The 57,671-nt window shown below is 38.0% G+C and carries 44 protein-coding genes and 1 pseudogene (2 of these 45 only partly in view); 20 read left to right on the forward strand and 25 right to left on the reverse strand.

Features of this window, described 5'->3' with window-relative positions; translation table 11 throughout:
- On the reverse strand, positions 1-668 hold the 5' portion of the coding sequence (locus tag EGS71_RS02570; protein WP_000209743.1) for an ABC transporter substrate-binding protein. It extends 385 nt beyond the left edge of the window; only the first 668 of its 1,053 coding nucleotides appear in the window; the start codon lies at positions 666-668; the stop codon falls past the left edge of the window.
- A gap of 283 nt (positions 669-951) precedes the next feature.
- Here EGS71_RS02570 and EGS71_RS02575 point away from each other — a divergent pair.
- The 4 genes and pseudogenes from EGS71_RS02575 to EGS71_RS02595 all read left to right on the forward strand — a co-directional run bounded on the left by EGS71_RS02575 (position 952) and on the right by EGS71_RS02595 (position 8,544).
- Positions 952-2,756 (forward strand): annotated as a pseudogene (locus EGS71_RS02575) (ABC transporter ATP-binding protein).
- The gene (locus EGS71_RS02580; RefSeq protein ID WP_001098214.1) at positions 2,753-4,585 is read left to right on the forward strand and encodes an ABC transporter ATP-binding protein; all 1,833 of its coding nucleotides are present in this window, start codon (positions 2,753-2,755) and stop codon (positions 4,583-4,585) included. Before EGS71_RS02575 ends, EGS71_RS02580 begins: the two are co-directional and overlap by 4 nt.
- Before the next feature lie 166 nt (positions 4,586-4,751).
- The gene (locus EGS71_RS02590; protein ID WP_000557770.1) at positions 4,752-7,244 is read left to right on the forward strand and encodes a TonB-dependent receptor plug domain-containing protein; all 2,493 of its coding nucleotides are present in this window, start codon (positions 4,752-4,754) and stop codon (positions 7,242-7,244) included.
- Between the two features lie 37 nt (positions 7,245-7,281).
- Complete coding sequence (locus EGS71_RS02595) at positions 7,282-8,544, forward strand: lipase family protein (protein WP_001164867.1); 1,263 nt, start codon at positions 7,282-7,284, stop codon at positions 8,542-8,544.
- A gap of 92 nt (positions 8,545-8,636) precedes the next feature.
- Here EGS71_RS02595 and EGS71_RS02600 read toward each other — a convergent pair whose 3' ends face one another.
- Entirely contained in the window at positions 8,637-9,725 is a 1,089-nt protein-coding gene (locus tag EGS71_RS02600; RefSeq protein WP_000020987.1) for an LLM class flavin-dependent oxidoreductase, read from the reverse strand.
- A 316-nt stretch (positions 9,726-10,041) separates the two neighbouring features.
- Between EGS71_RS02600 and EGS71_RS02605 the strand changes: the two genes are divergently transcribed.
- A complete protein-coding gene (locus EGS71_RS02605) occupies positions 10,042-11,118 on the forward strand; it encodes a sigma-54 interaction domain-containing protein (protein ID WP_000846949.1) in 1,077 nt (358 codons plus the stop codon).
- A gap of 29 nt (positions 11,119-11,147) precedes the next feature.
- Here EGS71_RS02605 and tatC read toward each other — a convergent pair whose 3' ends face one another.
- The 7 genes from tatC to EGS71_RS02640 all read right to left on the reverse strand — a co-directional run bounded on the left by tatC (position 11,148) and on the right by EGS71_RS02640 (position 16,130).
- Positions 11,148-11,894, reverse strand: coding sequence for a twin-arginine translocase subunit TatC (tatC, locus tag EGS71_RS02610; protein WP_000134754.1), 747 nt, complete (start codon positions 11,892-11,894; stop codon positions 11,148-11,150).
- Positions 11,891-12,307: a Sec-independent protein translocase protein TatB gene (gene tatB, locus EGS71_RS02615; protein WP_000481985.1), complete on the reverse strand. Its 417-nt coding sequence runs from the start codon at positions 12,305-12,307 to the stop codon at positions 11,891-11,893. The genes tatC and tatB overlap by 4 nt, the downstream gene beginning before the upstream one ends.
- Before the next feature lie 13 nt (positions 12,308-12,320).
- The gene (locus EGS71_RS02620; RefSeq protein WP_000524467.1) at positions 12,321-12,536 is read right to left on the reverse strand and encodes a Sec-independent protein translocase subunit TatA; all 216 of its coding nucleotides are present in this window, start codon (positions 12,534-12,536) and stop codon (positions 12,321-12,323) included.
- 96 nt (positions 12,537-12,632) lie between these two features.
- The gene (locus EGS71_RS02625; protein WP_085944063.1) at positions 12,633-13,403 is read right to left on the reverse strand and encodes an ABC transporter ATP-binding protein; all 771 of its coding nucleotides are present in this window, start codon (positions 13,401-13,403) and stop codon (positions 12,633-12,635) included.
- 18 nt (positions 13,404-13,421) lie between these two features.
- Positions 13,422-14,210 carry an ABC transporter permease gene (locus EGS71_RS02630; RefSeq protein ID WP_000083104.1) on the reverse strand — a complete coding sequence of 263 codons (789 nt, stop codon included), beginning with the start codon at positions 14,208-14,210 and terminating at the stop codon, positions 13,422-13,424.
- Between the two features lie 3 nt (positions 14,211-14,213).
- Entirely contained in the window at positions 14,214-15,053 is an 840-nt protein-coding gene (locus EGS71_RS02635) for an ABC transporter permease (protein WP_000699298.1), read from the reverse strand.
- Positions 15,054-15,056: 3 nt separating this feature from the next.
- Entirely contained in the window at positions 15,057-16,130 is a 1,074-nt protein-coding gene (locus EGS71_RS02640) for an ABC transporter substrate-binding protein (RefSeq protein ID WP_001218013.1), read from the reverse strand.
- Positions 16,131-16,444: 314 nt separating this feature from the next.
- Here EGS71_RS02640 and EGS71_RS02645 point away from each other — a divergent pair, with 314 nt between their 5' ends.
- The 4 genes from EGS71_RS02645 to EGS71_RS02660 all read left to right on the forward strand — a co-directional run bounded on the left by EGS71_RS02645 (position 16,445) and on the right by EGS71_RS02660 (position 19,759).
- Entirely contained in the window at positions 16,445-17,578 is a 1,134-nt protein-coding gene (locus tag EGS71_RS02645; protein WP_000109977.1) for an LLM class flavin-dependent oxidoreductase, read from the forward strand.
- 190 nt (positions 17,579-17,768) lie between these two features.
- Complete coding sequence (locus EGS71_RS02650; RefSeq protein ID WP_001205598.1) at positions 17,769-18,596, forward strand: energy transducer TonB; 828 nt, start codon at positions 17,769-17,771, stop codon at positions 18,594-18,596.
- Positions 18,597-18,620: 24 nt separating this feature from the next.
- On the forward strand, positions 18,621-19,355 hold the full coding sequence (locus EGS71_RS02655) for a MotA/TolQ/ExbB proton channel family protein (protein WP_001280218.1): 735 nt from the start codon (positions 18,621-18,623) through the stop codon (positions 19,353-19,355).
- Complete coding sequence (locus EGS71_RS02660) at positions 19,355-19,759, forward strand: ExbD/TolR family protein (RefSeq protein ID WP_001018517.1); 405 nt, start codon at positions 19,355-19,357, stop codon at positions 19,757-19,759. Before EGS71_RS02655 ends, EGS71_RS02660 begins: the two co-directional genes overlap by 1 nt.
- A 62-nt stretch (positions 19,760-19,821) precedes the next feature.
- Here EGS71_RS02660 and EGS71_RS02665 read toward each other — a convergent pair whose 3' ends face one another.
- Complete coding sequence (locus tag EGS71_RS02665) at positions 19,822-21,405, reverse strand: ABC transporter substrate-binding protein (RefSeq protein WP_000184661.1); 1,584 nt, start codon at positions 21,403-21,405, stop codon at positions 19,822-19,824.
- Positions 21,406-21,690: 285 nt separating this feature from the next.
- Between EGS71_RS02665 and EGS71_RS02670 the strand changes: the two genes are divergently transcribed.
- The 4 genes from EGS71_RS02670 to EGS71_RS02690 all read left to right on the forward strand — a co-directional run bounded on the left by EGS71_RS02670 (position 21,691) and on the right by EGS71_RS02690 (position 31,292).
- Complete coding sequence (locus EGS71_RS02670; RefSeq protein WP_001249696.1) at positions 21,691-24,303, forward strand: TonB-dependent receptor; 2,613 nt, start codon at positions 21,691-21,693, stop codon at positions 24,301-24,303.
- Positions 24,304-24,556: 253 nt separating this feature from the next.
- Positions 24,557-26,887: a TonB-dependent receptor gene (locus tag EGS71_RS02675; protein WP_000477512.1), complete on the forward strand. Its 2,331-nt coding sequence runs from the start codon at positions 24,557-24,559 to the stop codon at positions 26,885-26,887.
- 22 nt (positions 26,888-26,909) lie between these two features.
- Positions 26,910-28,106 carry an LLM class flavin-dependent oxidoreductase gene (locus tag EGS71_RS02680; RefSeq protein ID WP_000510600.1) on the forward strand — a complete coding sequence of 399 codons (1,197 nt, stop codon included), beginning with the start codon at positions 26,910-26,912 and terminating at the stop codon, positions 28,104-28,106.
- Between the two features lie 924 nt (positions 28,107-29,030).
- Positions 29,031-31,292, forward strand: coding sequence for an ATP-binding cassette domain-containing protein (locus EGS71_RS02690; protein ID WP_000166990.1), 2,262 nt, complete (start codon positions 29,031-29,033; stop codon positions 31,290-31,292).
- Positions 31,293-31,439: 147 nt separating this feature from the next.
- Here the strand turns inward: EGS71_RS02690 and adeB are convergent, their stop codons facing one another.
- Both adeB and adeA read right to left on the reverse strand, forming a co-directional pair.
- Positions 31,440-34,550, reverse strand: a complete 3,111-nt coding sequence (gene adeB / locus EGS71_RS02695) for a multidrug efflux RND transporter permease subunit AdeB (RefSeq protein ID WP_025464954.1) — start codon at positions 34,548-34,550, stop codon at positions 31,440-31,442.
- Positions 34,547-35,737: a multidrug efflux RND transporter periplasmic adaptor subunit AdeA gene (adeA, locus tag EGS71_RS02700; RefSeq protein ID WP_001169080.1), complete on the reverse strand. Its 1,191-nt coding sequence runs from the start codon at positions 35,735-35,737 to the stop codon at positions 34,547-34,549. The genes adeB and adeA overlap by 4 nt, the downstream gene beginning before the upstream one ends.
- A gap of 145 nt (positions 35,738-35,882) precedes the next feature.
- On the opposite strand from adeA, the gene adeR reads away from it, so the two are divergent.
- From adeR to adeT1, 3 genes are all read left to right on the forward strand, one after another.
- Positions 35,883-36,626 carry an efflux system response regulator transcription factor AdeR gene (gene adeR, locus EGS71_RS02705; protein ID WP_000459551.1) on the forward strand — a complete coding sequence of 248 codons (744 nt, stop codon included), beginning with the start codon at positions 35,883-35,885 and terminating at the stop codon, positions 36,624-36,626.
- A 31-nt stretch (positions 36,627-36,657) separates the two neighbouring features.
- Positions 36,658-37,731 carry a two-component sensor histidine kinase AdeS gene (adeS, locus tag EGS71_RS02710; RefSeq protein ID WP_000837453.1) on the forward strand — a complete coding sequence of 358 codons (1,074 nt, stop codon included), beginning with the start codon at positions 36,658-36,660 and terminating at the stop codon, positions 37,729-37,731.
- A 123-nt stretch (positions 37,732-37,854) separates the two neighbouring features.
- Entirely contained in the window at positions 37,855-38,850 is a 996-nt protein-coding gene (adeT1, locus tag EGS71_RS02715) for a putative multidrug efflux protein AdeT1 (RefSeq protein WP_000373601.1), read from the forward strand.
- A gap of 75 nt (positions 38,851-38,925) precedes the next feature.
- On the opposite strand, the gene EGS71_RS02720 is transcribed toward adeT1, so the two are convergent.
- Positions 38,926-39,951 (reverse strand): AraC family transcriptional regulator, encoded by a 1,026-nt coding sequence (locus EGS71_RS02720; protein WP_001013801.1) that lies wholly within the window; start codon positions 39,949-39,951, stop codon positions 38,926-38,928.
- 191 nt (positions 39,952-40,142) lie between these two features.
- Between EGS71_RS02720 and EGS71_RS02725 the strand changes: the two genes are divergently transcribed.
- Genes EGS71_RS02725 through EGS71_RS02735 form a run of 3 tightly spaced genes read left to right on the forward strand, consistent with a single transcriptional unit; the run spans position 40,143 to position 42,836 of the window.
- On the forward strand, positions 40,143-41,057 hold the full coding sequence (locus EGS71_RS02725; protein ID WP_025464662.1) for an alpha/beta hydrolase: 915 nt from the start codon (positions 40,143-40,145) through the stop codon (positions 41,055-41,057).
- Between the two features lie 30 nt (positions 41,058-41,087).
- On the forward strand, positions 41,088-41,948 hold the full coding sequence (locus EGS71_RS02730; RefSeq protein ID WP_000872855.1) for an SDR family NAD(P)-dependent oxidoreductase: 861 nt from the start codon (positions 41,088-41,090) through the stop codon (positions 41,946-41,948).
- Positions 41,949-41,993: 45 nt separating this feature from the next.
- Positions 41,994-42,836 (forward strand): SDR family NAD(P)-dependent oxidoreductase, encoded by an 843-nt coding sequence (locus EGS71_RS02735; protein WP_000049722.1) that lies wholly within the window; start codon positions 41,994-41,996, stop codon positions 42,834-42,836.
- A gap of 77 nt (positions 42,837-42,913) precedes the next feature.
- Here EGS71_RS02735 and EGS71_RS22905 read toward each other — a convergent pair whose 3' ends face one another.
- From EGS71_RS22905 to EGS71_RS02755, 5 genes are all read right to left on the reverse strand, one after another.
- Positions 42,914-43,561: an HNH endonuclease gene (locus EGS71_RS22905; RefSeq protein WP_319822702.1), complete on the reverse strand. Its 648-nt coding sequence runs from the start codon at positions 43,559-43,561 to the stop codon at positions 42,914-42,916.
- Positions 43,548-43,697 (reverse strand): hypothetical protein, encoded by a 150-nt coding sequence (locus EGS71_RS22735; protein ID WP_002010087.1) that lies wholly within the window; start codon positions 43,695-43,697, stop codon positions 43,548-43,550. The genes EGS71_RS22905 and EGS71_RS22735 overlap by 14 nt, the downstream gene beginning before the upstream one ends.
- A 421-nt stretch (positions 43,698-44,118) precedes the next feature.
- Positions 44,119-48,426 (reverse strand): hypothetical protein, encoded by a 4,308-nt coding sequence (locus EGS71_RS02745; protein WP_000131509.1) that lies wholly within the window; start codon positions 48,424-48,426, stop codon positions 44,119-44,121.
- Positions 48,427-48,518: 92 nt separating this feature from the next.
- A complete protein-coding gene (locus tag EGS71_RS02750; protein ID WP_002004508.1) occupies positions 48,519-49,067 on the reverse strand; it encodes a TetR/AcrR family transcriptional regulator in 549 nt (182 codons plus the stop codon).
- Positions 49,068-49,788: 721 nt separating this feature from the next.
- Positions 49,789-50,100: a helix-turn-helix domain-containing protein gene (locus EGS71_RS02755; protein WP_000737062.1), complete on the reverse strand. Its 312-nt coding sequence runs from the start codon at positions 50,098-50,100 to the stop codon at positions 49,789-49,791.
- Positions 50,101-50,395: 295 nt separating this feature from the next.
- Here EGS71_RS02755 and EGS71_RS02760 point away from each other — a divergent pair, with 295 nt between their 5' ends.
- Positions 50,396-50,836, forward strand: coding sequence for an HD domain-containing protein (locus tag EGS71_RS02760; protein ID WP_000193132.1), 441 nt, complete (start codon positions 50,396-50,398; stop codon positions 50,834-50,836).
- Between the two features lie 35 nt (positions 50,837-50,871).
- On the opposite strand, the gene EGS71_RS02765 is transcribed toward EGS71_RS02760, so the two are convergent.
- The 7 genes from EGS71_RS02765 to EGS71_RS02795 all read right to left on the reverse strand — a co-directional run.
- Positions 50,872-51,516, reverse strand: a complete 645-nt coding sequence (locus tag EGS71_RS02765; protein WP_000817307.1) for a hypothetical protein — start codon at positions 51,514-51,516, stop codon at positions 50,872-50,874.
- A gap of 11 nt (positions 51,517-51,527) precedes the next feature.
- The gene (gene surE, locus EGS71_RS02770; RefSeq protein WP_085944055.1) at positions 51,528-52,499 is read right to left on the reverse strand and encodes a 5'/3'-nucleotidase SurE; all 972 of its coding nucleotides are present in this window, start codon (positions 52,497-52,499) and stop codon (positions 51,528-51,530) included.
- A gap of 129 nt (positions 52,500-52,628) precedes the next feature.
- On the reverse strand, positions 52,629-53,789 hold the full coding sequence (locus EGS71_RS02775) for a hypothetical protein (RefSeq protein ID WP_001044494.1): 1,161 nt from the start codon (positions 53,787-53,789) through the stop codon (positions 52,629-52,631).
- Positions 53,782-55,110, reverse strand: a complete 1,329-nt coding sequence (locus EGS71_RS02780; protein WP_000677748.1) for a TolC family protein — start codon at positions 55,108-55,110, stop codon at positions 53,782-53,784. The genes EGS71_RS02775 and EGS71_RS02780 overlap by 8 nt, the downstream gene beginning before the upstream one ends.
- On the reverse strand, positions 55,107-56,693 hold the full coding sequence (locus tag EGS71_RS02785; protein WP_000841504.1) for a GH3 family domain-containing protein: 1,587 nt from the start codon (positions 56,691-56,693) through the stop codon (positions 55,107-55,109). The genes EGS71_RS02780 and EGS71_RS02785 overlap by 4 nt, the downstream gene beginning before the upstream one ends.
- Positions 56,690-57,478 (reverse strand): hypothetical protein, encoded by a 789-nt coding sequence (locus tag EGS71_RS02790; protein WP_075874782.1) that lies wholly within the window; start codon positions 57,476-57,478, stop codon positions 56,690-56,692. Before EGS71_RS02790 ends, EGS71_RS02785 begins: the two co-directional genes overlap by 4 nt.
- Before the next feature lie 187 nt (positions 57,479-57,665).
- Positions 57,666-57,671 carry the 3' end of a DHA2 family efflux MFS transporter permease subunit gene (locus EGS71_RS02795; RefSeq protein WP_001032985.1) on the reverse strand. It continues 1,542 nt past the right edge of the window, so 6 of the gene's 1,548 nt are visible here — the last part of the coding sequence; its start codon lies off the right edge, out of view; it ends in the stop codon at positions 57,666-57,668.

Here is a 57,671-nt window from a genome sequence, read left to right on the forward strand (position 1 = left end):
TCAATAATAGTATGCAGGGCGAAATCATGAGCAATTTGCGCAGCATGTGCACCTTTTAGGAAAATAGCATCGACATCACCTTTAATTAATGCCACGATTTCTGCACTTGCATTAATTTTGTTACGATTACCATAAAAACTAGAATCATTTTCTTCAGGCTGTTGTTGCTGTGCAGCTAAAATATCTGCTCGTAAACAATCGACCAGCTCAAGATCGCTCACCTTCAAATCCACTATTTTTAAGGCATTCTCTAAACCACGAATCGCCTGTGCACGTGAGAAATCAATAATTGCATCTTGATTCAGTGGAATACCAAAACGTTTGCCTTTTAAGTCTGCAACAGTTTTGATGTTTGAATCGTAGCGTGTTAATAACAATTGAACTTCATCAGCCCAAGATAAGCCAATCACTTTGGTTTTTTGACCAGATGCATATGCCCAAATTGCAGGAATACTGCCGCCATGTCGAACTGAGTTGGCAAGGGTATGGTTAAAATGGGAGTTACGAATATCTTTGGAGTTTGATTCTCGAATTGATTTTATTTCAATCTGCTGCTCATTAAATTTTTCTTTGAGCCAACCTTTTTGAATTGAAATGCCTAGACCAGTTGGTACGGGGCAGCGTGTATACCAAAGTGTGTTTAATGGTTGAGTTTGAAGTGTTGTCATCGTGACATCCTTTTGTGGTTTTCATGCTTTAAAGCAAAATTGATGCCACTCATTAATTTATTGATATTTATAAATTATTTTTAATATCTTTTTTTATGATGTTGATATATCAAATTTTGTTGCGATTACAACACAAGAATTGCGTTGGTGTTTTAAAAACAACACCCCCATAAATAGCGCTCTATAAAAACAATATAAAACAATAATTTAAAATATTTTTTAAGGTCATTAATTTGGCATGAATCTCGCAATAAAACGGAATCTTAAATTTTTACTATCTTTTATGTTTAAAAATTATCCATTATTGCGAAGTTTGGCTTTATATCGTTTTATGCCATTTCGTTTTGTATTGACGGCGACCTTATTTGTTATCGCAAATATCGGGTTAGCACTTCAACAGTATTCAATCGGTCATGCGATTGATACCTTAAAACATAGTGAACGAGCAACCTTATTTCAGCATGCTATCACTGATCCTTTAAATCCTTGGTTTTGGTTCATTCTACTTACGAGTATTGCAAGTATTAGAGCTATTATTCAATATTTAGCAGGGTTAAGTGCTTTAACCATTGGCCAGCAACTGCTAAGTATTTTAAGGGAAAGAATCTTTAGCCAAGTACAGCATTTAGATGTTTCATGGCACTGGAAACATGGGCTAGGAGAAGTATTATCTCGTACAACACGTGATTCAGATAAATTAAAAGAAGCGCTCATCAATTTTTGGCGTCAAGTATTTGAGTCAAGCTTGGTTGTTACGTTGGGCTCTTGTGTTGGTATCATCCTTGGCTTGGCCTAGTTCCTTTATTATTTATTTTTTTAGGGCTTTGGGTTCTATTTAAACTGACCAATCAATTGGTGGTTCTGGACCATCAAGTTGCATCTGCATATGAAAAAGTCAGCGATACATTGGCAGAAAGCGTCAATGGAATTCGGGTAGTCAAAGCTTTTCAACTCGAAGAGAAACTTTTACAACGTTTTAACCATGCTGTAGATCTATTTATTCATCATTCTATTCAGACCATCAAGACAAGTGCAAAACGGTTACCTATTCCGCAAGTAATTATTGCGGGTTCTTACTTATGGGTCATTGCTTTTGGTGCTTATTTAATTGGTCAAAATCAGTTGCAAGTAGGGCAATTTGTTGCTGCCATTCTCATGGCAAATTTATTGGTGTTTCGTATTGAAAGCATTGGTCAGGTCTTACATATTTTTGCCGATGCTCGCTCGTCTGCAACAAGAATCTGGCAAATGCTAGATGAGAAGTCCGCAATTGAAGATCAACAATATCCTCTAACGTTGCAATGGCGTGATGAATTAAGCATTAAATTAGAAAATGTCAGCTTTCAGGATAAAACAACAAAAAATTTTATTTTAAAGCAATGCAGTGTTGAATTTCGAGCAGGTGAAATCGTTACTGTTGTCGGTAAGACAGGCTCAGGTAAAACGACTTTGATGAATTTACTCAATCGGTTTATTGACCCAACAGAAGGGCAAGTTTTAATTGGTTCTGAGCAAATGGGATGGACGAATATTAAAGATTTGAGCCTATTTGAATTACGACATTGGATTCAGATCATTCCTCAAGAAAATTTCTTTTTTAGTGGCACACTGGCAGATAACTTAAGAGTTGCTAAGCAAGATGCAACGGAGCAAGAGATGAAAGAGGCTTTACATTTAGCTTCTGCATCTGAACTATTACAACGACTTGATAATGGTTTAGACACGTTGATTGGGGACAAGGGCGTTACCTTATCTGGAGGACAAAAACAACGACTTGCCTTGGCCCGTTCTATTTTAAAAAATTCACCAATTTTAGCACTAGATGATTCTACCAGTGCCTTAGATGCTACTACAGAAAAACAAGTTTTACAGCGACTATCAGGACTTTCTGATGATGGAAACCATTTTAAGAAAACAATCATTATTAACTCTAATAAACAAACCACGATTGCTTTATCTGATCGCGTTATTGTGCTTGATCAGGGTCATATTATTGCCCAAGGCACACATGCTGAATTGGTTCAAAATTGTTTGTTTTATCGAGAGTTGATGGGTTTTCAGTTAGAGCAGCAGGAGATTGATGCATGAATACCAGTGTTAAAAATTTCCGCCCATTTGCAAAATCAGCTGATCTACAAATCGAAGAAAATTTGGCAAATGCCTCAATTCATAGAGGAATGCTAAAAAAACTTATTCCTTTAATTTATCCCATTCGATACTTGCTGCTTGCTTTAATTGCAGTAGAAATTTTACAAGTGATGAGCGTTTTTGTTCGGCCTTGGGTGGTGAAATATATTTTAGATTCGGGCTTTCAACACATTGTTGGAAAAATAGTATTGAATCAGCCTGTTTTATTCATTGCGATTAGCATTTTAATCTTAAGTTGGATTTGTCGTTTTGCTTTAGCGGGCGTATCAAAATATCTTTCAGGTCGAGCAGCTTTGAAAGTGATTAATGGTTTAAGACGTTCGTTATTTCAGCATATCCAAAGTTTAAATATTGGTTATTTTGATCGTACCAAGGCTGGCAGGATTATTTCACGGGCCGATCGTGATGTCGAAACGCTAGAGCCTGTTTTGATACAAGGGCCACCAGAGTTACTTTCGGCAATTTTGCGTTGTGGATTAGCTTCAGTACTCCTTTGGCATATCTATCCACCATTTTTCTGGTGTTTATTTGCGACGCTACCCATTTTATTTGGAATGACTGCAATTTTTAAAAAGTCATCACAAAAACATTGGGGACGAGTTGCGGAGGAACGCAGTCGGTTTACTGCTCATTTGGTTGAAACAGTAAATGGAGCAAAAATCATTCAGCAATTAAATTACACCGAAACCAATCAATCTCGTTATCAAGAATTATTAAAAGACTTTAATAACTCTATTATTTATGGCAGCAAGCGGACCAGTTGGTTTGCTCCCTTTACAGGTTTACTCTCAACTCTAGCTACTGCCGGATTCATTGTGATTGGTAGTTATGCGTATAGTGATGGCATGATTAGTATAGGGCAGTTTGCAGAGAGTATTTTCTATGTGTTTTTATTCTTAGCCCCCTTACAGGAACTGACCGATTTATTTGAACGTTATGCAAATGGAGCAGCATGTGCGCAACGAATATTTTTACTTTTAGACACTCAGTCTACGATTCAAGAACAACCGAATGCTTTGAAGCTTGAACACTTGAACGGTCATATTCGATTTCAGTCGGTAGATTTTGCCTATACCCACAAACCTGTTTTACAAAACTTTAATTTGGACATTGAAGCTGGAAAAATAATTGCGATTGTAGGGCCAACGGGACATGGCAAAAGTACCATGGTTCAGTTACTAACGAGATTTTATGAACCCCAGCAAGGTGGAATTTTTCTAGACCGTTATCCAATACAAAATATTCATCTTGCAAGTTTAAGACAGCATGTGAGTATCGTTTTACAAGATAATGTTTTATTTAGTGGAACAATTTTAGATAACTTACGTCTAGTTCAACCTGATGCTACAGACCAGAAACTTATCCAGGTTATTGAAGACTTGGGAGTGGATGAGATATTGCAACAACTGCCGCAAGGCTATTTCACCGAAGTGGGAGCGCTTGGTAAAAATCTTAGTCATGGACAAAGGCAACTTGTTTGCTTAGTTCGTGCTTATTTGGCAAACCCCAAAATATTAATTCTAGATGAAGCCACCTCTGCAATCGATATTTATACCGAGCAAAAAATACAATATGCGCTCAGACGCTTATGCCAAAATAGAACATGTATTGTCATTGCACATCGGCTGAGTACCATTCGTGAGGCTGACAAAATTGTTGTGATTAAAAATGGCCATGTCGTAGAAGAAGGTTCACATGAGCATTTAATACAGCAGCAGTCAGCTTACTTTCAGTTATATCAGTCATATTTACAAAACCAACTTGTTTAAGCGATTTACAGATTTCACAACTGTAGTTTTATAAGCATTTTTTTGAATCATTGTTTAAATTTAAACAATGATTCTTTTATTTAAATTTCTTAATGCATTGATAATAAATAATAAAATATTTGGCATCAGCTTTGCTATATCGGTCTAGATCGTTAAGGAAGCTAATATGCATACATATTTTTCTCAATTCATTCTTCACTCCTCAATTTTTGCACTGAGTACACTCACTGCCTCAATTACTTTGGCAAATGATCAAAAGAATTTGCCAGATAAAGAGGATGCCATCACATTACAATCTGTGGTTGTCACAGGCTCTAGACGGGCAATTAGTAGCTCACTTGATGCACCTGCACCCGTTGATATTTTAACTGCCAAAGAGTTACAAGAGACTGGTGCAACTGATCTTGCAGCAGCATTAACACGATTGTCTCCTTCGGTGACTTTACCGAGTTCTCCTGCAGGTGGGTTTGGGGCATCGGTTCCGCCAAGTATTGCACTTAGAGGATTATCTGCTGATCAAACTCTAATTTTAATTAATGGAAAACGTCGTCATACATCCGCTTATTTCACCCGCCAAGCCTATGCAGGTGGAAGAGGCGCAGCGGTAACTGACCTAAGTTTAATTCCAGTGAGCGCGATTGAGCGTATAGAGATCTTGAGGGATGGTGCTGCCGCACAATATGGGTCAGATGCAATTGCCGGCGTCGTTAATATTATTTTGAAATCACGAGATCATGGAGGTGGCGTAAGCTATCAAACAGGTGGCTACACTCAAGGAGATGGTGAACAACATAAAGTTAATCTTTGGAAAGGTTTTGCACTTCCTAACGATGGTGCATTGACGGTTGCATTAGATTTAGGCAAACGTGAAGCTGCAAGTAATACAGCACCTGATACGCGAACTTTTTATGATGGTTCAACCAAGGCTCAATATACAGAACAAAATACACCCTATAGAACGTGGAAATTTGGCTCCCCTAAACAAAAAGATCAAATCAATGTGACTGCCAATCTAGATTTGCCTTTGACAGATGACGTTGCACTTTATGGTTTTAGTAGCTATGGCCATCGTAAAACAATAGGGGAAAACTTTTATGAGCCCCCAACAACCAAAACCGTACTGAATCAATCCAGCTATTTTAAAGAACGTTATCCAGATGGACGCTCGCCATTGAGCTTGGTCACTGTAGATGATTTTGCAACGACAGTTGGAGTTAAAAAAGGAGAGCAGAAGTCAGGTAAATATGATCTTTATGCAACCTATGGACAAAATAAAGTCAGCACAGAACAAGGCAATGGCATTAATCCAAGTTACGGGCCAAATTCTCCTTCAAACTATGACTTGGGCGAAAATATTTTTTCACAATTAAATACAGGGCTAGATTATAGCCGTGATATTGCAATTGACTGGTTCGCAAGCCCACTCACGTTGTCTACAGGGGTTTTATATCGTTGGGAGCAATATAAGCAAAATGCTGGTGATCCGATTGCCTATACCCGCGGCCCATATTTCAATCCAAGCACAACTTTGGGCGTTGGTGTTCCGGGAATATATGCCGGAATTACAGACCAAGATGAACGAAAAATTAGCCGTGATGTCTATGGTATCTATCTAGATTTAGAAGCAGATATTATTAAAGACTTGAATGTGGGTGCCGCTGTTCGAAGTGAAAAATATTCAGACTTTGGTTCGACCACAAACGGAAAATTATTTGCTAAATATGATGTATCACCTAAATTTACTGTACGTGGTTCAGTAAATACAGGCTATAGAGCGCCGTCATTGGCACAGCAGGGCTATTCGGCTTATAGCGTACAAACAGTGCAAACCGCTTCAGGTTGGCAAGATGTTCAACAAAGAACTTTAGTTGCAGGAAGTGAGGCGGCTTTACTGATTGGCGGAACTTCTCTTAAACCTGAGAAATCGACGAATTATTCTTTAGGTTTTGTTTGGAAGCCACTTGTTAATACATCGGCAACTTTGGACCTTTATCAAATCGATATTAAAAATCGTATTTTGCTTTCAGACAATATTACTGGAAGTGTAATTACCAATGCTTTTGCCAATACACCGTATTCGAATATTGCCAATGTGGCGTTCTTTAATAATTTACTAGATACACGTACTCAAGGCTTAGAGCTCGCACTTAAACATGATTTAAACCTTGAACAATATGGTAAGTTAAATCTGAATCTCGGTCTGGCATATAACAAAAATGAAATTACCGAAACTCGAGATTCTATTACCGCAAAAGGTGAGCGAATTCCTGTTTCAAGTATTGCAGGACGAAATACACAAAGCCTGATTGAATCTGCTGCGCCGAAAACAAAGTTAACGCTTGGCGCACTTTGGTCAAATCAAGCATGGAGCGTGAATACGGCTGTCCGTCGCTACGATAAATGGACTACTTTAAATAATACCAATACTGCACTAGACCAAACCTTTGACCCTCAGTGGATTGCAGATTTGGATATTGGCTACAAAGCGGATGCATTCGTGAAAGGCCTGAAATTCAATTTAGGGGCGATCAACTTATTTAATAGCCATCCTGATCAAGCCAAAGATTCTTCGGTCGGCAATATTGTCAAATATAGTTTTAATGCGCCTGAAGGAGCATTTGGAACGTATTTATATGGCCGCGTAAGTTACGAATTTTAAATCAAAAATGATGAGACAGTTTTTAAGGTAAATAACAATGCAACATACTTTTTTATCAACTTTATGCAAGTTTTCTTTAATCACAACGATGTTAACTTCAAGTTGTTTGGCCACCGCTCAAAAAGCTCCAACGCCAGAAGATAAATATGGAGATGGCCGAGTTTCCGAGTTTTATACATGGAAATCAGCTATTCCTGAACAGGCAGGAAAATTATTAAAAACAGAAGCGATTCATAATCCTTATATTCGTTTGGCAAATGACAGTCAGGCTATTCGGATTCTCTACAGTTCTACCAGTGGTAAAGATAGCAAAACACCTATCGTGGTTTCAGGAAGTATTCACTTACCAAAAGGAACGCCGCCGAAAGAAGGTTGGCCAGTGGTGTTATGGGCACATGGTACTGTAGGTTTGGCCGATGCTTGTGCGCCGTCTTGGAGTGGACGATCATACCGAGATGTACAATATTTAAATCGTTGGCTTAAAGAAGGTTTTGCTGTCGTTGCCACAGATTACGAAGGGTTAGGTGTTGCAGGACCACACTTGTTAATTAATAAACCAATGCTGGCTTATAGTATTTTAGATAGTGGTAGAGCTGCTTTAAAAACCAAGTTACCACTTGCGAATAAGTTTGTGATTGTTGGCCAATCACAAGGAGGCGCTGGGGCTGTTGCGGCTTCTTCCTACTCGGCAACGTACGCACCTGACTTAAATATTAAGGGTTCAATTGGTACGGGCGTGATTTATCAAGATCCTGAAGCGACGCCTGAAAAAAATCAGTTAAAGTTAAATCCTTACGAAGTCAGCCCATCACTGGCTTATGGCATCTATAGTTTTTTAGTGACACAAAGTTTATATCCAGAAATTAAAACAGACGATATTTTCACGCCTGAAGCTGCTCCTTTAGTTGAACAAGCAAGAAATGCCTGCTTAACAAGTTTTATGGGAGATATTCAAACCGCAGGGCTTTCGCCAGCACAAGCATATAAACCTAATCCGCCGGCAAGCTATAAAAAACTGCAAGAGAAACAGTCAAATGATTATGGTTATTACCCTACATTAAAAATTAGTCATCCATTATTTATTGGGACAGGGGCAAATGACCGAACTCCAGATGCTCGTTCTCAAATGAAGCTGGTGGCAGATGCTTGTAAAGCAGGTACAGTGGTCGAAGGTCATTTGTATCATGGCTTAGGACATAGCGAAACTGTTAATGCTTCCTTAAAAGATTCAATTCCGTTTGCTAAAAAGGTGATTGCGGGAGAGAAAATTCAGGCTATTTGTAAACCTGACTTGCAATAAAAGATGGACTAAAGATTTTCTCACTAAAGAAAATCTTTATTAAAAAAGCCGCTCTTCAAAGATATTGAATGAGCGGCTTTTGCTTTAAATATTTAAGCGATTTGTTTTAATCTTTTGGCTGCCTCTTCACGTACAGCGGGGATAATATAACGACCATAATCGACCGTATCATAGATCGGATCGTAGCCCCGATTTAAGAAAGTCGTCACCCCTAAATCTACATAATCAAGTAATGAGGCAATAATGGTGTCTGGTGTACCAACAAGGGCAGTCGTATCGCCATAAGCTCCAACAGCAGTTGCTGTTGGCATCCATAATGCGCGGTCATGTCGATCACCTTGCTGGGCTGCTGCCAATAAGCGCTGTGAACCGATACCTTTGATTTTATGTCCCGATAATGTGCCGTTATTTTGAAAAGTCGGATTATTTTGAATATCTGCAAGAATCTGTTCTGCTCGTTGCCAAGCAAGTTCTTCGGTTGCACCAATAATAAGACGTACAGATAAACTAACAGGAGGCTGTGGTTTATTGGCTTTTTCTGCTGCGAGCTTCAATTTAGTAATTTGCTCTTTTACTCCAGCCAGTGGTTCACCCCATAGTGAATAGAGATCTGCATGGCGGACTGCAATATCATAAGCAATGTCTGATGAACCACCGAATGAAATCGGGATTGTACCGTTGACAGGCTTTAACGGGCAAAAAGCATTATCTAACTTAAAGTATTTACCTTCATAACTAATCGGTTGATCGCTTTTCCAAAGTTTCTGGATGATATCTAGATATTCACCCGTCCGTTCATAGCGCTGAACTTTATCAACAATATAATCACCTTCTTGAGGCTCCGCTGTAATTCCCGTAATTGCATGTAATCGGATTCTTCCACCACCTGTAGTATGGTCAACCGTAGCAAAAGAACGTGCAGCAAGATTTGGAGTGAGGAGTGCAGGACGATGGGCAATCATAAATCCAAGACGTTCTGTATGTTGGGCAAGGTATGCCGCGATTTGTGCACTGTCTGGGCTGGTTGGCCCGCTAGCAATTAAGACTTTATCAAAACCCGCATATTCATGTGCCCGTGCGTGGTAACGTAGATATTCAAGGTCAATTTTATGGCCAATTCGTGTTCCTTTGGTTTCAGACCATTGGTTAGGGAAAACCATACCTACAAATTCGATGCTCATTATTAAACCTATTTTGTGGATTTTAAATGAATGAGCAAAATAAATGCCAAACTTTATACCTATATAAATCGAATATAGGAATGGATTATAATTTTTTAGAGTGTTTGGATTTAATCAAAAACACAACATTGTGTTTGAGAAGCAACATATCATAAAAAAAGGATTGTGTTTATTTTTAATTTATAAGAGAAAATATTTTCAGAATAAATTAGATGAATTTTGGATTAAATATATTTATTTGTTATTTATTAAAAAACACACTGAAATGTAATATAGCCTTTTAGAATGCTTATATCATAAGTTTTATGGGGTAATTATGAAGACCTTTTTAGATAATGATTATAAAGTAATTACTTTGCCTGATAATGGTGTTCCTGTAAAACCAATAAGAGCAAAAGCAATTATCTTTTCAGATCAGAACTCCCGTAAATTATTAAATCAAGTTGAAACGATTGCTCCAAGCTCTGCTAGTGTCATCATTCAAGGAGAGTCTGGGACAGGTAAAGAGTTAATTGCACGCGAAATTCATTTGAAAAGTGATCGTAAAAATAAGCCTTTTCTTGCGGTCAATTGTGGTGCTTTGGTCGAGACTCTTGCCGAGTCTGAACTGTTTGGCTATGAAGCTGGTGCTTTTACGGGTGCAAACAAAACTCGAGCTGGTATTTTTGAAACAGCCGATGGGGGTACTTTATTTTTAGATGAAGTAGGTGAGTTGCCTCTATCCTTACAAGTTAAGCTGTTAAGGGTGTTGCAAGAAAAAGAAGTCGTACGCGTGGGTGGTCGAAAACCAATTCCAATTAATGTCCGTATTCTATCGGGGACACACGTTGACCTACGTAAAGCGGTAGCAGAAAATAAGTTTCGTCTCGATTTATATTATCGCTTGAACGTGGTTGTGCTTAATATTTTGCCACTGCGTGAACGTAAAGGAGATATTTTACCTCTGGTTGATTTCTTCTTAAGTTCATACTCTCAGAAGCTCATTACGACTAAGCCAAATATCAGTGATAGAGCAAGAAATGCGCTGCTGAACTATAGCTGGCCAGGCAACATTCGTGAGCTAGAAAACAATATTCACTATGCTTTGCTGGTGAGTGGCGGTAAAACAATTGATCTTGAGCATTTAAGATTTTCTGAGGAAACGGGTTCTGCCGTGTTACCAGACAATGATCTTATTCAAGAGTTTGAAAGTATTTTGAAGCGTCTTTTTCAAGAATATGATGGGGAAGCATGGCATATTATTGAAGATAAAATAGTAAATACTGCATTTTCAAGTTGCTGGAACAATCAGGTCAAGACAGCAAAAATGTTAGGCCTATCGCGTAATGTTTTACGTAATCTTTTATCAAGATATAACTTACTACCTAATAAGAATGAAAATGAAATTGCTTAAGGGTTTTACATAGAAAAAACATCCATTTTTTAATGGATGTTTTTTTGCGTTGTGAATTTTGTGATCCATAAACCCAATTCAAATAACAACCACATTGGGACTGCAAGAGCAAGCATGCTAAAAACATCAGGAGGGGTAATAAACATTGCAATAAAAAAGAAGAATACAATGATGTGCTTACGATGTGCTTCTAGCTGTTGAATAGAAATAAGACCAATAAAAATAAGAATATAAGTTAAAACTGGAATTTGAAATGCCAGACCAAAAGCAAGAAAAAGCTTTAAACAAAAATCTAGATAGCTATTGATATCCGTCATAGGTAACACATTATCAGGCGATGCCAAGACGAAAAACTTTAAAGCGAGAGGCAAAATTAAAGTATAGGCAAACACAATTCCTAAATAAAATAGAAGGTTACTCGAAAGCATAAGTGCTATACCGAACCTTTTTTCTTTTTGATAAAGAGCTGGAGCTACAAATTGCCAAAATTGATAAAGAATAAAGGGAATGCTTAATAAAATCGCAAAATAAATATTGAGTTTAAATGGTGCTAAAAATGTACTCATCACATCTGTTGCAATCATGGTGGAATTGCTAGGAAGTAATGAAATTAAAGGATGAGCAAGAAAATGGTAGTTCTTCTGAGCAAGCGGAAGTAATAATAAAAAAATCGCTAAAACAATACCAATGCTATAGATCAGCCGTTTTCTTAATTCTTTTAAATGTTCGCTATATTTCATTTCAGTGAGACTTTCACTGACAATATGTTCCGTCATGCGGCTTGATCCTCACTGAATTTATTGGCTGTTTTAAAATGAGCTAAAAATGGTGTTTTTAACTCATCTTGTGAGCGGGTATAGATATAGTCATTGATGCGCCGTGCTTTGGTTTTTTGTTCCGTAAAAACAGATGTTTGTACATTTTCAATTTCTTGTTGCATAAGAGCGAGTTGTTGTTTGAGCTGCTCTTCATTTTGTTTTATTTTTTGCAGCTCTTCTTGCATGACTCTCTTAAGTTCGATCAGGTCAAGTTCGTTTTCAATATCATTTTGAATTTTACTAATTTGGTTTTTAACTGCTCTGTATTTGAGGAGGACTGATCTTAACGTGTGAGGAAGCTTTTCAGGTCCTAAAATAATAAGCGCAATAATTGCAAAAGCTAATAACTCTCCAAAGCTGATATTAAACATAATAATAAATCACTCATATTTTATTTTGTTTTTTATTATGTGATTCAACTGGACTAATATCTTTGTATTGCTGGTTTTGCAATAATTTTTGATCGTCAGAATTAACTGAATCTTTAAAATCTTTAATTGCACCACCTAAGTCTTTACCTAGATTTTTTAACTTTGAAGTTCCAAATAATAAAATAACAATCACTGCAAACAGTAAAATATGCCAAATAGATAAACCCATTTTCTCTATCCTATATTAATTAAATGTAAAGAATATTAATATCACGACATTATCTGTTTTCTAAATCATATTAATATAGATCAATATTCAAATTAATTATGCTGTGTGATCTAGCATATTAAGTGCCTGATTGCGGAAACCAAATAAAAGTTCACTTTCTTTATGTCGAGGATGTGTCAACGGAACTTGAATAATTTCTTTAATTTTTCCTGGTCGGGCTGACATCACAATGACACGGTCTCCAAGATAGACAGCTTCTTCAATATCATGGGTAACTAAAATCATGGTGATTTTTTCGTGTTGCCAGATACGCTGAAGCTCAGCTTGTAAGTGACTCCGTGTGATGGCATCTAAAGCACCAAAAGGCTCATCCAAAAGTAATATATCGGGTTTATTGACGAGTCCACGGGCAATTGCAACACGTTGCGCCATGCCACCCGAAAGCTCATGTGGATAAGCCTTTTCAAAACCTTTCAGCCCGACAATTTCAATATGTTCATTTACCCGTAAATTTTTCTCTTCACGAGTGAGTGGAGTCTCTTCAAGTGCTAAATGGATATTTTCAAAAACAGTAAGCCATGGAAGTAATCGGTGTTCTTGAAAGATAAGACCACGTTTTAAATCGGTACCTTTTATTTGGGTTTGATTCAATAAAATTTCACCGTCATAGTCTTGATCTAATCCAGCAATAAGACGTAATAGTGTTGATTTTCCACAGCCACTACTGCCAACAATCGAGATAAATTCGCCTTGCTCAATGTTGAGGTTAACCTCATCTAAAACGGTCAAAGTATTTTGATCACGTTGAAAAGATTTATTGAGTTTTTTAATAGAAAGTAGTGAGAACGACATATAAATTCCTAACAATATTTTTTAAAAGACAAATTAGGTACGCCATTGCAGCAGGCGTTTTGAAATAAGATGAATACCTGCCGTCATAAAGGCCCCACAAAGGGTAACCGTAATGGCACAAACCAACAGAATATCCATTTCGGCATTAATCTCGGCTTTCATCATTAAGTTGCCGAGTCCCGCACCCGCATTGAATAGCAATTCACTTGCTGTAGTGGTGATCCAAGTAAAGGGCACCGCTAAATTTAGACCAGTTAAAATATGGGGTAGGGCTTGGGGAAGGCGTATTTTTTTAAATTTTCGCCAGAATGAAAATTGATAAATACGTGCGATTTCATCGTATTTTGCATCATTGTGGCTAAGGCCCTGAAATGTATTAATGACTAATGGAAAAAATGAGGCAAGCGCGATAATAAAGATTTTTGCTTCTTCTCCATTACCAAACCATAAGGCAATTAAAGGTGTTAAACCCAGTAATGGAACTTGTCGAATACTGTTAAATAGTGGAGAAACTAAAGCATTTAAAACTTTTGAATAGGCAAGCAAAGTACCTAAAATTAATCCGCTTATCGAACCTAAGATAAATCCAATTCCAGCTTTTTTAAGACTTCCCCACGTGTTTAGCCACAATTCACCTGTTTCAAGCAATTTGATAAATGCGAAATAAATGTTTTGTAGAGGAACAAATGCATAGGCATGACTGGCACCTAAGCTTGAGTTGTATTGCCATAAGCCTAATAACAATAATGGTAGTACTAAGCCTTGTACTAAAATGATTGGCCGTTGCCATGTCTGTTTTAAAGTAAATGAACGCTGAGACATTATTTATTTCTCCCCCGAACTAAGCGCAGGTGAGATAAAGCGTTGTTCCACTAAACGTAAAACTTTATCTAAAATAAACCCGACCACGCCTGTGATAAACACACCAACCATCACAACATCTAAGCGCAACATTTGACGTCCTAGTTCCATCATTTGCCCAATACCCGTTCCAGCTGCCAGTAGTTCAACGGCAACTAAAATCAACCATGCACGACCAAGTGCAATTCGTAGCCCACCAATTAACGGCGGGAGTATGGATGGAAGAATAATAAGCCTGAGCCAAGCTCGTTTTTTAAGTTGGTAAATTTGTCCTAATTCAATATATTGTTTAGGAATATTTTTCACTGCATCTGCTGTTGCCACAGCAATTGGGAAAAAACAGGCTTTGATAATAAGTAAAATTTTAAACAGTTCACCAATCCCAAAAACTAAAATAAAAATAGGAATAAGGACAAAGATTGGAATTTGATAAAAAACGTTAAATAAAATATAGGTGTAATTACGAAAGAGAGTATTTGCTCCATAGGCAATACCAAAAGCAATTGCACTGATTGCTGCGATAGAAAATCCCAAAAACAGACGAGAAAGACTATCTTTGAGATGCATTTGAAGCTCACCACTTTGTAACAACGCAATGAAAGTATTCCAGACAGTTTTAGGCGGCACCAAAATTTGGGTTGGGAAAATCTGTAAAGAACTAATCAAATGCCAAATGAGGAATACTAATAAGGGTGAAATCACAGAGAGCAGCCCATACACCTTTTTAGAAGAAAATTTCTTACGGAGTGGGGTTTTAAATAAAACGTTATTTTGCTCAATAAGTGGCTTTACTAGTATTTTCATTGTCTAGTTTCCTTGCTTATTTGAAGCATGATTCGTCTGTAAATTTTGAATCGCTTGACGGGTAAACTTCGGATTCAACAGTTCATCTGCTTTGATTGGAGTTTGAATAAGCTGATTTTTCACTGCGTGATCAATGACTTTTGAATAATGCTGTTTCAAAAAGTCGACTTGATAGTCTGGAGACCAGTCTTGTTGCCATGTGCTTGCCGTATTCTGGCTTTCACGTTGAATCACACTAAGAGGTTGGCCAAACTTAGTTTGACTTTGCTGAAACTCATCTTGATGGTGCGCAATCCAATCCATTGCACGTACTGTCGCATCAGCAAGTAATTGCGTGGTATCTGGATGTTGCTCAATATAACTTTTGCTCCCCCAGAGTTCGGCACGCATTTTCCAATCTGCGGGCAAAGATTGTGATGACCAAATAATTTTACCCAAATGGCGATCTTGTAAAGTAAGTGCATCGCTTAAGGTAAAAAAGGCATCTATACTTTTGGCAGATAAAGCAGCAGCCCCAGCTTGCGGGTTTAAATTCACAATTTGAAAGTCTTTTAAGCTTAATCCTTTACTTTGTATGAGTTGTCCAAAGTTAATTTCCCACGGGCGGCCACGATGTAATGCAATCTTTTTACCTTTTAATTCCTCAATAGATTTAATAGGTGAATTTTCTGGAACGATAAGGTAGACGTTATTACCAATACCTCCCGGTACAACAATTTGTGTTTTAACGCCTGTTGCGTTAAGGACTACAGCAGGAAGATTTCCATAAAAAGCAAAATCGATTTTATTATTTAGAAAACTTTCATTAACCAAAGTCGCTACAGCAGCAGTGGTCACAGGTTCCCATTTCAATTCAATGTGATTTTGCTTTAATGCTTTTAGAAAAATTTGATCTTGTGAAATGAGTTGTGGCACACCAATAAAGTCCAAACTACCCGAAGTGCCATTAGCAACAACAGCAATTCGGAGTTGTTGCTGTTCAGACTGTTTTGGGGTGGTCTCTTCTGTTTTTTGTGCGCCACAAGCAACAAGACCCAAAAAACTAAAACCTAAAACTAGACGTGGAAAAATACGCATATCATCATAAGAATTAAAAAATATATGAGTATTGAGCAAGAACCACGCCAATAAAATTATCTTAAATAAATCAATAAATTATAATTTTTTATAATTATTATTGAGGTTAAATGCCGCCGTTGTGTTGTGATTGGGACACTCTTTAGCGTTTAAGTGTTGAAATATCAACACAGCTTTTAAACTCGATTTTTTAATATTTATATAAAACAGTAGTATAGCTAAAAATTAATTTAAAAAAATAACGGCATGATTCCTGCTCATAAGACTTATAACGAATTAAATATCGTCAAATCTTTAAATTATCGAGATTCATTATGTCAGTTGAGTTTTTATGGAGAATCCCTGTTCATGGGGATGGTCGTCGAGCACATCAATTACACACACGCGGTGAATGGAATCAATTAACTCCAGCAGTTCAATCTCCACAACGTGTTGCACCGCAACATGAAGATCAGTTATTTGCTTACTATGACTATGTCGAGCAAGTGGCGAAAGCAGCCGATATTGTTGGTTTTCACGGAGTACTCATTCCTGCTTTCCCACATACTGAAGAGCCATGGGTGTTAGCGTCTGCACTGGCAAGAGAAACTAAAAGACTTCGTTTGCTCATCGCAATTCAGCCTTGGTTTATTCATCCAGCCTATGCAAGCCAAATGGCTGCAAGTTTACAACGCTTAAGTCAGGGACGAGTCGAGTGGAATGTGATTTCAGGGGGAGGCGGTGCACAACAACGCGCATATGGGGACTTTATTGAACATGATCAACGCTATGCACGGACCAACGAATTTTTAGAATTTGTGAAAGGTTATTCGCACCATGCACCATTCAATTACGATGGAAAGTTTTTCCATGTTGAACAGGGCGGCCTGAAATACCCAATGAATCAATATGACGTTCCACGTTTATGGTTAGCAGGTGCAAGCGATGCGGCTTTACAAGTCGCAGGACGTCACGCAGATATCCACTTAACTTGGGGCGAACCTGTAGACCAACAGAAAAAAGTGATCGAACAGGCACAAAATTTCTTTGAGCAGAACTCGCCGGAACGCAAAGTTAAATTTGGTATGCGTATTGATATTTTAGCTCGACCAACCCAAGAACAAGCCTTCCAAGAGCTTAAACAAATGTATGAAACCATTGCTGTCGATAGTAATGCTTTTGAACGCAAAGACACTGAATCTGTAGGAGCAAAGCGCCAGCAAGCCTTAGCACAAGGCAACCGTTTTGAAGACCTATTTGTGAGTCCGAATGTGTGGGCGGGAATGTCAAATGTACGAGGTGGCCCAAACTGTATTTTAGTGGGGAGTTATGAGCAAGTCGCAGAACGTTTGCAAGAATATATTGATATTGGGGTGGGACATTTTATTTTAGCAAGTAACCCGCATTTAGAAGAAGCATATCGCGTGGCTGAAGAAGTCTTACCCTTAGTAGGATATAAATTAAAATAATAAACTTAGATCCCTTTGTGATATCAAAGGGATCTTGTTGTTTGAACAGCATAACACTGTCTGAAAACCAACATTTTTTGTATCAATCATTTAAAAAATACAAATTAAATTAATAAAAAATAATAACTTACAGTTTTGGCATGGCTTGTGCAATTTACGACTTAATCTTTTATTTTTAGTTTAAATTTTTATGCGTGATCAAATCTTTAATCCCCATAAGCGGGCTTTGCTCTTTGAGCAATTTGCGACAGTTGCAGCCACAACTGAAATTGCAGATCCGTTTGCACAGCATGATCAAGACGTTATTCAACCTGCTCCAGTGAAGTTGAATAAAGTCTTAATCGCAATTATTGCGGTTGCTTCAGCACATCTTGGAATTTGGTATGTTGCAAAACAATTGCCGACACCAGCTTTAGATATTCATAAACCAGAACCTGTGGTGATTGAAATCGTAAAACCGGTTGAACCACCTAAAGTGATTGAACCCAAAATTCCACCCATTACTGAAAAACCAAAAGTTCCACCTGTGGTGGAAAAACCCAAGCCAATTCCTAAACAAGTTGAACAACCCAAACCTGTCCAAAAAAGTGTGGAGCAACCTAAGCCAGTTGCAAAAGCGGTGGCTGAACCAACTCCACAAAAAGTTGCAGAACCTGTGGTCACAAAAGAAGTAGTCACAGAACCGGTTAAAAAAGTGGCTGAGCCTGTAAAAGCGTCAGATGACAATTTACCTGTGACTGAAGCCAAAGGTTATGCCGGATATCTCAGTAACCCTGCACCTGAATATCCTGAACAAGCTTTAGAACGTGGTTGGGAAGGCTCAGTCATTTTACGGGTCAAAGTATTAGCAAATGGCAGTCCTGATACGGTCAGTGTCAAGCAAAGTAGTGGCAAAAAAATTCTAGACAGTGCTGCCGTAAGAACAGTAAAGCAATGGAAATTTTCACCTGCGCTAAAAGGGAAAACCCCTGTAGAAGGCTGGGTCGATGTTCCAATTCATTATCAATTACCGAAATAAAATTTAAATTAAGAGGATATTTTCATGTCAGATATTAATTCATTGATCCATGACGGCACGATCTGGTTATTAGTTGCTTTCTCAATTGTGACTTGGGTGTTGATTGTGATTAAAGTGGTCCAGACGCAGCGAGCGACAAAACAAAGTAAACTTTTTGTAGAAGAGTTTTGGAAAGCAAAAAACTTATCAGATGCAGTAACTAAGTCTGAATTGGGGGAAGGCCCAGCAGCACGAGTGGCTAACACAGGTTTTCAGACTTTAATTGAAGCAGATGAAAAGACGCACCAAGACTTACAAAACAGTTGGAGCCGTCAGGACTTATTAGAGCGCCATTTAAGTAAACAAGTTCTAACTGAGCGCCGCCAATTAGAAAAAGGTTCGGCTTTACTGGCTTCTATTGGAAATAACGCCCCATTTATTGGTCTATTCGGTACAGTATTTGGGATTATTCATGCATTACAAGCGATTGCTCATTCAGGTAATGCAAGCATGGATGTCGTGGCTGGACCAATTGGAGAGGCGCTGGTGGCAACAGGTATTGGTATTGCAGTTGCTGTACCTGCGGTGCTTGCCTATAACTACTTTGTGCGTAAAGTAAAAACTATTGGCGCAGATCTTGATGATTTTGCAACGGACTTCGTGAGTCTAAATCAAAAAGCAGGATTCCAACTATCAACTGCTAAAAAAGGTACGACTGGTAATACGGCGCTTAAAGATAATTCTGCTAAAGAAGTGAAAGAGAAAGGAGTGTTTGCATAATGGCAATTTCTACCTCTCAAGAAGACGATGTCGTCAGTGAAATTAATATTACGCCGCTAGTCGATGTCATGTTGGTCTTACTTATTGTATTCATTGTGACAGCTCCTTTGTTAACAAATACGGTGAAAGTAAACTTACCAAAAGCGGCTCCAACTCAATCGACAGATCAAAACAAAGCTGTGGTGATTAGTGTAAATCCACAAGGTGAAATATTCCTTGATAAAGATAAGGTTACACTTGCGAACTTTGAACAAGAAATAAAGTCACGCAAAAGCAGTAACCCGAAATTAGCATTAAACTTAAATGCTGATGAGACCGTACCGTATGGAACAGTTGCAAAATTATTGGCAAGTATTGAACGTGTAGGCGTAGATAAACTTTCTGTGATTACAGTGCCTAAATAATTATACCTCCATAAAAAAAGCTGCTTCGGCAGCTTTTTTTATATTGTGATTACAGACGAGTATTAAGCTTTCCAGAGTTTTTCAAAGCGCCATGTCGGAAAAATTGTATGCTCAGGCGCTAAACCACCAATATTTTTAGCTGCTGCGTCAATCGTATGGCTAAATCCCCAAATGAGCATTCCACCACGTTCATGTTGAATTTTTTGTGCTTGCGCTAAATGGATTTTGCGTTTGGCTAAATCAGGCTCTGCCAGTGCTTTAAAAAATAACTCACTATATTCAGGGTCTTTAAAGTTCACACGGTTGGTGGTGGAAATTGGAGCATCGTTAACAACGGCCGTCGATAAATATGGCGTGCCGACATTGGTCGCATTACTCGATAACTGCCACTTACTGCGGTCAGGGCCATTAAACGTTGCAAAATCCACTTGTTTAACTCGAATATTCACATTGGCTTGTTTTGCTTGCTCGGCAAAAATTAATGCAGGTTGAGCGCTACTCACTGGGGTAACAAGCTCTACACTCAAACCATCTTTAAAACCTGCTTGCGTTAATAGATTTTTTGCCTCGGCAATATTTTGCTGACGTTGCGGCAAATTGAGAAAGGCAGGGTCTTGCGGCGAATAAAGATCGTTGGCGATTCGACCTTGCCCATTTAAGCCTCGCTGTACCAACTCCTCTCGGTTTGCAATCAAACGAAATGCCTGACGCACTCTAGGGTCATTAAACGGCGCTTGTTGAGTGTTAAAGTCAAAACTATTATGCGTATTAGTCGCAGAGCGTATGGTTTGAATGTGTTTTGCCTGCTCCAAAATTTTAATATATTCGGGTGAAATCGCATTTGCGACATCAATTTGTCCAGCCAATAAAGCATTTAATCGAGAGACCTGATCTTTAAAATCAATCACTTCAAAACTATCTGCATAAGGTTTGTCTGCTTTAAAGTAATTATTAAAACGGATAAAAACAGAACGCTGCCCCGGAATAAACTCTTTGACTTTATATGGACCAGCTCCGACTGGATTATGAATAGGGTCGAAGTCAGTCGGTACAATTCCTCCAAAGTTTACCCAAGTTTCGGGCAATGCAACAAAGCCGGGAATCGTACTAATAAAAGGAATACGAACGGTATATTCATCTAGTTTTTGAATACGATCTCGGTCAATCCACTGCACCAGATTGCGAAATGGTGAAGCGAGTTTAGGGTCTGTTAGGCGTTTCACTGAAAAGATTACATCATCTGCGGTAATAGTTTTACCATGATGAAATTCTAAGCCTTTGCGTAAACGGATGGTCCATTCGCTTGCATTGTGATTCGGCTCGGCAAACTCCGCTAAAGCAAGTCGGGGCAGCATATTTTCATCCCATTCCCATAACTTATTATAAATAGCGAAACCTCGTGTAATACCACTTCCCGATGCTGAAAGATGAGGATCTAGACTGCCTGATTGTTGTCCTCCAATCAGCCCCAAGCGTATAACTCCTCCATGCTTAGGCGTTGCTGAAGAAGTACTTTTTGATTCGTTACTATTATCTGGAGAGGGGCCACAACCTGATAAACTGCCCAACAAAGAGACGCCACCTAGCGCCGTAAGACTTTGCGTTAAAAATTTTCGACGTGATAACTGAAATGTTTGATTTGTCATTATAAATACCTGATTAGATCTTCATCTTCTAAGGTATTGCAGAATAAATGCCAATATCTTTATATAATTTTACTATATTTATCAATATCTTATATAATTATTGTTTTTGGTGAGTGTCTCTATTTCAACAGCTTTGTTGAAAAAATAAACATGAATAGAATTGATAAGTAAACAATGAGAAATTAAAAACAACTGAATCAAATGGTTAGGGTAAATTATTTGGGCATTTAATGGTTGGCATAGGCTTTGCGTAACGCATTGTAAATTTACTTTACTGAGTGTGATATGAGACAGCCTTTTCAATTAAAACCTTTAGTTATTGCGCTTAGCGTATTAGGGGCGACTTTACCGTTATATGTTTTTGCCGAAGAAACGCCACAGCAAGCAGGTGATTCTGAAAGTGATGTAATTACTTTGTCCGATGTAGTCGTTACTGGAGCAGCCAAGAAAACTACTGTAGTTCCTAAACGCAAAGTTACCTCAATTTATGGAACGGATAGCTCTGTATTGGATACTCCGCGTGTAGTATCCCAAGTATCAGAACAACAATTTAGAGAAGATGTTATTCGCAGTGCGGATGATCTCGTCAAATATGCACCGAGTATTACGCGAGGCGGGGGACAAAATGCTAACTTTGCTCCACAAATTCGTGGACAGAACTCGGAAGTTTTTCAAGATAGTCAACGCATTTACAGTACTCGCCATCCAACCAATCTCAATGCTTATGAAGAAGCCGATATTGTGGCAGGACCAACAGGTGTAATTTTTGCGCCGACTTCAGGTTCTGGCGGATATATTAACTACCTCACCAAAAAGCCTAATTTTAATAAAGCCGAGACCAATATCTCTGGGACTGTAGGTTCCATTTACTCAGGTAAAGGCGCAAAGCCTAATTTCTCTGTCAGTATTGATCATACGGCACCCATTTCAAAAGAATTAGCATTTCGCGTGAGTGCAACAGCACAAAAGACAGATGACTATTATGACAATGTGAAAAATAACTTTAATGCATTTTATGGGGCACTTGCTTGGCGTCCAAATGATCGTTTAAGGGTAGATTGGAATATCAGTTACGATGACTATTATGATTTTAACGTGACGCATGGCTGGAATAGAGCATCGCAGCAATCGGTTGATAATGGTCTTTATTACAAAGGTAGAGCTACGCCTATTATTCAAAATGGTTCGACTTTTTGGTCTCCTGTATTTGAATCTGGTGCGGCAAATTCTAAAGTCATTGGTTGGCAAACTCGTCAGAAGAACGATAAAAACCAATATGTTGCTGTTGGTGGAGTTCAGACCACGCCTTTACCGAACTCAACTGCGGATCAAGCAGGAACCATTAAAGGTTGGGTCTATGATCCATCAATTCCTGGTAATGAATTGGTCAAGCTAGATGATAATGTTTCAGGACGTAGTGAAGATAAAAATAGTGCCAAGCGATTTAGCACTCAATTAAAAGTCATTAAAGATTTAAATGACCATTGGTCTATTGCAAACAGTACGCTCTATCAAAATAACAAAGATTTAGGCGACTCTGTTGGAAGCTTTTTTACAGATTTAGATCATGAGTTAATTGATAACCGACTAGAATTTTTAGGTGACTATGATTTTGAAATAGCTGGCGTAAAAATTAATAATAAAAGCAGTACCGGAGGAACATATCGTCATGAGAAGTTTACCTCTTTAGCTGCAAATAATAGTTTTAATATTAATCCTTATGATTTAACCAATGATCCATCGCAGAAGAATCCTGGTGATTTACTGGGGTTAATTAACAATAGCGGTTCAACAGGAGGTTGGATTGGACAAGCCGGAGTGCCTCAATATTCTCAATATTTTGGTTATTTAAATTTACCGCGCATGTACCCAATTGGAAAGGGTTTATATGCAGAAAAAGGTGGCTTTCCACCGAATGGAGGAGGTGCTGTCTATACGGGTTCTGGTTTCTGGGATACGTTGAGTGTATTCACTCAACAAAACTTTACCTTTAACGATGTATTCGGTATTAATTTAGGTATTAACCATAGTTCTGTAAGAGCAAAACTTGAAAACCCACTTGTTTTAACCCCAACAGATGTCCGTTCTTCGAGTGACAAATATAGTCTATTGAGCTATCAACTGAGTACGTTTATTAAGCCTACTGCGAAAAGCACACTCTATTTTACTTATGACAAAAGCACTGCATTAAATACGGGAGTATTTGGGCCTTTCTTGATTTGGGGCGCTGGAAATCAACTTAATCCTTTAGCTTTTGACAGTCAAAGTGAGCTAAAAGAAGTAGGATTTAAATATGAACCTATTACTGACCAGTTATTTTTAACCCTAAGTGGATTTGAACAAAAACGAGATTTATCGCCCGATACGAACGGAAATATGGCTCGCTTTGAAATAAAAGGTATTGAGTCATCATTAAGATGGCAACTTCAAAAAAATATAGCGATTGGGGGCAATTTCACTTATTTAGATGCTGAATACAGCTCTATTATACCTGCTGGTTTTTCACCATTTGGCTTTCATGCGGACAATGCTACGGTTTGGGGAGACAATAATGCTTTAAACCAACGTAAAGCCGGACGTTATGATGCAGCAGGAATTCCTAAGTACTCTGCAAGTGCTTATGTAGATTACCAGCATGAGTCTGGTTTTGGGGTCAACCTTTCGGGATGGTGGACAAGCTACTGGTACACAAACTTAAGTCAAACCGTGAAAGTACCGAATAACTATAATCTGGACTTAGGTCTTTATTATCGCCAGCCACAGTGGACGGTGGGTCTTAACATTCTTAACCTAACCAATGAACGAAATTTTGTGAATGGTTTGGCAGGGTCGAATAGCGAGTTTTTACAACCAATGCGACCTCTGACTGTACAAGGCCAATTTAGTTATAAATTTTAAAACCAATCAATCATTTCCAACAATCTTAAAAAGCCATACGTCCGTATGGCTTTATTATTAATACAGCATATAAAAACACGTTAAATCGTGAATGTTGAAATAACAACAATAATACCTTTCAGACTGTCTATCTATCAGCAGCATTGAATCATTTTTATTTCTAAAATTTTATTAAGTATTTGAAATTATTTAAATAAATTAAATGGCATAGAAGTTGCCAATATAAGAATAGATTTATTTAAATGGAGTCACCATGTTTAAGGTTACAAAAATTAGGCAGAGTATTTTAACTGCTATGTGGGGAGTAACGGCGAGTGTTTCGACATTAGCTTTAGCGAACGATGATGCTGATGCAATTTCTGCTGAGCAACAGGCTCAAGTGGTAAATGCTAAAGATGTAAAAAAACTAGGCGATGTCATCGTTACTGCACAATATCGTGCACAAAACATTCAAAAAGTTCCGACTGCAATTACAGCGGTTTCAGGCAAAGATTTGGCCGCGAAAGGCTCAACATTTATTGGCGATGTTTTAACTTATACGCCCAATGCAGCAGCTGAAAACCCAGATGGCGATAGCCGACCACGTTGGTATATTCGTGGTTTAGGAACTGGCGATGTTGCAGCCTCTACAGTTTTTCCAGTCGGTATTTATGCAGATGGGGTTTATTTAAATGCGCCTGTTGCTGGTGCTGGAGATTTATTCGATTTAGAACGTATTGAGGTTCTACGTGGTCCACAAGGCACGCTTTACGGTAAAAACACCACGGCTGGTGCGGTGAATTACATTTCACGAAAACCTGTTTTTACAGATAAACCGACTGGTTATGGAACAATAGGAATAGGTGACCATAATCTTCGTACTTTTGAAGGCGCCGTGAATGGGGCTATATCAGATAACGTTGCCGTGCGAGGAGCATTCTATTCAGAAGACCGCGATGGCTATGCAAAAAATTTAGCCAATGGTGAAAACTACGGGGATGTAGATAAAAAATCATTTCGCTTCCAGATATTAGGAAAAATTAATGATGATTGGAATGCTTTAGTCAATCTACATAGCCAAACTTATAATGGTCTTGGCAATAATGGCTCTTTAAGTATTGGAAAATACTGGGGTGTTTATGAAAGACCACAAGGCCGAGATACAAATTTAGATTTACCTGAAAGTAATAAAATCCAACATGATGGCGCTTCACTCACCTTAACAGGAGATTTAGGCGGCGGTCATACTTTTACATCCATTACAGCGTTTGATAAAACCACTCAAAAATCTATTTCTGATGGTGACTATACGCCTTACGATGTAGCAAGAAGCTATAGCGATAATGAGTGGCGCCAATATAGCCAAGAGTTTCGTGTTTCTTCTGATGCTGAAAAAAGACTCAGTTGGATCGCAGGTTTCCACTTCTTTAATGAAGACTTAGATTCAACAGGTGTAAGTGCGCGAGTAAATAAAACATTACCTAATGGCGCTCCAGCTCAGACTGCGGGAACACCAGCTTTTAGAGATATTACCTATAATCAGACGACACAAAGTTTTGCCTTGTTTGGTAACAGTACCTATAAATTTACCGATAAATTTAAAGTAACAGGTGGTCTACGTTGGACAAGTGAAGAAAAAGATATTGATCTAGATCTTGTTCAAATTACCTCAGGCGATTACACCAAAGGCAGTTGGTGGCAAAAGGATGGGTACAGTAATGCGGTTTATAACCCAGCGCCTAATGCAAATGGTTCAACAAGTCGTAAAAAGAGATGGAATGAGCTGACCTACGATATTACGCCAGAATATGAAATCACTCCTGATATCAACACATACTTCCGTTTTGCTCGAGGTTTCCGTTCAGGCGGTTTTAACACTGGACTTTCTAGTAGCCTGACGCAACTAGCAGATGTTAACCCTGAATATTTAAATAGCTACGAACTAGGCTTGAAGTCTAGCTTGTTACAAGGCAATTTAACGGCCAATGCCAATATTTTCTATTACGACTACAAAGATATTCAAACAAATTTATTGGTTGCGACAGAAGGACAAGGTGGAGGAGTAACCTCAGTTCTGGCAAATGGTCCTAAAGCAGAAGTAAAAGGTGCCGAATTAGAATTAGATTATTTAGCGACTGATAACTTACGCCTACGTTTTGCAGGCGCTTATTTAGACAGTGAATACACCGACTTTGTTGATAAAAACCCAGTAACCAATGTCGTAAATGCTGACAATACAGGTAACAGCTTGGTTCGTTCTCCAAAGTACACCATCGGTTTAGGGGGTGAATATACCTTTAATCTTGATAGTGGAGCACGAGTTATTGTGGGCACAGATGCAAAATATCGTGACCGTGAGTTTTTCTTAGTAAATCGACAAGATTATTCTGTTGACCCAATCTTGAGTCAAAAAGGGTACACCTTATGGAACGCGAACGTTGGATATATCAGCGCAAATAATAAATACCAAGTTAATGCTTACGTTAAAAACTTGCTAGACGAAGAATATCAAGTTCATGGGCGACCAAATGGTCCTGCTGGACAATATGTCTTAACCTATGGAAACCCACGTCAAGTTGGTGTTTCTCTCACTGCAAAATTCTAAGCTTTGCTTTAAGGAGAAAATAATGGGAATTGAATTTTTTACACGTTTACCGCTTCATGGCGAAACAGAATTTTTACCCGGTGACCCACGTAATCGTGGTGATTGGGCCAATATTGAAAATGTTGAAAATACTGGAGCGGTTTCGAACTATGAAGTAGGTGACGATTTTACCTATATTGATTACTTAAGTCAGGTAGCGCGGGCAGCAGAAATTAATGGTTTTGCTGGTGCACTCATGGTGAACGCACCAACGGGTGAAGAGCCTTGGACAGTATGTTCATTGCTAGCAAGAGAAACCAAAAAACTTAACTTTGTGACTGCATTTCAGGCTTATCATTTTAGTCCATATAATGCTGTACAAACTGCGGCAACTTATCAGCGTGCAACGGGTAATCGACTGGTTTGGAATATTATTAATGGCGGCTCGGAAGTAATCCAACGTCAAGTAGGCGATGACTTACCTCACGATGAACGTTATGCACGTGCTACTGAGTTCCTAGATGTTGTAAAAGGATATTGGAATAATCCTTCATTTCACTATAAAGGGAAGTACTATTCGGCAGAAGGCGGTGGTCTAAAATATCCACTGAATAAAGCAAGTCTTCCAATTATTTGCACAGCAGGTTCTTCGGAAGCTGCTCGCGAGTTTGGAGCAAAACATGCCGACTATTATTTAATGCGAGCTGAAAAACCAGAAGAAATTGCAGCATTGATTGCAGACGTACGTACTCGTGCAAAAAAATATGGTCGTGAAAATATAAAATTTGGTCTATCAATCGATACCATTGCTCGCCGTACTGAACAAGAAGCATTGGCAGAGGCACAGCGCTTTCTCGATGAAGCCGCTGAAAAGCAACGTTTACACGCGGCAGCAGCCCATGCGGGTTTACGCTCAGCGCGCGTATTAAGCTTCGAAAAAGAGTATGCCGAAAAAGATGGCAGTAAAAATGTTAGCGACTTTTTCATCCATCCAAATGTTTGGTCTGGATTTGGATATATTGGTGTGCCACCTGGTGTTGCTTTGGTAGGGAGCTATCAACAGATTATTGAGCGTATTGAAGAATACAATAGCATTGGCATAGAGTTATTCTTTCTTGCAGGCTATCCACATCTTGAAGAGTCATACCGTCTTGGTGAACACGTTCTTCCACACTTTAAAAAGCAACGTGCTCGATTACAGCCTACAGTAGCTAGCCCAGAGTTTGATATTGCGCTTTAAAGTTTAAATGTTCTTTAAATAAGCCTGATTAGTAAGCTAGTTGGGCTTTTTAAATTTTTTGTTCCTTTCAATTTTCATGGGAAAAAGAAATTATGCATTTTTTTGATCACAGCCTTATGGGGATGGCCGAATGTTATTTTTATTCTTTAACTCAGTGGTTACAGATGATGACTAACCCTAAGAATCAAAAAGGTAAATTCCAAAGCTCAAACTTTATGGATTTCGCCATGTCACAGATATATTTAAAATTTAACAGTGATAATTCATGTGAGGTAATGAGCATAGAAAGAGTAGATAAGTAATTCTAAGAAAGAAGTAACAAGTTGAGTTAGTTTTTAAAAAATTATTTAAAAAACTGCATTTTCACTCAAATTCATAAAACAAAGTAAGCTTATGAAATATTTAAGATTTAATTTTCATAGTTAACAAGTTGAGTTAAATGTACGATAGAAATAACTAGGGATTAGTTGAAACTATATAATTATTCGTATAATGTATATTATGTTAAATAAAAGATTTGGAAACCTACCATATATAAGGCTTTGCTACTCTGTATTGTTGCTCTAGCTACATTTGACCTTTACTGTAATCCACCACAAATTGATTAGGTATATGTTCACTCCTAGACATGCAGCAAAACTTTATTTAATTTAATTCATAACAAATTTAAGAAATTCTCTATTACTTGTTTGGGTCAACCTTAACCCTATTAATTTAATCTTATCTGTTAGCAAAATCTGACACCATGAACTTTATACAATGTGTTTATTTATAAAACTTGTTCTTCAGTGCCCTTATTGCTTATTGATATATAGAAAGGCTTATAAGTTAAATATTTAAACTATTTTCTTAAGAAACATATACATCCTTCTCATCAATTTTACCTTATCTTTACGCTAAATCTTTGATTTCAAGTGATCACACATGACTAAAAGAACAATAAATATTTATGGTGCCAGACAAAATAACCTTAAAAATATTTCATTGAAGATTCCTAAACATAAAATCGTTGTCTTTACTGGAGTCTCTGGTTCAGGTAAATCTTCTTTAGTTTTCGAGACTATTGGCGCAGAAGCTCAAAGACAAATTAATGAAACTCAAGATAGTTTTGTACGTAATCGCTTGGAACATTTTGGTGTTACTGACGTTGATAAAATTGAAAATTTAAATGTACCTGTGATTATTAATCAAAAACCTTTAACGGGCAATATTCGCTCAACTGTTGCAACAATTACAGATATTTATGCCAATCTTCGCTTGTTATTTTCACGTATGGGTGAGCCGTTTGTTGGATACTCCAATGTCTTTTCTTTTAATCACCCAAATGGCATGTGTCCACAATGCGAAGGTATTGGAATCGAGCAAACAATTGATATTTACAAAATATTAGATTTAGATAAATCCTTAAATGAAGAAGGTGCTATAGACTTCCCTACTTATCAACCTACAGCATGGCGTTGGACGCGATATGCAGATTCAGGTTACTTTGATTTAGATAAAAAATTAAAAGATTATAGTGAAAAAGAATGGGACTTATTTTTGTATGCTCCTCAGCACAAACCTTTAAACCCGACAAGTAAATGGAGAAAAACCGCACTTTATGAAGGACTAATTCCCAGATTTGAGCGTAACTTTTTAAAAGGTGAAGCACAGGAAAGAAATCGTTATAGAAATAAACTTGAGCGAATTATTACAATCAAAGAATGCTCCTTATGTAAGGGACAACGGCTAAATCAAAAATCCTTATCTTGTAAGATTAACGGTAAAAATATTGCGGAATGTACGGCCCTATCCGTATCAAGGCTTTTAGAGTTTCTCGAATCGATAAAAAGTGAAAAATTTGAAACCGTTTTGCACGAAATAAAAAATAAACTCAATAACTTAAATCTCGTTGGACTCAGCTATTTAAACCTTAACCGTGTCAGCAATACATTGTCGGGAGGAGAATCACAACGAATTAAAATGGTTAAACATTTGGGTAATAGTCTGGTTGACCTACTCTATATTTTTGATGAACCAAGTATTGGCCTGCACCCCAAAGATTTAGATAATATTATTAAAATTATTCAAAAAATTAGAGATAAGGGAAATAGTGTTTTATTGGTTGAACATGATCCTGATCTTATTAGAACAGCTGATCATGTCATTGATATGGGCCCTCTTTCTGGTATCAACGGCGGCGAAATTATTTACCAAGGAACTTTTGAAGAATTAAAAAATTCATCAGGTTTAACAGGTGCGTTTTTTAGAAGGCCAAATACCTATAAGAAAGAACCACGTATGGGCAATGAATGGATTTCAATTAAAAATGCTCATTTATTCAATTTAAAAAATATTGATGTCGACATTCCTAAGAACTGTCTAACCGTTATTACAGGAGTCGCTGGTTCAGGAAAAAGCACATTAATAAGTAAAGTATTACCACAACAATATCCTGAAACAAAAGTTGTTGATCAATCTGCAATTACTGCAAGTATTCGCTCAAATTTATTGACCTATCTTGACCTTCTTGATCCGATTCGTCAGCTATTTGCAAAAACAAATAAAGTAAGTGCCAAGCTCTTTAGTTTTAATAGTGAAGGTGCTTGCCCTCAATGTAAAGGATCTGGTATCGAAAGGGTTGAACTTGCATTTTTAGATGATATTGAAATGACATGTGATGTTTGTCATGGTTCTGGATATGCACCTGAAGTTTTAAAATATCTTTATAAAGATAAAAATATTGCTGAAATTTTAAAAATGACGGTTGCAGAAGCAAGCAACTTTTTTGAAGATCGAATTTTACAGCAACAATTTAATTCTTTGATGAGTTTGGGGCTAGACTACATTGCAATCGGCCAACGCTTAAATACATTTTCGGGTGGTGAGCGTCAAAGGTTAAAACTCACAAAACAAATTAATGAAACAGATAATATTTTTGTATTGGATGAACCGAGTACAGGTCTACACCCTTCTGATACTGAAAAACTAATTAGTTTATTAAATAACTTAGTTGAGAAAGGCAACACAATCATTGTGATTGAACACAACTTAGACATCATAAGTCAAGCCGACTGGATTGTTGATATTGGTCCTTTGGCGGGTGACAAAGGTGGTGAATTGGTATTCTCAGGAACTGTTAGCGGTTTGCTTTCAGCAGAAAAATCTTTAACAGGTTATTATTTGAAAAAATATTTAGAGCTGTAAAAAAATATAGGCTAGTCTGACTTTTTATATAAATTTAAAACCCCAAAGACTATAAATGGCTGACATTTATTAGTTAGTAATATTCTCTCATTCAGATCAGTAAAAATGCATCAGAGGAAATTGAGTATTTCCCCTGATGCATTGAACTTAAGATGAGATTTTTTTCTTAGAGGAAAATAGCTTTTCTACTGCACCCAGAATGAAGATAAAAAACACGGGAACAAAGAAAATAGCCAGAATGGTTGCTGAAATCATGCCGCCAAAAACTCCTGTACCTAAAGCATGTTGAGTTTCAGAACTTGCACCAGAGGCAATTACCAATGGAATTACACCACAGGTAAATGCAAGTGATGTCATCAGAATTGGCCGTAAGCGAAGTTTGGCTGCGGCAACAGTAGCTTCAATCAAACTCATACCTTCTTCTTTCAGCATTTTCGCAAATTCAACAATCAAAATTGCATTCTTTGCCGATAGACCAATAATGGTAATTAGCCCGATTTTGAAGAACACATCATTCATTAACCCTCTAGACATAATGGCAATGATTGCTCCAAAAATACCGAGTGGCACAACGAGCATCACAGAAAGTGGAATTGCCCAGCTTTCATAGAGTGCAGCTAATACAAGAAAAACCACTAACATGGATAAACCAAGTAAAAAGGCCATTTGTGATTCAGACTGCTTTTCCTGTAAGGAAATACCTGTCCACTCGTAGCCAATACCTTTCGGTAATTTCGCAATCAGCTGTTCCATTTCACGCATTGCTTCACCCGATGACGTATCGAAGTTAGGAATACCAGCAATACTCAAAGATGGTCGTCCGTTATAACGATTATATTGTTGTGGTGCCTTATTCCATTGTGGCGTTACAACTTCTGATAACGAGACTAATTGACCGCTTGACCCCATGACTTTCAGATTCAAGATATCTTTCAATTGCATACGTGATTTAGCCTCAACTTGTACAATGACTTGTTGCATACGTCCTTGATTAGGGAAGTCATTGATATACATTGAACCCATTGATGTAGAGATGATGTCTGAAACATCAGAAAACTTAACACCAAGTGCACTAAGCTTTTCACGGTCAATTTTTAAAGAAATATTGTCACCTTGTGGCAACCCTTCATTCCAAACCATATAGAACTTTTTATTCTTGGCTGCCATTGCCATAAGTTCATCTTGAGCAGCCAGTAAAGCAGGCATACCTAAGTTAGCGCGGTCTTGTAAACGTAAACTGAAACCTGAAAAAGTACCTAACTCATCAATAGCGGGTGGTAAAACGGCCATGGTCTCGCCTTCCGTACTGTTCGCCATAGAAGAATTAACGTCGCTTGTCATCTTAGATGCAGAGCTAGTTCGCTCTTTGAAGTCTTTAAGTGTCGTAAAAGCCACAGCAACATTTTGTCCTGCGCCACTAAAACCCCATCCCAAAATGGTGGTATTACTTTTTACATCGGGATTGTCTTTCAAATTATTTTCAAATTGATTGACTACATTCCGAGTACGCTCAGCGGTTGCATCTGAAGGTAGTTGGAACGAAGTCATGAACCAGCCTTGATCTTCCTCTGGCATAAATGCTGTTGGCCAATATTTCATTCCGGCAAAGGTAATACCGGTAATTACTAAAAAGATTACCATCATTGGAACTGTATGTTTGATGATTTTAAGCAGCATCAATTCATACTTTTTAGTGACTTTATCGAAACTACGGTCAAACCATGCAAAGAAGCCCTTTTTCTGATGATGCCCATCGATTGGCTTTAAAATTGTGGCACAAAGTGCCGGTGTTAAAATAAGTGCCAATAGCGCTGAAAATAAAATAGATACTGACATGGTCAAGGTAAACTGTTTATAGATTACCCCTACAGAACCACTCGCAAATGCCATAGGTAAAAATACTGCCGCTAATACCAGCGTAATACCAATAATCGGGCTGGTAATCTCTTTCATTGCTTTAGAGGTTGCATCTTTAGGCGATAATCCTTCTGTCGCCATAATTCTTTCTACGTTTTCAACGACAACAATGGCATCGTCGACAATAATCCCGATAGCAAGTACCATACCGAACATGGTGAGTACGTTAATTGAAAAGCCGGCAAGCAACATCACGGTAAAAGTACCGAGTAAGGCAATAGGCGCCACAATCGCTGGAATAAGCGTATAGCGGACATTATGTAAAAACAGATACATCACAATGAAAACCAGAACCATGGCTTCAAGTAATGTATGTATTACCTTTTCAATTGAAATTTTGACAAACGGCGCGGTGTCGTAAGGAATACTAAACTCCATGCCTTCCGGTAAATTTAGCTTCAATTCTTCAATTTTTGCTCGAACACCTTCGGCAGTTTTCACGGCGTTAGCACCCGGGCTTAACTGAATTGCTGCCGCGGTAGCAGGCTTAGCATTTTCCAAAATGGCAAAGTTATATGCTTGTGAACCTATTTCTACATTGGCAACATCAGATAATTTAATTACGCTACCGTTAGTTTTACTTTTTAAGCTGATATTTTTAAATTGCTCGAGACTAGACAATTGCCCTTGAGCCGACAACGGAATAGTAATGAGCTGGCCTTTTTCAGCTGGTAAATCACCAAGTCGGCCGGGTGCAATTTCGACATTATTTTCACGAATGGCATTATTCACATCACTAATCGATAAACCGTAAGAAACAAGCTTATTCGGGTCGACCCAAATACGCATAGCTTTCTCGGCACCGAAAGATTGAACCTTCCCTACACCTTCGACACGTTTTAGCTCTTCTACAACATTTCGAACCAAATAATCACTCAAATCAACTTCGGAATATTGATTATTTGGAGAGTTAATCCCGACCAGCATTAAAAACCCGGACGATGAAGCCTCAACCTGTAAACCTTGCTGACGTACGACTTGCGGTAAGCGAGCTTCTACAGCCTTGATTTTATTTTGAACGTCGACCTGAGCCATTTCCACATCTGTGCCCGGTTTAAACGTAGCGGTAATCTCTGCTGTACCAGAGGTATCTGTTGTCGCACTATAGTAGAGTAGATTTTTTACACCCGATAATTCGCGCTCAATTAAGGTTACAACGCTATCGTTAATGGTTTTAGCTGTAGCACCAGGATAAGTCGCACTAATATTCACCTGTGGCGGGGCTACACTTGGAAAACGTGCAATTGGCAGTTTAGGAATACTCAGCAATCCAAATATAATAATAAAGATCGCGATAACCCAAGCAAAAACGGGACGACGAATAAAAAATTGTGACATCATGGTTGCGCCCCCTCAGCTATAGAAGTTTTGGTTTCTACACTTGAAACATGATTTGCCACGGCTGGTGCTTTCCATGCTGCCAATGCCAATTTTTGATTTGGCTTAATACGCTCAATACCTTCAACAACAACTTTGTCTCCAACCTTTATACCCTTGTTGGCGATGTAATACTGCTCATATTGCTGTCCAATTTCGATAGGACGAATTTCCGCTGTACCTTGGGCGTTGATGACATATACCTGAGGCTCGCCACTGATATTACGTTGGATCGCTTGCGCCGGAACCAATAGCGCTTGAGGAATAGAAGCACGGTCAATATTGACACGCACATACATGCCCGGAAGTAATTTTCGTTCAGTGTTATTAACTTCAATACGGAATGTGACATCGCCCGTTTCCGGGTCAACATTAATATCTTCAAACAACATTTTTGCTGTGACGTTATAAGGTTGCCCGTGACTATTGGTAATACGAACGGTTTTGTCACTATTTGCTGATAATTCTCCGCTTTGTAGCGCAGCTTGTAGGCGTTCATACTCACTAACTGATTGCTTAACATCAACATAGACTTTATCAATCTGTTGAATGGTTGCCATCGTATTAGTATCGCCCTGACCGACCAATGCACCTTCAGTGACAAAAGATTGCCCAATACGCCCAGAAATAGGCGCTCGAACTGTTGCATATTGCAGATTCAGGTTTTGTCTAGCCAGCAATGCTTTCATTTGAGCGACATCGGCTAGAGCCTGACGATATTGAGCTTGGGCATTACTTACTTCTTGCTTACTAATTGCATTACTTGGTAACAGCTGCTCATAACGTTCTAGCTGAACTTTGAGTCTTACTACCTCAGCTTCAGCTTTATTGAGAGAAGCTCTATTGCTATTTACATCGGCCTCAAATGTCTCGGAATTAATTTTATATAAGGCTTGCCCTGCTCTAACTTCACTACCTTGTTTAAATAGAACCTTTTCAATGATACCTCCGACTTGCGGACGGATTTCCGCCGTACGGAATGCATGTACACGTGCAGGAAGATTTTCACTAAAATTTACCGATTGCGGTTGAATGTTTAATACACTGACTTTAGCCGGTGGTGGCTCAGCTTGAGCGACTTCTTTTGAATCACACCCCTGTAATATCAGCCCAATAGATAAAAATAAAGGAAGTAAAAGATGCTTTTGCATACTATCCAAACCTAGTGAGTTTTTGATGTTCGTATTATTTTTGATGAGTGTGTAAGGATAATCACTAAAGTGTGGAGTAAGTGTGGAGAAATACCGATAATTTAGCGTATGATGAGTTTAAGCACTTTCTATAGCCAGATTTTCTATGTTTGATCATTCTTTTTCTTTTGATTGCCAAGATAAAGTTATTCTTGTGGTAGAAGATGACTACGATATTGGCGACATTATTGAAAATTATTTAAAACGTGAAGGCATGAGTGTTATTCGGGCTATGAATGGAAAGCAAGCGATTGAATTGCACGCTAGCCAACCCATCGATTTAATCTTACTTGATATTAAATTACCCGAATTAAACGGTTGGGAAGTATTAAATAAAATACGCCAAAAAGCTCAGACTCCCGTAATCATGCTGACGGCGCTAGATCAAGATATTGATAAAGTTATGGCATTACGCATAGGTGCAGATGACTTTGTGGTGAAGCCTTTTAACCCAAATGAAGTCGTCGCTAGAGTTCAGGCAGTCCTAAGAAGAACTCAGTTTGCAAACAAAGCAACTAATAAAAATAAACTCTATAAAAATATTGAAATTGATACCGACACTCATAGCGTTTATATACTCTCAGAGAACAAGAAGATCTTGCTTAATCTGACGCTAACTGAATATAAAATTATTTCATTCATGATTGACCAGCCTCATAAAGTTTTTACGCGTGGAGAACTTATGAATCACTGCATGAATGATAGCGATGCACTAGAGCGAACCGTAGATAGCCATGTAAGTAAGCTGAGAAAAAAACTAGAAGAACAAGGCATATTTCAAATGTTAATTAATGTGCGTGGCGTGGGATATAGGCTAGATAATCCCCTAGCTGTAAAAGATGACGCCTAAATAATATTAAAAAATAGCTAGGGAATATTTTATGAAAAGTAAGTTAGGAATTAGTAAGCAACTTTTTATTGCCTTAACTATTGTGAATTTAAGCGTTACGCTATTTTCTGTAGTACTGGGTTATGTGATTTATAACTATGCGATTGAAAAAGGCTGGATTAGTTTAAGCTCATTTCAACAAGAAGATTGGACTAGTTTTCATTTTGTAGACTGGATCTGGTTAGCCACTGTTATCTTTTGCGGCTGTATTATTTCATTAGTGATTGGCATGCGCCTTGCAAAGCGTTTTATTGTGCCAATTAACTTCTTAGCCGAAGCAGCAAAAAAAATTAGTCACGGCGACTTCTCTGCTAGAGCTTACGATAATAGAATTCACTCCGCTGAAATGTCGGAGCTTTTATATAATTTTAATGATATGGCTCAAAAGCTAGAGGTTTCTGTCAAAAATGCGCAGGTTTGGAATGCAGCCATCGCACATGAGTTAAGAACGCCTATAACGATCTTACAAGGTCGTTTACAGGGAATTATTGATGGCGTTTTTAAACCTGATGAAGTCCTATTTAAAAGCCTTTTAAATCAAGTTGAAGGTTTATCTTACTTAGTCGAAGACTTACGGACTTTAAGCTTAGTAGAGAACCAGCAACTCCGGTTAAATTATGAATTGTTTGACTTTAAGGCGGTAGTTGAAAAAGTTCTTAAAGCATTTGAAGATCGTTTGGATCAAGCTAAGCTAATACCAGAACTTGACCTAACGTCCACTCCTGTATATTGCGACCGCCGTCGTATTGAGCAAGTTTTAATTGCTTTAATTGATAATGCGATTCGCTATTCAAATGCAGGCAAACTTAAAATTTCCTCGGAAGTGGTATCACAAAACTGGATATTAAAAATTGAAGATGAAGGCCCCGGCATTGCAACCGAGTTCCAAGACGATTTATTTAAGCCTTTCTTTAGATTAGAAGAATCAAGGAATAAAGAATTTGGCGGCACAGGTTTAGGTCTTGCTGTTGTACATGCAATTATTGTGGCACTGAAAGGTACTATTCAATATAGCAATCAAGGCTCGAAAAGTGTTTTTACCATAAAAATTCCTATGAATAACTAAATAACCTCCTGACCCTAAGTTCTATTTTGACTTTTTCACTTAAAATTTTTATTGAAATGCCATATCTAACCTTACCAAGATTTATAAAATAATTTTTATAATTTAAATAATGGATAACTAGATATGGATCGTTTTAAAACTATTTTACTTATTACAAGTACATGTTTAACAACAACTCTTTATGCCAAACAACAAGTCGTCTGTGTGTTTGACCCAATTGGTAAATCGGGAGACGCTTTCGCTTTAGCCAAAGATTATGCACTTGAAGCCAAAAATTGGGGAGCTGATCTATCTTTAAAAGCATATGTTGATGAACGTGTAGCTGCTGAAGATTTGAAAGTTGGAAAATGTGATGGCGCTATTATTAGCGGTTTACGTGGCCGTCAGTTTAATAAATATACAGGATCTTTAGATGCTGTTGGTGCATTAACAAATATGAAAACGGCAATTAATGCCTATAAGCTGTTGTCTTCACCAATGGCCGCAAAAAACATGGTGGTAGGTCCTTATGAAATTGCAGGTTTAGGCACAATTGGACCAGCCTATTTATTTGTAAATGATAGAAGTATAAATACTCTCGCCAAAGCTGCCGGTAAAAAAATTGGGGTATTTAAATACGATGAAGCGCAACCAAAGCTTGTTCAACATGTCGGTGGTCAGGCTGTATCGGTAGACGTTACCAATGCCGGTGCAAAATTTAATAACCATGAAATTGATATTGTGCCCGCTCCTATTGTTGCGTTTAAACCTTTTGAACTCTACAAAGGTTTAGGTGAGAAAGGAGCAATTGTTCGTTTTCCTTTGACTCAAATTTCAGCAAACTTCATTATTCGTAAAGACCAATTCCCTGCGGGTTTTGGGCAAAAGTCTCGAACTTGGGTAGCCAGCCAACTCAATAGAACATTTGGTATTATTGCCAAATATGAAAGTGATATTCCTTCAAAATATTGGATGGATATTCCTAAAAATGAACAATTAAACTATATGAAAATGATGCGCGAGGCTCGTATACAGCTAACCAAAGCAGGTATCTACGACCCAAAAATGATGAACTTTTTGAAAAAAGTAAGATGTAAAGAAAACCCAAGTAATTTTGAATGTGCATTAAACGATGAATGAACACTCAAAACATCTGCATATCTTTTTTAAAGCATTTTTATAGAGCTAAAAGGTAGAACTTATAGTATGAAAGTTCTACCTTAACTCATTCATTTCTTCTCTAGCTTGTTGTGGTGTTTTACCCGACCACTCTTTATAAGCCCGTGTAAATGGACTGTGCTCGGCATAACCTAACAGTAAAGCTATTTCTATAATTTGTAGCCTTAGATCTTTTAAATACGATTTTGCCAATTCGTAACGGACAGTATTTAATTCTTTCCGAAAATTCGTACCTGCCTCAGTTAAACGGCGTTGCAAGGTTCTACGTGAGTAATTTAATCGCTCTGCAAGCTGTTCAATACTGGGTTCGCCTTGATGAAGTAAGTAAGCAATCTGTTTACGAACTTGATCTGTAATTTCATCAATATGTGGCAGACTTGCCAGTAACTTGTCGGCATGTTTTTCAAGTATGGCAACTAAGGCGGCGTCGGAGTTTTTAAGCGGTAGACTTAAGATTTCCTTATCAAAACGCATAAGTGCCACGGGTTGCTCAAAAAGCACAGGACAACCAAAATACTCCTCATAAGGCTGAACATTTTCAGGCTGTTCATGAATAAAATGTATTTCTTTAAGTCTTTCTTTTCCTCTAATGAGACTACGGCAAAATTGAACTATAACGGTACGGCCAGTTTCGTCCGATAAAGGGCCGACTTGCTCACCTTTTGTATCCCATGAAAGCTCTACATATTCAGTATAAATACGAACAGTGGCTGGATAAACATCATAGACAAGCCGCTGATATCGCTCAAACCTTTCTAAAACTGCCCCCAGATTTTCACAAGCAAGAAATACTGACCCTAAAACACCTAGATGCTGAGCTGTAATGGTTTGACCTACATGTAAACCAATGAAAGGGTCATTTAAATAATCTTTGGCAATAATGAGAAGACTTTCCCAATGATCGATATCTACGCCTTCTAAATGATTTGAATCTGCTTTAGGCCACGGTTCACCCAATACCTTTTCTGGGTCATGTCCTAGTTTTTCCAGATATTCAAATAATAACTGAACATAGATTTCAGAAATCCTTCTTCTATATAACGGCTTATTCAATCCATTCATTCCGTATAGTTCTAATTTGGCGCCAATTATCAATTAGTGTACTTAAAGCTTTTAAACAAAAGCAAATGACTAAACACACCTACTCAATCCAAATTTTGGCGCAAAGTGTCAAGCAATATGGCAGCTTTCATCAAGCCCTATCTCATTATTTTTCAGAAGATAGCGTTATAGCCAATATTGAGAAAAATACGATGGGTAAAAGTCTGAATAATGTGCCCCAAGCACCACTTGATGTTCAGTTTAATTCAAATGGCATGAAATGCAGCGCCTATTTATATCGTCCAGCGACCGAGGCCACTACACCAATTATTGTAATGGCGCACGGTCTGGGTGGTACTCGTAGAATGCGTTTAACAGCTTTTGCAGAGCGCTTTGTGGCAGAGGGTTATGCTTGTTTAGTGTTTGATTATCGCTATTTTGGTGATAGCGAAGGACAACCTCGACAATTACTAGATATAAAAAGTCAGCTCGAAGACTGGAAAGCCGCTATTGCCTATGCACGTAGTCTAGAAAAAATTGACCCAAACCGCGTAATTATATGGGGAACTTCTTTCGGTGGAGGCCATGTGCTGGCAACAGCTGCTGAGGATAATCGACTTGCTGCTGTTATATCACAATGCCCCTTCACTGATGGTTTCTCATCTAGCATGGCAATGGACCCGATAACGACCCTCAAGCTCACGGGACTCGCTTTAAAAAACAAGATTGGATCAATACTCGGCGCCAAGCCAGTCATGGTACCTCTTGCAGCACCATTAGGATATACAGCATTAATGAATGCACCTGATGCTTATTCAGGCTATCTCGCACTCATGCCTTCAGATTCAAATATTCCAAACTATGTCGCTGCACGTTTTGTACTCGACATCATACGCTATTACCCGGGCCGTAAGACATCACGTATTCAAGCGCCTGTGTTGTTTTGTGTCTGTGATACCGACTCGGTGGCGCCCTCAAAAACAACATTGCGTCATGCGAGCCATACACCCAATCATGAAATTAAGCACTACGCCGATGGTCATTTTGAAATTTACGTTGGAGAAGCTTTTGAGCGTGTTGTTCGTGATCAGATCGACTTTCTTAAACGCATCGTTCCAGTCAAGTAACAGTAAATTTAAAATATTTGGAGAAAGTCCATGAAATATGACCTGAACAAAAAAGTTGTTTTAATTACAGGAGCCGCTGGAGGAATTGGTGCAGCAACAGCCCGTGAATTTTATGCATTAGGTGCAAACTTGGTACTCACCGATATGCAACAGGAAGCTGTAGATAAACTTGCATCTGAATTTGAGGCGTCTCGTGTTTTACCATTAGCGCTAGACGTTACTGATGCAGTAGCCACAAAAGATGTAGTCCAGAAAACAATAAAACACTTTGGACACCTTGATATAGCTTTCGCCAATGCAGGTATCTCATGGCGTGATGGTGCTTCGACAATTGCTAGCTGTGATGAAGCTGAGTTCGATAAGATTGTTGAAGTTGATTTACTGGGTGTCTGGCGCACAGTCCGTGCTGCCTTACCAGAGGTGACCCGTAACAAAGGACAAATCCTCATAACCTCTTCTGTTTATTGCTTCGTCAATGGAATGGCAAACGCTCCATATGCCGCTTCAAAGGCGGCAGTAGAAATGCTCGGACGCTGTCTCCGTACAGAAATTGCATATACTGGCGCAACCGCTAGTGTTGTCTATCCGGGCTGGACAGCAACACCAATCGCTAAGGTCGCCTTTGGGGGTAACGCAACTGTAACGAAGATGATTGAAGCAGCATTTCCAGCATGGTTACGCAAGCCTATTTCTCCGGAATATATGGCGCAAGCAATTGTAAAAGGTGTACAGCGCCGACAGCCACGGATTTTTGCTCCAGTGCGCTGGGTTCCGTTCTCGATATTACGCGGAATGTTTAATGCAGCTAGTGATGCAATGGTTATACGCCACAAGAAATTGCAGGGATTACTTCAACAACTTGAAAGTGAATCTAAACCTGCCCAGAAATAATCCATTGCCTTAAAGCTCATTTATAAAAATGTCTGGAAATCTGATATGTCTAAATACAAATTAAAAGATAAAGTTGTCGTAATTACAGGTTCAACAGGTGGACTAGGACTTGCGATTGCCCAAGCATTACAAGCCAAAGGCGCAAAATTAGCACTCCTAGATTTAGACCTTAACAAAGTTGAAAGTCAGGCAAAACAGCTAGGTGGGCAAAGCATTGCCGCAGGTTGGGTAGCCGATGTACGCTCTTTGGAAAGCCTAGAAACGGCTATGGCAAAAGCAGCTAAACACTTCGGTAAAATTGACGTGGTGATTGCAAATGCTGGCATAGCTACAACAGAAGCACTAGAACATATGGCTCCTGAAACATTTGAGCGAACCATCGATATTAACCTGACTGGAGTATTTCGTACTTTTCGCGCAGCTATACCGTATGTAAAACAAACTCAGGGATACTTACTGGCTGTATCTTCAATGGCAGCTTTCGTTCACTCCCCATTAAACACTCACTATACTTCGAGTAAAGCAGGCGTTTGGGCTTTATGCGATAGCCTTCGACTAGAATTAAAATATTTAAATATAAGCGTTGGTAGCATTCATCCAACTTTCTTTAAAACACCATTAATGGACAATATTCAAAATGACCCAGCAGGTAAAGCTGTGTGGAAAGGTAACTCGGGTATTTGGAAATATATCTCTATTGAGGAAGTTGTCTCGGGCGTAGTTGAGAGCATAGAACGGCGTAAAGATATGACTGTTGTACCTAAAATAAATACTCCGATTGCTAAAGCACCCGCATTGTTTAGAAATGTGATTGAGTTTCTAGGTTTCAACCGTAAACAGCTTAAACAAACCATGCTCTTGGCAGAGAAAAACCAAAATTCATTTTAGGTCTTTTCGGACACGGATGTTTTTGAGATATCCGTGTTTATTTTATTCGCTAATCATAAAGTTGAGTCTGTATGTACTTACACCACATTCCTCTTAATCATTTTTTGTAGATCATCGACTGTTAATGTTTTATCTCTTTTTCGATGGATAACAGCATGGCAGTTTGCACATAATGGGACTAGATCCGTCTCAGGATTTACTACTTTTTCACCTACTGAAAAAAGCGGCTCTATGTGATGGATATGGATAAATCCTTTCGCATAATCACCATAAAATTCTTCAAAATTAAAGCCACATGCAACACATGTATAGCCATGAATTAAAATTGCTTGTTTTCTAAGCTTTTGATCTCTTTCATACTTAGTAGTAATTTGTAGAGATGGTTTACCTTCTACTCCAGATTCAAAACTTTGGCTATCCTCATTAGATAATAGTGTTTTTGTTTTTGAAATAGGTCCTAAATTCGCCAGGTTTATAATTGCATTGTAAGTATCATCATCAATCTTTCGTACACCATCTCTCCAATAATTCTTTTCCTTATTTTTAGGAATTTTTTCTAGATATTCATTATTTATTTGAAAATCAACTGCTTGAATAAAAGGCCTAAAATTAATAATTTCCGCTAAAAGTTCTTTGTCGTTATTGATGGAAATAACATCTCCTATCTCAGCGATCCCAAAGTAATGAGGAAACTTACTTAGTCGACGAGATTCAAAATTTTTTATCTTTCATCCTGCCTTTGTAATAAATAACTTTTTCACCAGTTAAGAGCAAGTCCTTATATCTTTTAGGAAAATGATAAACCTCACCGGTTAAATCATCCCATTGGGAAATATCATTTTCTACAATAACTGTTGGCATCTTTATACCTAACGAACTCAATTTAAAATATTAAAAAAGATGTCAAAATGATCTATGGTCTAAAAATACATTTTAAACTTATTTAGTTTATTAAGTTAATAATCATCTATGAAAAATTTAATAATTAATCATAAAGTTAGCTTTAAGTGAACGTCAATTAAGTAATAGATTTAGAAATACTATAGATAATTTCCAAAACTGGTCTTCAAATTGGATAACATTTAAACTTTTAAGATTGTTATAATGTTTCCATCAATTAAAACCTTAGATAAAAAAGGACCTAGAAAGCTCTATTTTTTATTATTCATACCCCGTAATATTATGAATATTAAAAAATTTATTCAGTTTTAACTTTGATACACTTTTAGTTAAAAATGAAAAAATTCAAGTTTTAGCCTTGATCCAAAGAACCATTGTCATATTACTCATTAGCAACTATAGAGTAGTCTATTCCTTTGACAGAAATATAAAGCTCTGGGCGCTCATCCATTATTTTGTATGCAATTCCTTGAAGCCAATTCACAGTTTCATTAAGGTTCATCTTCTCTTTTGTTTCTGGATTTTCCCATTTGCGAGTCTTTCTCATACCAATAAGAAGACAACCAACGTAACATCGTTCATGATTCAAATATCGACCAACGAGTTGGTCAACCAATGCTACTTTTAAATCTGCTCCAGTCCATTTGTTTCGATTATCATCAAGCTTTAATTCAATTGCTGCATACTTATCCATAGCAGTGGGTAGTAATCTAATATCAGTTCTCTTTTCTGTAATTACTACAGCTTCTTGCGTTACGGTATAGACACCTCGACTATTTTGTTGAAGCCAATATGAAATAAAGCGACGCAGCTCAGTTTCGCCTTCAACTTTTCGAAGAGTATCAATAATACTTTGCTCATCATTCAATAAGTGGTATTCAAAATCATCTAAACGATTATTCATCACTGTAAAAAGTGAAGCATCGTCATAGGGTGAATAATTTAATTCTCTATCGAATTTATTAAAAGTTGACGCACTCATAGCTTGAGGTTCTGAAATTCTAGATGCAAGTTCAATAGCCATTTGTTTCAATCGACTACTTAAGTGACTAAATTCAGGAAGAGATGATAAATCATATAGAACGGATATTGTGCCTACCACTTGAGTTTTTGAAAGACATTCTAGTAGATATCCACCTGCTAGCTTAGCATCATCTCGTATATTAGGTTGATATGACTCTTCTTCATTTTGATTATGTTCCATTTCTTTTACAATCTGATACGAACGAATCACTAATTCTTTCAAGATATTCAGTCTACGGATAGGCTCTATTTCTTCAAATGATAGTTGTTTGCCCCTATAACGATCACCAAATACTATAGTAAACAACGCAGCAGCACTTTCACTTCTATCCTCACTAAATTGTATAACCCTATTGCAAGCTTTATCTAAATCAAGTGAAGCTAAGATCACCACGCCTGAATTTCTCTCATCAGTTGTGATTTGTGAAGTATCCAAATAATTATTTATTAAATTTATAAAAGCTTCTTTACATTGAGTAGAACCATATGATGCAACAAGTTCAAAAATATGGTGTAACTCACTAAGATAGCCTTTCATTATTAATCCAGCGATTGCATCAAGTTTACTCATAAGAGTAGAAAGAGCAACTTCTTTAACTAGCTGAAACTTTGAATATAAAATGTCTTGAAATATTGGTAATTTCTCTAACTCTAGAAAATCTTCAATTTGTGCGTGGATTTCACTAGTAAAGACCTCTTCAATAGCTGAAGGGTGCACTATTTCTAATTTAGACAGAAAATCAGCAAAGCCATTTAGCTCAATTGTAGAAATTCTAACTGCTTTAACAGCTTCATCATGAGATAAGCTCTCTGCCCAATTCGATTTTTCCGAACAACACTTCACTGCTGTAAGGCTCATTAAACTTTCATAAGAAAAAGTATTCTTAGACGCCTTACTTCGTTCACTATATAATGCAACTTCAGCATTTTTCCAGAAAATTGACATTTTAGACCTTAAAGCCTCAAGAAATTCTAGCGAGAATACCGTCTCAATAAGCTTAGAGTCCCATGGTCCCCATTCATCAAGATGCTTTACTTGTCTTAAAATTTTAAACACATTGTAGAGAGTATTTTCTAACTCCTCCTCATGTAAAAAAAAGGTATCACTACTTAAAACTTTTTCTCTCCATATTTTCCATCCCTTAATTCGTTCTTCTTCTTTTTCTTTATTCTCTAACGCCAGCTTTTGATATTTAATTTCGAGTTCACTAGGCAACGTTGGAAGTGGGTTAAGTATTCTTTCGAGCTGAATACAATATTCTTCTTTGCCGAATGTTAGTTCCATCATTTTTTGCGCTAACTGAGGATTTTTTTCACTTCCTATAAATTGAAGTAATTTTTGAAATGCTATATTTTTTTTATTAGTTGAATCATTACTAATAAAGGCATTCATTAACCATGGTATATCATTATCAGTAAAAGGATGTAATACGTCGTCATAATCAAGTAAGTAAGTATTGTTAAGAGATTTGATCTCTTCTGCCAATTCCTCTACAAGTCTCAAACATGCCCAGTAGTAAGCTTCTCTTAATAGGATGTCTTTAGACAATAAATCTTGCAACTCTTCAATTTCTGTCCGAGCCACAATACTTCTTCGATGCTCACCAAAATGAAAAGCGATGGTAAGGCACCATGCCCATTGTCGAATATCTTCGGGGCCAGAAGGGAGTGTTTTTAAACATGAGTAAATTACGGCATCAACAAAATGATCGTATTTTGAATGGGCGTCATACACTTCACAATCTTTATTACGATGAATCCATATTGTTTCAGCAAAGTTATCTCTTAAATAGATCCTCTGTTCATTTGTTAGCGACTCTGATTTTACAGCTTGAAAAAGTTGATAGCCTAACCCATGGACATTATTTGGCACTTCATCTAGTGTTTTGACAAGGTTGAAAAACTCAACTTCTGTAACAGCATGAGGCATAAGGTTGGGTAAGATATTTCGAACTAATTGTTCAGGCCATCCTCCATGTACTATTGCCTTTCCAATTTTTTGCTTTTGTTCTAGATCTCCAAACTCGAGCACACTCCATGCTGCATATAGTCTATGTTGGGAGGGAAGATTGTCATCAAATAAAGCATTCCAGGCCAAATCTATACAATCATTCATAGGAGTTAAGTAAATGAGTTCTAGAAGAAGTTCACGGGTATCATATCCCGTATAGGCTTGTGGCCATAAATTTCGGACTACAGTAGCTAACTCAGGCGTTGCAATACGCTTTAATTCAGTATGACTAATACCCACACCACACCATTTGCTATTACTAGCAAATTTTTCAACATATTTACAAATGAGCTCTTCTCGATATTCAATTGACAATAATGCTGGTAAACCTTGCCGAAACATCAATGATGGTGCTCGAATTTTCACCTCAGAATAAATGTCCGGATACCACAGAGCCATCCATGCTACAAGAGGTTCCATACTAGGTATGACAATTTTTTCTTCTTTGACATTCACAAATAGCTGTCTAAATAAGTCTCTTGTACTAAGTCCTTGCTCTCTAATTTTTTTTAGACGCTTTGCAGCTAAATATTCCTGAGTAGAGCGATGATGGAATCGAAAGGCATTTACACCGGTCGGATCAAAAAGTGGGGTTCCAAGTAGCTCACATCGCTCTTCATAAGTCCAATCGGTGAGTATTTCACTAATGTTAATCATATCTACAGTATAAGTAGAAATTTCTGAATGAATTGATCTTCGCTTCATCATAAAAAGAGCTAAGGCTAAGCGCTCAACACCTTCAAGTGCCTTTTCTTCACTTAACAAGTTTCTTTTCTTAGCAGATACTGCCCGAACTTTTTGTTTAATTCCAAATTGAAGTTGTTCTTCAAGATTTCCCAATTTTTCTTCAGTAGATAGTTGGGCTAGTGCCGAAATAATTTCATACGGTAAACGATAAAGGTGCCATAATTCTTTTTCTTCTAAATAATGTTCAAATATTCCCGCATGATCAGGAGCATATGATTTAGCAAATTCTACTGTTTCATGTCGATTAAATGGAAGTAATGCTAGGACTTGAATAGGTTCATTTAATAATTTATTTTCCCTCTCGAACTTATCAGATTTTTCATGAGAAATAATAGTATTAAATACTTTCTCACCATCTACAAACTCACCCTCATGTCTATGATAATTTTCTTGAACCACTAACGTAGAAAGGGCTCTATAGTCCAACTCCTCATTCCAGTCATTTGGTCGACAGGATATATAAAATCTAGAACGTGAAAGTGCATTTCCAATAGCCTGTTTAATTTTTCTCAATGCTTTGCGAAGTGTGCCTTGGCGTAATTTTAATTCATCTACAGCATCTAGAAAGAAAGTAGCAGTATCAGTCATTGAACCTTCTTTCCAGAATTCAAATTCTTCCTCTTCTTCAACAGTAATAACATCAAAAAGTTCATGATCCTGAAGTAGCTCTAAAGGTATAAAAAATGAAAACTTTTTTTTACTCTTCAATAATTGATGTTGTCGCTGAAACTCAAAAGTTTTACCACATTTCCCCTCGCCCAATATAACCACACATTGACAGTTATTAATATTTTCCCAATTTATTCCACTTTCCTTCTTCCACCCAACAGATAGAGAATTGGAATTTTTAAGTTCATTTGAGGAATAGGGAGCAAATCGACGTATACTAGCAACGTGGTTATCGGTCATTCTCTTTGATATTCCTGAAATAAAAGAAGATTACAAAAACAATATACTCAAATTACCGAAGATTACTAGTTAAACAACCAATCAGCTAATAATCACCCCATCCCCCTCAAAAACACCTCAACCATTCTTTCATCAACTTCATCTGAACTTAAACGCTGAATAATGGCGCCTTCAATTAAATATAAAAATAATTTGGCATCGGTAAAGGAAGCATCGGGTTTAAGTACTCTAAGCTGACTATAGGTTTCATTGATGAGCCATGTTCTATATCTTATGGCGGTTGTATATGCATTTGGGTAGGTATTTTTGATTTCAAAAATGGCTTTAAATAACAGGTAGTACAGCCCGTCTACATCGGTATGTAGAACATAGAGTTTCTTGAGTTTGTCGATTGCGTTTGTGTCGTGGTCGTATTCGACCATAGCAACCACTTTTTCTTGGAGTCGTTCTTTTTGCACCATTAGGCAGATTTCAATTAACCGTTCTTTAGAGTGAAAGTAGTTATAAAAAGTTGCTTTGGTAATTTCGGATTCTTTTACAAGTCTGTCGACGCCCACAATATGAAAACCGCGGCGGTGAAATAACTCAATTGATGTATTTACAACTTTTAATGCACGTGTTGGGAGAGTTAAATTTGGCATATTTTTACCGTTATAAATTAAATTTTTGTTGTATATAAATGAGATATAAAAACTGCTGGCTTTTTTGGGAGAAAAAAGGCATAGCAAAGCCGTAAAGACTGTGCCCAGCACATCTCAAGTTTTAATTGTTCGAAGTTTTAAGTAATAACGAGCTAAAGCCTGACAAAGCCTTACGGCGATCAAGCTGCGTTAAATGTTTTAAGCTGTGTTGTTATAGCTTTTGGCAAGGGTTGCCAAGAAATGATGGATGCGCAAAGCCAACTCCTTATATATGGAGTTCTGCCAGAGCATAAGATTTATGGTGGCAGAACGAAAGAGGGTTAGCAGACTAGTCACTCAACTAGCACACCCGAAGGTGTCCCTCTCCCGTCCTACCGCTACGGGAGGGAACTGGGAGTTTACGCACAAAACTATTCCTCAGAAAGAATAAATTCTGATGCGGAGTGAACGGTCTGCTAAAACCGACTGGCAATGTAGGCCAGCCCGCAAATGGTAATCTTCAATATTTGAAGTGTCAATGTGAAATTGGCTAGAAAATATTTAAATAATTATTATTTTTCATTTAATTACATAATTAAGGATACTCTTAAGTAATATTTACAATCTGCTTTTATATCATTAAGTTAAATTTTAAAGTTGCAAAAATTTATGTATTAGATTGGCTCAAAATTTATCATTTTAGTGTTCACAAGCGTTCCCTTGTGAACATTTAAATAGTTTCTTACTCGTTTGGCTTTATAATTTTGCTAACAATATGTTCATGCGTAGGTACAAGCCCTGCTTTTAAACCAAGTGGTTTAAACACTTTATCTAACACAGACTGAGTGAGTTTACCTTTATCCTGCTCAATGTCCGTTAAAGTCCGACGGCTTATACCCACCAAATTAGCATATTGTTCTTGCGACAAACCCAACACATTTTTGCGTAAATACGATAGCAATTGCCCCAAAGTAATCTCACTCAACAAATATTGTTTATATAAATCTATAAGAATCTGCTGACGGTCTTGGGCTTGTATTGTTAATTTTTTCATTCGTGTAAATGAGCAATTATTTTCTCAAAAATACGATAAAAAAGACTTTTTGTGAATATATTTGCTCAATTTGATTTATTTTAGATAAAAGTGAGCAATTTTTTGCGCATCTCATATTTATAGATAGCAATAATTTATTTATCCGTTTTCATATGTTGAATATTACATTGTGGAGATTCACCAAACAAACGAGAGTATTCACAACAAAGTAGCTTATTCAGTATAAAATTATGACTTAAACTACCCATCTCGCCCATTAGGCCGTGTCATATACTTAAAGTAATAAGAGCAAAAAATGACTCAAAATAAAGTTGAATTAGCAGAGAAATTGTCAAAAGAGTCTCATCAAGGCCAAAAGTATGGTTCTCATGATTACTTTGATTACCATATTAAAGGTGTGGTCAACTCATTAATTGAGCACCAATTTTCAGAAGTCTATATTATTACAGCCCTTCTCCACGATAGCGTTGAAGATACGCCTCTTACCCTAGCCAAAATCGAAAGTTTATTCGGAAAAGAAGTTCGTGATGCGGTTGATGCATTAACTAAACGAGAAACTGAAACACGCGAAGAATATTTAATTCGTTGTAGTTCAAATCCGATCGCTCGAGTCGTGAAACTTCATGATGCAGCCTTTAATGCGCACAACTCACATAAAGAAAATAATCAATCACGTGTCGATTATTACCTTCAAACCATGTTGATTGTTTCAACGGCGCAAGATAGGTTGAGATAAAAGACAACGAAATAAATCCGTTGCCTTTTTGATTTTTAAGATTGCGCAAATGCCCAAATGTCTTTTGATGCAATGGTGTCAGATACGAGTCTAAAACTCATATGCTCTAAGTCTTCATCTACCACAACATAACCTTTCGAGTTATTTTTTAATGCATCACACTTATTATCGGTAAGTTGATAGTTTGCTGTATTGGCTAATGCACTTTCAGTAATAACACCCGTAAACACACAATTTGAATCTTTCGAGACAATTTTACCTTGTGCACTAACCTCGGCATTTACCGTCGTTCCATCTGGAAACGATAAATCGTAGGTGCCGACCAATTGATTAAGCAAAAGTTTTTGATCAGCAATTTTTTCATAATGTGCTAATTCGACTGTCATCGCCTGATTAGACTGGTTGCTTCGCCAAGCTTTGGTTTTTGCATCGTAGCTCATCACAATCTTGGCACGGTTTTCGTCATCATCTAAAACCAATAATTTAGAACCATCTGCACCAGAATAGTATTTACCCGCCATAGGTAATTCTTGATCAGTTTCGGTACTAATAATATAAGTACCGACGTCTAAGCTCGGCGCTAGTGCAGGTTTTTCAGTCGAGACTTGGTCATCATGATCATTGTCATTACAAGCCGCCAATCCAAGTCCAAGGAGTAAAACCAATAAACAACGTTTCATGGTCTTGCTCCTTACTTGTTAAATAAGCTTTTTAAACGGATTTTAAGCCATTCTTGACCTGCTGGTCGTTGGTCATAAGCAACTTGCATGGCAGTCACAGCAATTTTGCTTTGCATTACAGCACTTTCATCCGACATTTGAGCGGCAGTTGGCGCCGATGGTGCCGCATCGATTCCTAAGCCAAATTGATTGTTGCCTTTACTATCTTTGGTCACTTGGAACTTCAATTTATATAAGTCATAAGTCCCAATCTTTGAAAAAGCAAACGGCGTGCTGGTTGTTAAATTTTTAGGAAAATTCACATTTAGCGTAATGCCTTTTGGCAACAATTGGCCCTTGCCTGCCTTAGCTTGTAATTCTTTTAATAACACTACAGTTTGCTTTGCCACAATTGCAGAGTTAGGGTTGTTTAAAGTTTTGTCATCTACCGTGTTTGTATCGGCGCTTAATGCAATAGACGGAATCCCGCGTGCTGCCGAAAACTGTACATTGCCAATGGTGCCAGAGTGTACAACGACTTTTCCGACATTTTGGCCTTCATTCGGGCCAGATAAAACTAGGTCTGGTGCTTTACCCCAGCGTTTTGATGCAACCACGTCTAGTCCATAAACTGTTGCCATGACTGGTGTGCCATGCGTGTAATTCCAGTCGCCATTGGTATAACCCGCTTTGGTAAAAGTTCCAGCCGCAGGTGCACCAATGGGTGCTGCGCCATTGTGACAACCGTTTTCAGCCGCAATTTGCTTATCATTATCCGCGGTAATCGTCGTTGAGCTGTACATCACAATTGCACCACCACGACCACTTTGTGGTGAACACGGTACAGACACAACCACGTTATGCCCATTTGCTTTTAATTCGTCATAAAGTGCTTTGATATTGCTGGTTAGGCCGTCATCGTTAACCAATAAAATATTTAATGCAAAAGCTGGAGTCGTACACAAAGACAGAATAAGGCCGCCCAATAAACTCTTTTTCATCACTTAACTACCATGTTATTAAATTTCGGTTTGTATGGTAGTGGTGGTATATGTATGTTTAGTGACTAAGTATAAATATATCAAAAACCCACTTTCGTGGGCTTCATTAAAAATATCACCTCAGGCTTTAAATTAAATACGCCCAACCTCTAAATATGGAATCAGGTTTTTATCAAAATTTGGTCGTGGGTCGCCCTCATAACTAATAAAACCATGCATATCCGTTAAACGTTCACCTTTATAGAACTGATTTAACTGATAACGCGGGTCTTTATGGGAAAGCGTAAAACTCACCACACCAACGCCCTGCTGTTTTGACTTGTTATAGGCATCTTCGAGCATTTTATGGTGTAAAGCCAAATCTTGTGGATGGCACATAAGCGTATGTAGCACATGGTACTGAATTGAATCACCCAGCTTAGGCAAACGCATGCCCTTAGTCATTGGCGTCAATAAGTTATAGACGGGTCTAAGCACAGCTATGGCCGAGCTGTAATTTAAAATTTTGGTTTGTTTAATACTATGCTGATCCCACAAACCAAACATGCCCACCAGTTTTTCACCTTTAAAATAAAGTGAAAAGTCCGAGAGTTTCATACCTGAAAAATACCGATGCCCTTGGGCAAGTTCTTCAAAGTTATAGGCTGGAATAAAGTTATAAAACTCTGCCATGTCACGAATAAACTGGTTCATGGGTGGTACATGCTCAGCTTCAGCGACACAAGTACGAATCTCTTGAAGATCACTCTGTTTATTAACCTGATTTAAAAAAGCCTTGATTTTCCGTTTTGCACCAGTGCTCGTCAGACTAAGTGTCTCTATAAGCCCTTCATCATAATAATCGGGCATTCCCGTTTTGCCTGTTTGGATGGCAGCACGCGCCGCGTGGTTATCATCAAAAATAATCATTTGGCTATAGTTTGGTTCATGCATAGTCTGTTTTACATGTTTGCCTAAGACTTTTACCAATGATTTACCCCGATAGCTGTGATCTACCCGTAAATCTCCAGCATAGCGTAAGTTTTGAATGTTCCGATTGATATAACACGGACGGTAACCATTGCTATAACAGGCAACTTTCTTTTGACTCTCGGTATCTTCAATCACGACATGCAGTTTATGCCGATAAACGATGTCGGACGCCCTAAAATAACTCGGTTCACGCTGAAAGCTGATTTGTATGCCTTTGGTGGTCATCGGTACGGCAATTAACTCTCTTAAAGCCTCGTCATCTGCCAAAGTTGCTTCTCGGGTACTGAGAGTGTTAGCAAGTGGTGTATTTGTTTTATTCATTATTCACCTGTTGTGCGGTCTGTGTAGGTACCAAATTGTTTAAACGCCCCATTTGGTCGAGTAGCTGATAGACAAACACCACTTCGTCTTGATCATTTACGGTTTTCTGGGTTTGTGCATCAAGTAGTTTCTGCTCGGTATTAAGCAAATCAAAAGTGGTTTTGGTACCAACATCAAACTCTTTACGGGTATAGACAAAGGCAATAGACGCTGCCTCTATGGCATTTGCCAATGCATCTTTATTTTGTCGAATGGTTTGAAGCTGTGCATAGGTGGTACGGGTACGCTTGTTCAAGTCCAGCTCAAGACTTCGAATTTTTTGCGCAGCCAAATCGATATCGGCCTGCGCTTTTTTAACATTGGCCCGATTTAAACCATCGTCATAAAGCGGCACATTGAGCTGCACCCCAACCATATAGTTATTACTTTCAGAACCAATATAACTCGCTTCATCTTGCTTTCCGGCACGGCTAGTGAGCATGACCGTTGGCCAGAGTTCTCGTTTAGTTAAAGCGTATTGTTTCTCGGCGGCTTGCTTTTCATATTTAGCCCGCTTTAACGCTGGATGATTCTTGGTTTGAGCCAATATTTCATCTAGGTTAGCGGGAATAGTAGGTAATTGATTGATTGGAACAAGGTTGTCAGGCGTTATACCTGTCACTTGATAAAACTGCGCTTCACTTACGGTCAAGTTAGATTGCGCCTGTGTAATATCGGCTTGACCTTGCGCGACTTGTGCCAACACCTGAGCCAAGTCTGCACGGGTAATCATACCTACATCAAAACGGCGCTTTGACTCATATAAAGACCGTTGCAGATTTGCCATAGTCTTTTGTCTGAGTTCTAAAATGGCCTTCTTTTTTAATACGTCGGTATAGACCATCACGGTATTTAAAATAGTTTCCGATCTTTGATCTGATAAGCCTTGGTGTTGGGCTGAAAGCTGACTCTCGGCAATGTCTATTCCTAAACGGTGTCGCCCAGAGGTATAAATCGGATAATCTGCCTGCAATTGCAAACTTCGGCCTTTACGGTTTCCTTCGGTTGGAAACAAGACGTGTGAAGGCGTATTTATTCTTTCATAGTCAAGTTGCCCGACTAAATTAACTTTGAGTCCATCACGTTGCTTGGCCTGTTCAAGCATAGCGGTGGACTGGTTCACACTTAAACGGCTCACTTCAAGCTGGCTTTCATGCCTTAAACTAGCCGACAAAGCCTCATCTAAAGTCATGGCATGTGTATTCGACACAACCAACACGCCTAGAAACAAGGCGTGTCGAAGTGTTAAAAACCGAGTATTAAATGGCTTCATCCCTTTCATAGTTGTTCCAAACTATTCAGGGTGACTTTTTTGAGTGGCTCAGGCTTGATATTGCCTTCGATAATGCCATCAAACATGACTAGTTTCTTGTACGCATTCCAACCATTATTGGCTTGGCGAATTTGAGGCTGGTCGAGCTGCCCTAAGTTTCGTGCAAGTTCATAGTGGAAGTTTTGACGTAAGATACTGTCGATATATTCATTGCTAATGCTGTGATGAATTTCACCTTCAAAAAGCACGCAATAAAATGGTTTAACTTGTTGTTGGGTATCAATCGCCAGTAAAGAAATTGCTTTTGATTCCGTTTCGTTTAACTGCGACAACAACTGTTGAGCAGTTTCAGGCGCGAGTTTTTCACCGACCAGATCTACACCAAAGCGACGGCCTTGGAACTCAAAACACGGAATTTGCTCTATAAAGCCAGTCACTTTTAAGCAGTCATCTAGACAGTAACGCAGTAAGCCATTACCCGAAGTAATCAGCGGGCTGACCACGTCACCTTGTTTAAGCTGCCATGAAGGAACGATTTGACCTTGTTTTTCACCTTCTAAATATTCAAATTCATAGAAGTGACTTTGGTAAGCCAATGGGTATTGGTCATTGTAGGGAATAGTCACTACACCTTCCGTCGCCCATAAGCCTTTACCTTCAAACTGAACACTGGGTAATTTTTCTTTTAATTTTTCGGCCCAAGCTTTTGAACCTGCGGTGTCCCAACTTGAAACCAGACTTAACTTTGGCCAAAGTTTTTTAAAGTCGATCTGTTCGCCATTTGAACTTGCAATTAAAGCTTGAGCACTTTCAGGGCTATGCGGTGCCGTCACTTCTTTTAAGGAAGCCTGACGGTTGCCCCATTTGCCACTGTTAAGCACCTCAATCACGTCTTTTTGTAATGCCTCTAAACGTTCAAGTAATTGCAAAGCAAACGTTGGACTCCACACCGAAATCATGGCTAAGTTACGGTTTGCGACCAAATAACAAATCGTGGCAAACAGTGCATCATCAGCATTGGCCGCAAATGCAACGTTACTTGGAACCGCTTGGGTAAACTTAGACAGTATGCGTTTACCTATACCAAGTAGCGCACTATCATCATTTAAGTTTTTGTCTTTTAAAACTTCACGCTGACTCTCAGGCAGCCATGACACCGACCAGTAATGTGTACCCGAACTAAGCTCTGGACATTTACGGTATAAACTTGCCATCCACGGTGCAATTGCATGGTCAAGTTCATCTAAAAACAGCTTGGTGTATGGAATAAACTTGATTTGTTCACTCGAACCACTGGTCGGCTGGAAACGAACCAGTTTACTGCTAGAGAGTGAAAGCTTTTGTTCACGGTAACGCTGAATGTCTTCTCGCCAAGCGCTATAGCGAGTTGCAGGAAAAGCTTTTACAAACTGCTCATAGTTTTGAACCTGTTTATCTTTGGCCAAAGTAGAGGTCTGTAAAATCGAATGCAAAATTTGACGTTGCGTAGTCTCTAAAGCATTAAACTGTTTTTGGAAATTACGGTCAGATGCATCACACCATTTTTTTAAAATAAGATGCGAGCCGAGAGTCAACCATTGATTAGATTTCATTGGATAGCCTCTCTACGTTTTGTTTTATGGCTTAACTGCGCTTCAAATTTTCCTTTGCTTGTTGGTTTAGTCATCAGTTTTACAGGGAACCGGGCAATATCTTTCCAACCAAGTCGACCAATACATGGCAGTTCTGTACCGGCTCTCCAAGTTGGATTTTTCTGCTCAAAGAAATGAATATTTGGGTTCTTTTCTCTCATTTCGGCAGTAATCGGTGCGACTTCGCCTTTTAATGGTTGATAGTCGTCACCAAAGTTGAGTAAGCCGGCTTCTTTGTCGTAGTATTCACCAAAGAATTTTTCACAGTAATGTTCAACAACTTCCGAAAGATGTTGGTTTTCATCTTTAATGTTTGGGTAATACACATAGTAGTTATTAGCAAGTAAGAGATAAGTCTTATAGCCTTTAGAAATGAGAAGCCAATAAAGTTCGTTAAAAGGATATTTAATTCGAAGCTTGATCATGAGTTTGAGCATGGTACTTTGCAATGTACGCGTGCCCCAAAACTTTTTCAAAATGACCGTATCACCGCTAAAGAGCACGGTATAATCTTTACCGTTTAAGTAGAAATGCTGCACAACTACCGTCGAGAAACCGACAATCTCATCTGTTTCTGAGTCAAAAATTAAGATCGCACCGCTTTTATTTTTAAAATCATCTACGAAAATAGAAAATCTGGTATTTTCATAATACTGCTCGTAAATGGAATACATCACTTTTAATCGTTCAGTATCGATTTGCTCTTTTTCAAAATATTGCCCATAAGTTGCGTTTTTCAGGTTCAATTTTGAAATCAGTTTATATGTTGTATTAATCATAATACTTTAATCTCCCACATCCAGATCTGTGAGTTCCCCTATCTCGTACAGCGATATTCGAAACTCATATCAATGTTCTTTTTCTATAAAGGGATATGTTTTGATATGCCCTATTGTTTTCATTCTTTGAAAGCTGCCTTTTATTTCTAAATCACTACAT

This window comes from Acinetobacter sp. FDAARGOS_559, assembly GCF_003940475.1.
Classification (GTDB): domain Bacteria; phylum Pseudomonadota; class Gammaproteobacteria; order Pseudomonadales; family Moraxellaceae; genus Acinetobacter; species Acinetobacter baumannii.

What these genes read in the sequence shown, in the direction of transcription:
- EGS71_RS02580 (WP_001098214.1), top strand. Translation starts at nt 2,753, where the DNA reads ATGAATACCAGTGTTAAAAATTTCCGCCCATTTGCAAAATCAGCTGAT.
- EGS71_RS02590 (WP_000557770.1), top strand. Translation starts at nt 4,752, where the DNA reads ATGCATACATATTTTTCTCAATTCATTCTTCACTCCTCAATTTTTGCA.
- EGS71_RS02595 (WP_001164867.1), top strand. Translation starts at nt 7,282, where the DNA reads ATGCAACATACTTTTTTATCAACTTTATGCAAGTTTTCTTTAATCACA.
- EGS71_RS02600 (WP_000020987.1), bottom strand. Translation starts at nt 9,725, where the DNA reads ATGAGCATCGAATTTGTAGGTATGGTTTTCCCTAACCAATGGTCTGAA.
- EGS71_RS02605 (WP_000846949.1), top strand. Translation starts at nt 10,042, where the DNA reads ATGAAGACCTTTTTAGATAATGATTATAAAGTAATTACTTTGCCTGAT.
- tatC (WP_000134754.1), bottom strand. Translation starts at nt 11,894, where the DNA reads ATGACGGAACATATTGTCAGTGAAAGTCTCACTGAAATGAAATATAGC.
- tatB (WP_000481985.1), bottom strand. Translation starts at nt 12,307, where the DNA reads ATGTTTAATATCAGCTTTGGAGAGTTATTAGCTTTTGCAATTATTGCG.
- EGS71_RS02620 (WP_000524467.1), bottom strand. Translation starts at nt 12,536, where the DNA reads ATGGGTTTATCTATTTGGCATATTTTACTGTTTGCAGTGATTGTTATT.
- EGS71_RS02630 (WP_000083104.1), bottom strand. Translation starts at nt 14,210, where the DNA reads ATGTCTCAGCGTTCATTTACTTTAAAACAGACATGGCAACGGCCAATC.
- EGS71_RS02635 (WP_000699298.1), bottom strand. Translation starts at nt 15,053, where the DNA reads ATGAAAATACTAGTAAAGCCACTTATTGAGCAAAATAACGTTTTATTT.
- EGS71_RS02640 (WP_001218013.1), bottom strand. Translation starts at nt 16,130, where the DNA reads ATGCGTATTTTTCCACGTCTAGTTTTAGGTTTTAGTTTTTTGGGTCTT.
- EGS71_RS02645 (WP_000109977.1), top strand. Translation starts at nt 16,445, where the DNA reads ATGTCAGTTGAGTTTTTATGGAGAATCCCTGTTCATGGGGATGGTCGT.
- EGS71_RS02650 (WP_001205598.1), top strand. Translation starts at nt 17,769, where the DNA reads ATGCGTGATCAAATCTTTAATCCCCATAAGCGGGCTTTGCTCTTTGAG.
- EGS71_RS02655 (WP_001280218.1), top strand. Translation starts at nt 18,621, where the DNA reads ATGTCAGATATTAATTCATTGATCCATGACGGCACGATCTGGTTATTA.
- EGS71_RS02660 (WP_001018517.1), top strand. Translation starts at nt 19,355, where the DNA reads ATGGCAATTTCTACCTCTCAAGAAGACGATGTCGTCAGTGAAATTAAT.
- EGS71_RS02665 (WP_000184661.1), bottom strand. Translation starts at nt 21,405, where the DNA reads ATGACAAATCAAACATTTCAGTTATCACGTCGAAAATTTTTAACGCAA.
- EGS71_RS02670 (WP_001249696.1), top strand. Translation starts at nt 21,691, where the DNA reads ATGAGACAGCCTTTTCAATTAAAACCTTTAGTTATTGCGCTTAGCGTA.
- EGS71_RS02675 (WP_000477512.1), top strand. Translation starts at nt 24,557, where the DNA reads ATGTTTAAGGTTACAAAAATTAGGCAGAGTATTTTAACTGCTATGTGG.
- EGS71_RS02680 (WP_000510600.1), top strand. Translation starts at nt 26,910, where the DNA reads ATGGGAATTGAATTTTTTACACGTTTACCGCTTCATGGCGAAACAGAA.
- EGS71_RS02690 (WP_000166990.1), top strand. Translation starts at nt 29,031, where the DNA reads ATGACTAAAAGAACAATAAATATTTATGGTGCCAGACAAAATAACCTT.
- adeB (WP_025464954.1), bottom strand. Translation starts at nt 34,550, where the DNA reads ATGATGTCACAATTTTTTATTCGTCGTCCCGTTTTTGCTTGGGTTATC.
- adeA (WP_001169080.1), bottom strand. Translation starts at nt 35,737, where the DNA reads ATGCAAAAGCATCTTTTACTTCCTTTATTTTTATCTATTGGGCTGATA.
- adeR (WP_000459551.1), top strand. Translation starts at nt 35,883, where the DNA reads ATGTTTGATCATTCTTTTTCTTTTGATTGCCAAGATAAAGTTATTCTT.
- adeS (WP_000837453.1), top strand. Translation starts at nt 36,658, where the DNA reads ATGAAAAGTAAGTTAGGAATTAGTAAGCAACTTTTTATTGCCTTAACT.
- adeT1 (WP_000373601.1), top strand. Translation starts at nt 37,855, where the DNA reads ATGGATCGTTTTAAAACTATTTTACTTATTACAAGTACATGTTTAACA.
- EGS71_RS02720 (WP_001013801.1), bottom strand. Translation starts at nt 39,951, where the DNA reads ATGAATGGATTGAATAAGCCGTTATATAGAAGAAGGATTTCTGAAATC.
- EGS71_RS02725 (WP_025464662.1), top strand. Translation starts at nt 40,143, where the DNA reads ATGGGTAAAAGTCTGAATAATGTGCCCCAAGCACCACTTGATGTTCAG.
- EGS71_RS02730 (WP_000872855.1), top strand. Translation starts at nt 41,088, where the DNA reads ATGAAATATGACCTGAACAAAAAAGTTGTTTTAATTACAGGAGCCGCT.
- EGS71_RS02735 (WP_000049722.1), top strand. Translation starts at nt 41,994, where the DNA reads ATGTCTAAATACAAATTAAAAGATAAAGTTGTCGTAATTACAGGTTCA.
- EGS71_RS22735 (WP_002010087.1), bottom strand. Translation starts at nt 43,697, where the DNA reads ATGCCAACAGTTATTGTAGAAAATGATATTTCCCAATGGGATGATTTA.
- EGS71_RS02745 (WP_000131509.1), bottom strand. Translation starts at nt 48,426, where the DNA reads ATGACCGATAACCACGTTGCTAGTATACGTCGATTTGCTCCCTATTCC.
- EGS71_RS02750 (WP_002004508.1), bottom strand. Translation starts at nt 49,067, where the DNA reads ATGCCAAATTTAACTCTCCCAACACGTGCATTAAAAGTTGTAAATACA.
- EGS71_RS02755 (WP_000737062.1), bottom strand. Translation starts at nt 50,100, where the DNA reads ATGAAAAAATTAACAATACAAGCCCAAGACCGTCAGCAGATTCTTATA.
- EGS71_RS02760 (WP_000193132.1), top strand. Translation starts at nt 50,396, where the DNA reads ATGACTCAAAATAAAGTTGAATTAGCAGAGAAATTGTCAAAAGAGTCT.
- EGS71_RS02765 (WP_000817307.1), bottom strand. Translation starts at nt 51,516, where the DNA reads ATGAAACGTTGTTTATTGGTTTTACTCCTTGGACTTGGATTGGCGGCT.
- EGS71_RS02775 (WP_001044494.1), bottom strand. Translation starts at nt 53,789, where the DNA reads ATGAATAAAACAAATACACCACTTGCTAACACTCTCAGTACCCGAGAA.
- EGS71_RS02780 (WP_000677748.1), bottom strand. Translation starts at nt 55,110, where the DNA reads ATGAAAGGGATGAAGCCATTTAATACTCGGTTTTTAACACTTCGACAC.
- EGS71_RS02785 (WP_000841504.1), bottom strand. Translation starts at nt 56,693, where the DNA reads ATGAAATCTAATCAATGGTTGACTCTCGGCTCGCATCTTATTTTAAAA.